At 66.0% G+C, this 51,532-nt stretch carries 47 protein-coding genes, 2 tRNA genes and 1 pseudogene (1 of these 50 only partly in view); 25 read left to right on the top strand and 25 right to left on the bottom strand.

The window, feature by feature from the left end; genetic code table 11:
- Nucleotides 1-280, top strand: a pseudogene (locus EX88_RS25855) (Rne/Rng family ribonuclease); it begins 3,151 nt to the left of the window's first position.
- A 291-nt stretch (nucleotides 281-571) separates the two neighbouring features.
- On the opposite strand, the gene EX88_RS0109095 reads toward EX88_RS25855, so the two are convergent.
- Entirely contained in the window at nucleotides 572-1,219 is a 648-nt protein-coding gene (locus tag EX88_RS0109095) for a response regulator (RefSeq protein WP_031371689.1), read from the bottom strand.
- Between the two features lie 139 nt (nucleotides 1,220-1,358).
- On the opposite strand from EX88_RS0109095, the gene EX88_RS24445 reads away from it, so the two are divergent.
- Together EX88_RS24445 and EX88_RS0109105 are read left to right on the top strand one after the other, a co-directional pair.
- Nucleotides 1,359-2,261: a M28 family metallopeptidase gene (locus EX88_RS24445; protein WP_161786093.1), complete on the top strand. Its 903-nt coding sequence runs from the start codon at nucleotides 1,359-1,361 to the stop codon at nucleotides 2,259-2,261.
- A gap of 105 nt (nucleotides 2,262-2,366) precedes the next feature.
- Nucleotides 2,367-3,179 (top strand): isocitrate lyase/PEP mutase family protein, encoded by an 813-nt coding sequence (locus tag EX88_RS0109105; RefSeq protein ID WP_031371691.1) that lies wholly within the window; start codon nucleotides 2,367-2,369, stop codon nucleotides 3,177-3,179.
- Between the two features lie 13 nt (nucleotides 3,180-3,192).
- Here EX88_RS0109105 and EX88_RS0109110 read toward each other — a convergent pair whose 3' ends face one another.
- Entirely contained in the window at nucleotides 3,193-3,504 is a 312-nt protein-coding gene (locus EX88_RS0109110) for a DUF2782 domain-containing protein (RefSeq protein WP_031371692.1), read from the bottom strand.
- A 1,034-nt stretch (nucleotides 3,505-4,538) separates the two neighbouring features.
- Here EX88_RS0109110 and EX88_RS0109115 point away from each other — a divergent pair.
- A complete protein-coding gene (locus tag EX88_RS0109115) occupies nucleotides 4,539-6,017 on the top strand; it encodes a TIGR04222 domain-containing membrane protein (protein WP_161786094.1) in 1,479 nt (492 codons plus the stop codon).
- An 80-nt stretch (nucleotides 6,018-6,097) separates the two neighbouring features.
- Here the strand turns inward: EX88_RS0109115 and EX88_RS0109120 are convergent, their stop codons facing one another.
- Entirely contained in the window at nucleotides 6,098-7,540 is a 1,443-nt protein-coding gene (locus tag EX88_RS0109120) for a hypothetical protein (protein ID WP_152566178.1), read from the bottom strand.
- A 490-nt stretch (nucleotides 7,541-8,030) separates the two neighbouring features.
- Here EX88_RS0109120 and EX88_RS0109130 point away from each other — a divergent pair, with 490 nt between their 5' ends.
- Nucleotides 8,031-9,398: an alpha/beta hydrolase family protein gene (locus tag EX88_RS0109130; RefSeq protein WP_036148415.1), complete on the top strand. Its 1,368-nt coding sequence runs from the start codon at nucleotides 8,031-8,033 to the stop codon at nucleotides 9,396-9,398.
- Nucleotides 9,399-9,534: 136 nt separating this feature from the next.
- On the opposite strand, the gene EX88_RS0109135 is transcribed toward EX88_RS0109130, so the two are convergent.
- The gene (locus EX88_RS0109135; RefSeq protein ID WP_152566179.1) at nucleotides 9,535-10,845 is read right to left on the bottom strand and encodes a hypothetical protein; all 1,311 of its coding nucleotides are present in this window, start codon (nucleotides 10,843-10,845) and stop codon (nucleotides 9,535-9,537) included.
- 213 nt (nucleotides 10,846-11,058) lie between these two features.
- On the opposite strand from EX88_RS0109135, the gene EX88_RS0109140 reads away from it, so the two are divergent.
- Nucleotides 11,059-12,414 carry a hypothetical protein gene (locus EX88_RS0109140; protein WP_051884801.1) on the top strand — a complete coding sequence of 452 codons (1,356 nt, stop codon included), beginning with the start codon at nucleotides 11,059-11,061 and terminating at the stop codon, nucleotides 12,412-12,414.
- Nucleotides 12,415-12,469: 55 nt separating this feature from the next.
- Here EX88_RS0109140 and EX88_RS0109145 read toward each other — a convergent pair whose 3' ends face one another.
- From EX88_RS0109145 to EX88_RS0109155, 3 genes are all read right to left on the bottom strand, one after another.
- Entirely contained in the window at nucleotides 12,470-13,516 is a 1,047-nt protein-coding gene (locus tag EX88_RS0109145; RefSeq protein ID WP_031371698.1) for a saccharopine dehydrogenase family protein, read from the bottom strand.
- Between the two features lie 198 nt (nucleotides 13,517-13,714).
- Nucleotides 13,715-14,437 (bottom strand): hypothetical protein, encoded by a 723-nt coding sequence (locus tag EX88_RS0109150; protein WP_031371699.1) that lies wholly within the window; start codon nucleotides 14,435-14,437, stop codon nucleotides 13,715-13,717.
- 207 nt (nucleotides 14,438-14,644) lie between these two features.
- Nucleotides 14,645-15,772, bottom strand: coding sequence for a serine hydrolase domain-containing protein (locus EX88_RS0109155; protein ID WP_051884803.1), 1,128 nt, complete (start codon nucleotides 15,770-15,772; stop codon nucleotides 14,645-14,647).
- 277 nt (nucleotides 15,773-16,049) lie between these two features.
- Between EX88_RS0109155 and EX88_RS0109160 the strand changes: the two genes are divergently transcribed.
- The 3 genes from EX88_RS0109160 to EX88_RS0109170 all read left to right on the top strand — a co-directional run bounded on the left by EX88_RS0109160 (nucleotide 16,050) and on the right by EX88_RS0109170 (nucleotide 18,120).
- Entirely contained in the window at nucleotides 16,050-16,754 is a 705-nt protein-coding gene (locus EX88_RS0109160; protein ID WP_051884805.1) for an isochorismatase family protein, read from the top strand.
- 37 nt (nucleotides 16,755-16,791) lie between these two features.
- Nucleotides 16,792-17,682 carry a LysR family transcriptional regulator gene (locus EX88_RS0109165; protein ID WP_031371702.1) on the top strand — a complete coding sequence of 297 codons (891 nt, stop codon included), beginning with the start codon at nucleotides 16,792-16,794 and terminating at the stop codon, nucleotides 17,680-17,682.
- A 150-nt stretch (nucleotides 17,683-17,832) separates the two neighbouring features.
- On the top strand, nucleotides 17,833-18,120 hold the full coding sequence (locus EX88_RS0109170) for a hypothetical protein (protein ID WP_031371703.1): 288 nt from the start codon (nucleotides 17,833-17,835) through the stop codon (nucleotides 18,118-18,120).
- An 85-nt stretch (nucleotides 18,121-18,205) separates the two neighbouring features.
- On the opposite strand, the gene EX88_RS0109175 is transcribed toward EX88_RS0109170, so the two are convergent.
- From EX88_RS0109175 to EX88_RS0109185, 3 genes are all read right to left on the bottom strand, one after another.
- On the bottom strand, nucleotides 18,206-19,153 hold the full coding sequence (locus tag EX88_RS0109175) for a lytic murein transglycosylase (RefSeq protein ID WP_152566180.1): 948 nt from the start codon (nucleotides 19,151-19,153) through the stop codon (nucleotides 18,206-18,208).
- Between the two features lie 181 nt (nucleotides 19,154-19,334).
- The gene (locus EX88_RS0109180; RefSeq protein ID WP_031371705.1) at nucleotides 19,335-19,841 is read right to left on the bottom strand and encodes a hypothetical protein; all 507 of its coding nucleotides are present in this window, start codon (nucleotides 19,839-19,841) and stop codon (nucleotides 19,335-19,337) included.
- A gap of 73 nt (nucleotides 19,842-19,914) precedes the next feature.
- Entirely contained in the window at nucleotides 19,915-20,757 is an 843-nt protein-coding gene (locus EX88_RS0109185; protein ID WP_152566181.1) for a hypothetical protein, read from the bottom strand.
- Between the two features lie 259 nt (nucleotides 20,758-21,016).
- On the opposite strand from EX88_RS0109185, the gene EX88_RS0109190 reads away from it, so the two are divergent.
- Together EX88_RS0109190 and EX88_RS25860 are read left to right on the top strand one after the other, a co-directional pair.
- Nucleotides 21,017-21,376, top strand: a complete 360-nt coding sequence (locus EX88_RS0109190; protein WP_235186225.1) for a hypothetical protein — start codon at nucleotides 21,017-21,019, stop codon at nucleotides 21,374-21,376.
- A gap of 68 nt (nucleotides 21,377-21,444) precedes the next feature.
- Nucleotides 21,445-21,885: a hypothetical protein gene (locus tag EX88_RS25860; RefSeq protein WP_031371708.1), complete on the top strand. Its 441-nt coding sequence runs from the start codon at nucleotides 21,445-21,447 to the stop codon at nucleotides 21,883-21,885.
- Nucleotides 21,886-22,133: 248 nt separating this feature from the next.
- Here the strand turns inward: EX88_RS25860 and EX88_RS25175 are convergent, their stop codons facing one another.
- From EX88_RS25175 to EX88_RS0109215, 5 genes are all read right to left on the bottom strand, one after another.
- Nucleotides 22,134-22,832, bottom strand: coding sequence for a DUF2971 domain-containing protein (locus tag EX88_RS25175; RefSeq protein WP_161786095.1), 699 nt, complete (start codon nucleotides 22,830-22,832; stop codon nucleotides 22,134-22,136).
- 460 nt (nucleotides 22,833-23,292) lie between these two features.
- Nucleotides 23,293-23,382, bottom strand: a tRNA-Ser gene (locus EX88_RS0109200).
- Nucleotides 23,383-23,908: 526 nt separating this feature from the next.
- Complete coding sequence (locus tag EX88_RS0109205; RefSeq protein ID WP_152566183.1) at nucleotides 23,909-24,823, bottom strand: hypothetical protein; 915 nt, start codon at nucleotides 24,821-24,823, stop codon at nucleotides 23,909-23,911.
- Nucleotides 24,823-27,012, bottom strand: coding sequence for a hypothetical protein (locus tag EX88_RS0109210; RefSeq protein WP_031371710.1), 2,190 nt, complete (start codon nucleotides 27,010-27,012; stop codon nucleotides 24,823-24,825). Before EX88_RS0109210 ends, EX88_RS0109205 begins: the two co-directional genes overlap by 1 nt.
- 408 nt (nucleotides 27,013-27,420) lie before the next feature.
- Nucleotides 27,421-28,446, bottom strand: a complete 1,026-nt coding sequence (locus tag EX88_RS0109215; protein WP_152566184.1) for a LysR family transcriptional regulator — start codon at nucleotides 28,444-28,446, stop codon at nucleotides 27,421-27,423.
- A 116-nt stretch (nucleotides 28,447-28,562) separates the two neighbouring features.
- Here EX88_RS0109215 and EX88_RS0109220 point away from each other — a divergent pair, with 116 nt between their 5' ends.
- The gene (locus tag EX88_RS0109220; RefSeq protein WP_031371712.1) at nucleotides 28,563-29,141 is read left to right on the top strand and encodes an FMN-dependent NADH-azoreductase; all 579 of its coding nucleotides are present in this window, start codon (nucleotides 28,563-28,565) and stop codon (nucleotides 29,139-29,141) included.
- A 137-nt stretch (nucleotides 29,142-29,278) separates the two neighbouring features.
- Here the strand turns inward: EX88_RS0109220 and EX88_RS0109225 are convergent, their stop codons facing one another.
- Both EX88_RS0109225 and serS read right to left on the bottom strand, forming a co-directional pair.
- Entirely contained in the window at nucleotides 29,279-29,662 is a 384-nt protein-coding gene (locus tag EX88_RS0109225; RefSeq protein WP_152566185.1) for a hypothetical protein, read from the bottom strand.
- 31 nt (nucleotides 29,663-29,693) lie between these two features.
- Nucleotides 29,694-30,986, bottom strand: coding sequence for a serine--tRNA ligase (serS, locus tag EX88_RS0109230; protein ID WP_031371714.1), 1,293 nt, complete (start codon nucleotides 30,984-30,986; stop codon nucleotides 29,694-29,696).
- 193 nt (nucleotides 30,987-31,179) lie between these two features.
- On the opposite strand from serS, the gene EX88_RS0109235 reads away from it, so the two are divergent.
- Both EX88_RS0109235 and EX88_RS24450 read left to right on the top strand, forming a co-directional pair.
- On the top strand, nucleotides 31,180-31,848 hold the full coding sequence (locus EX88_RS0109235; RefSeq protein WP_051884811.1) for an energy transducer TonB: 669 nt from the start codon (nucleotides 31,180-31,182) through the stop codon (nucleotides 31,846-31,848).
- Nucleotides 31,849-31,983: 135 nt separating this feature from the next.
- A complete protein-coding gene (locus EX88_RS24450; protein ID WP_081930790.1) occupies nucleotides 31,984-32,604 on the top strand; it encodes an energy transducer TonB in 621 nt (206 codons plus the stop codon).
- Between the two features lie 213 nt (nucleotides 32,605-32,817).
- On the opposite strand, the gene aroA is transcribed toward EX88_RS24450, so the two are convergent.
- From aroA to serC, 4 genes are all read right to left on the bottom strand, one after another.
- Nucleotides 32,818-34,143: a 3-phosphoshikimate 1-carboxyvinyltransferase gene (aroA, locus tag EX88_RS0109250; protein ID WP_031371717.1), complete on the bottom strand. Its 1,326-nt coding sequence runs from the start codon at nucleotides 34,141-34,143 to the stop codon at nucleotides 32,818-32,820.
- Nucleotides 34,140-35,324 carry a histidinol-phosphate transaminase gene (hisC, locus tag EX88_RS0109255; protein ID WP_081930792.1) on the bottom strand — a complete coding sequence of 395 codons (1,185 nt, stop codon included), beginning with the start codon at nucleotides 35,322-35,324 and terminating at the stop codon, nucleotides 34,140-34,142. Before hisC ends, aroA begins: the two co-directional genes overlap by 4 nt.
- Complete coding sequence (gene pheA, locus EX88_RS0109260) at nucleotides 35,321-36,541, bottom strand: prephenate dehydratase (RefSeq protein WP_031371719.1); 1,221 nt, start codon at nucleotides 36,539-36,541, stop codon at nucleotides 35,321-35,323. Before pheA ends, hisC begins: the two co-directional genes overlap by 4 nt.
- A 141-nt stretch (nucleotides 36,542-36,682) precedes the next feature.
- Nucleotides 36,683-37,768 carry a 3-phosphoserine/phosphohydroxythreonine transaminase gene (gene serC / locus EX88_RS0109265; protein WP_031371720.1) on the bottom strand — a complete coding sequence of 362 codons (1,086 nt, stop codon included), beginning with the start codon at nucleotides 37,766-37,768 and terminating at the stop codon, nucleotides 36,683-36,685.
- A gap of 160 nt (nucleotides 37,769-37,928) precedes the next feature.
- Between serC and msrP the strand changes: the two genes are divergently transcribed.
- Entirely contained in the window at nucleotides 37,929-38,900 is a 972-nt protein-coding gene (gene msrP / locus EX88_RS0109270) for a protein-methionine-sulfoxide reductase catalytic subunit MsrP (protein ID WP_031371721.1), read from the top strand.
- A 100-nt stretch (nucleotides 38,901-39,000) separates the two neighbouring features.
- Nucleotides 39,001-39,618: a protein-methionine-sulfoxide reductase heme-binding subunit MsrQ gene (gene msrQ / locus EX88_RS0109275; protein WP_031371722.1), complete on the top strand. Its 618-nt coding sequence runs from the start codon at nucleotides 39,001-39,003 to the stop codon at nucleotides 39,616-39,618.
- Between the two features lie 225 nt (nucleotides 39,619-39,843).
- On the opposite strand, the gene EX88_RS0109280 is transcribed toward msrQ, so the two are convergent.
- Entirely contained in the window at nucleotides 39,844-40,647 is an 804-nt protein-coding gene (locus EX88_RS0109280) for an FHA domain-containing protein (RefSeq protein WP_031371723.1), read from the bottom strand.
- A 202-nt stretch (nucleotides 40,648-40,849) separates the two neighbouring features.
- On the opposite strand from EX88_RS0109280, the gene EX88_RS0109285 reads away from it, so the two are divergent.
- Nucleotides 40,850-41,125 (top strand): polyhydroxyalkanoic acid system family protein, encoded by a 276-nt coding sequence (locus EX88_RS0109285; protein ID WP_031371724.1) that lies wholly within the window; start codon nucleotides 40,850-40,852, stop codon nucleotides 41,123-41,125.
- A 176-nt stretch (nucleotides 41,126-41,301) separates the two neighbouring features.
- Here EX88_RS0109285 and EX88_RS0109290 read toward each other — a convergent pair whose 3' ends face one another.
- Nucleotides 41,302-42,105 carry an FFLEELY motif protein gene (locus tag EX88_RS0109290; RefSeq protein ID WP_223619514.1) on the bottom strand — a complete coding sequence of 268 codons (804 nt, stop codon included), beginning with the start codon at nucleotides 42,103-42,105 and terminating at the stop codon, nucleotides 41,302-41,304.
- 93 nt (nucleotides 42,106-42,198) lie between these two features.
- Here EX88_RS0109290 and EX88_RS0109295 point away from each other — a divergent pair, with 93 nt between their 5' ends.
- The 3 genes from EX88_RS0109295 (at nucleotide 42,199) to EX88_RS0109305 (ending at nucleotide 45,696) form a co-directional block, all read left to right on the top strand.
- Nucleotides 42,199-43,491, top strand: a complete 1,293-nt coding sequence (locus EX88_RS0109295) for a patatin-like phospholipase family protein (RefSeq protein ID WP_031371726.1) — start codon at nucleotides 42,199-42,201, stop codon at nucleotides 43,489-43,491.
- A gap of 156 nt (nucleotides 43,492-43,647) precedes the next feature.
- Nucleotides 43,648-44,253, top strand: a complete 606-nt coding sequence (locus tag EX88_RS0109300) for a phasin family protein (protein WP_051884815.1) — start codon at nucleotides 43,648-43,650, stop codon at nucleotides 44,251-44,253.
- Nucleotides 44,254-44,595: 342 nt separating this feature from the next.
- Nucleotides 44,596-45,696, top strand: a complete 1,101-nt coding sequence (locus tag EX88_RS0109305; protein WP_031371728.1) for a restriction endonuclease — start codon at nucleotides 44,596-44,598, stop codon at nucleotides 45,694-45,696.
- A gap of 287 nt (nucleotides 45,697-45,983) precedes the next feature.
- Here the strand turns inward: EX88_RS0109305 and EX88_RS0109310 are convergent, their stop codons facing one another.
- Nucleotides 45,984-47,972, bottom strand: coding sequence for an SDR family oxidoreductase (locus tag EX88_RS0109310; RefSeq protein ID WP_031371729.1), 1,989 nt, complete (start codon nucleotides 47,970-47,972; stop codon nucleotides 45,984-45,986).
- Nucleotides 47,973-48,124: 152 nt separating this feature from the next.
- On the opposite strand from EX88_RS0109310, the gene EX88_RS0109315 reads away from it, so the two are divergent.
- A complete protein-coding gene (locus EX88_RS0109315; RefSeq protein WP_031371730.1) occupies nucleotides 48,125-48,382 on the top strand; it encodes an acyl-CoA-binding protein in 258 nt (85 codons plus the stop codon).
- Between the two features lie 34 nt (nucleotides 48,383-48,416).
- On the top strand, nucleotides 48,417-49,043 hold the full coding sequence (locus tag EX88_RS0109320; protein WP_031371731.1) for a TetR/AcrR family transcriptional regulator: 627 nt from the start codon (nucleotides 48,417-48,419) through the stop codon (nucleotides 49,041-49,043).
- A gap of 126 nt (nucleotides 49,044-49,169) precedes the next feature.
- Here the strand turns inward: EX88_RS0109320 and EX88_RS0109325 are convergent, their stop codons facing one another.
- Nucleotides 49,170-49,574 carry a hypothetical protein gene (locus EX88_RS0109325; protein ID WP_036148427.1) on the bottom strand — a complete coding sequence of 135 codons (405 nt, stop codon included), beginning with the start codon at nucleotides 49,572-49,574 and terminating at the stop codon, nucleotides 49,170-49,172.
- A gap of 182 nt (nucleotides 49,575-49,756) precedes the next feature.
- Here EX88_RS0109325 and EX88_RS0109330 point away from each other — a divergent pair, with 182 nt between their 5' ends.
- The 3 genes from EX88_RS0109330 to arsC all read left to right on the top strand — a co-directional run bounded on the left by EX88_RS0109330 (nucleotide 49,757) and on the right by arsC (nucleotide 51,371).
- Nucleotides 49,757-50,611 carry a hypothetical protein gene (locus EX88_RS0109330; protein ID WP_031371733.1) on the top strand — a complete coding sequence of 285 codons (855 nt, stop codon included), beginning with the start codon at nucleotides 49,757-49,759 and terminating at the stop codon, nucleotides 50,609-50,611.
- 141 nt (nucleotides 50,612-50,752) lie between these two features.
- Nucleotides 50,753-50,827, top strand: a tRNA-Val gene (locus tag EX88_RS0109335).
- Between the two features lie 178 nt (nucleotides 50,828-51,005).
- Complete coding sequence (gene arsC / locus EX88_RS0109345; protein WP_031371734.1) at nucleotides 51,006-51,371, top strand: arsenate reductase (glutaredoxin); 366 nt, start codon at nucleotides 51,006-51,008, stop codon at nucleotides 51,369-51,371.
- Nucleotides 51,372-51,532 lie beyond the last annotated feature (161 nt).

A 51,532-nucleotide genomic window follows, 5' to 3' on the forward strand; every position in this document is an offset into this window, starting at 1 on the left:
GGTGGCCCCGCCGGTACGGGTCGAGCCGAAGGCCGCTGCCGCTGAAGCCGCTTCGGTCGAAGCTGCTCCAGTCGAAACTGCCTCAGTCGAAACTGCTCCGGTCGAACCGGCCCAGGCCGACGCCGGCAACGCGGCGCCGGCAACGACGCCGCGCACCGCTGGCCTGTTCGATGCCCTGCCCCATCCGGCCGAACCGGCCCGCACCGACGCGGCCAATGCCGCCGTCGAAGGCGAGCAGGATGCCACCGACGGGTCGTCCGACGACGAGCGTCGCGCCTGACCGGCAACGCTCCGGCCGGGCCGTAATCCGGTAGGTAACCACCAAGAAACCGGCCGCTGATGCGGCCGGTTTCTTTTTGCGCGTCGCATTGGCGGCGCTACTAGCTCGCACTTGCCGACACGCACCGGTCAGCGCCCCGGGACATCAGGCCTGGGTTGTGAATCGACGGCGTGGGCAACCGGGCTCGTTCGAGCCGGAGCGACAGCGCATTCATGCAGCGGCGGACCGCTTCAACCGGGGCCGCGCGCCCCGGAGCGACGCCGGCGCGAACTCAGCGCCGGCGCAGCCGCATTACAGCGAATGCGCGGGATCGGCGAGTCCGTACTGCGCGGCCAGGCGGGCCAGCGCGATGCTGTCGGTGATGGCCAGCTTCTCGAACAAGCGGGTCTTGTGGGTGTTGACCGTCTTCGCGCTGAGGCTGAGGCGCTTGGCGATTTCTTCCTGGCGGAAACCCTGGACCAGCAGCAAGGCGATCTCCAACTCGCGCGGCGACAGCTCGTCGAACGGCGAATTGCCGCCGTCGATGTTCGACAACGCCAGATGCTGGGCGATGTTGCTGGCCAGATAGCGCTTGCCGCGGGCGACGTCGCGGATGGCGCGCAGCAGTTCGCTGGCATCGCCGCCCTTGCCGACATAACCGGATGCGCCGACTTCGAGCAGACGCTTCGGCATCGGCCCGTCTTCCAGCACCGATACGATGATCACGCGCGTGCCGTGGTCGCCCTTGACGATGCGCTCGGTCACTTCCAGCCCGCTCACGCCGGGCAGGTGCAGATCGCACAGCACCACGTCGGGCTTGAGCTTGCGGATCAGCGGCATGGCCTCTTCGCCGCTCTCGACGTCGCCGAGCACTTCGATATCCGTCTCCGCCGACAGGATCATGCGCATGCCCGTGCGGACCAACGCATGGTCGTCAACGATGAATACACGGATAGTCATTGTCCCTTCCCCTACGACCCAGACCTGCAACGCCAACGAGGCTACGCGCCGCCATGGTGCGGTGCAAGGCATTCATAATGTGAAAGTGGGCACAATGCGCTTCACATCCGGCCCTCCAACGCTCTCTCGAGAAGACCCAATGCGTTCTCAGAAACTCTCGCCGATCGTCACAACCGTCGTCACATCCCTGTTGTTGCTTTCAATGGCCGCCGCGAGCGCACGCGAAGCCGCTGCCGTTGCCGGCACGCCCGCCAGCGCGACCGGCTCGTGGCTCGGCGATGTCCGCAGCCTGTCGCAGGCCGGCGCCAGCAACCGCCGCGCGCCGATCGAAAAGCGCCTGGATGGCCTGGGCCTGAAGTGGAAAGCGGTCGCCTTCGAAACCGCGAAGAAGCAACAAGGGCAGAACCTGATCGCCGAAGTCTCCGGCGCCGCCGCGGCGCCGTTGCTGCTGTTCGGCGCGCATTTCGACCAGGTCGAGGAAGGCCACGGCGCGACCGACAACGCTTCCGGCAGCGCCACCGTGCTGGCCCTGGCCGAACGCTTCAAGCACAAGCCGCTCGCCCACCATCGCGTCGCGGTGGCGTTCTGGGACCTGGAAGAAGCCGGCCTGCTCGGTTCCAGCGCCTACATCGCCCAGGGCAGCGAAAAGCCCGCGCTGTACGTCAATTTCGACGTATTCGGCTGGGGCGACACCTTGTGGATGATGACGCCCGATGCCGACAGCGCCCTGGTCGGCGCCAGCCGCGATGCGGTGAAAGCCTCCGGTCTGCAGTTGTCCGCCGGCCGCGAATATCCGCCGAGCGACCACTTGCCCTTCATCAAGGCCGGCTGGCCGGCGGTGTCGTATTCGCTGATCGGCAACGAAGAAGTGCCGTTGATCCTGTCGTTCTTCAAGGGCGAGAAAACAGCGACCCAGGCCAAGGTCATCAAAGTCATCCACAGCAGCAACGACACCGTCGAACAGATCGACGCGGCCGCCACCGCGCGCGGCGTCGACGCGGTCGAACGGGCGATCCGCCAGTGGGATGCGGCTCAAAATTGACCGATCACGTCAATAGCCGAAAACAGCGAGTCCGCGGGCGCGCGGCGTGAGATTCTTACGCCCTCGCCTCTCTCTTCTCGCCTTTTTTCTTTCGGAGTCTTTCGCATGAGCGCACAAGCCCAACAAGCCGATCACTTCCACAGCCTGCACCGCGACGGCCTGCTGCTGCTCGCCAATGCCTGGGACGCCGGCACTGCGCGCCTGATCGAAAGCCTCGGCGCCAAGGCGGTCGCCACCACCAGCGCCGGCGTGGCCTGGTCGCACGGTTATCCCGACGGCGACTTGCTGCCGGTGCGGCGTCTGGTCGCCACCGTCGCCGACATCGTCCGCGTCATCCGCGTGCCGCTCACCGTCGATGTCGAAGGTGGCTATTCCGACGATCCGGCCGCGGTCGCCGAAACCGTGGCCGGCCTGATCGACGTCGGCGCGGTCGGTATCAACCTCGAAGACGGCGGCGGCGATCCCAAGCTGCTGTGCGCGAAGATCGAACACATCAAGCGCGCCAGCGCACGCCTCGGCGTGGCCCTGTTCGTCAACACCCGCACCGACGTGTACCTGCGCGGCCTGGCACCGCCGGAGCGCCGCGTCGAGGAGACCCTGGCGCGCGCCGCACGCTATCGCGCCGCCGGCGCCGACGGCCTGTTCGTGCCCGGCCTGACCGAGGAAGCGCAAGTGCGCGCGATCGCCGCCGATGCCGGCCTGCCCTTGAACTTGCTCGCCCGCCCGGCCTTGCCGCCCGCGGCCGAACTGGAACGCTGGGGCGTGCGCCGGCTGAGCGCAGGCTCGGATATTTCGCAGTCGATGTTCGCGCGCACCAGCGCGCTGGCCAGTGGTTTCCTGCGCGACGGCGATTCGGCGCCGCTCGGCGCCGACGTCATGGCTTACTCGCAACTCAACGCACTGTTCGTCGACCGCTGAGCGGCGTCTCCGCTCAGCGCATCAGTCCGTAATCCTCGAAGCGGACCTTGAACCTCAGCGCATCCTGGTACTTCGGCGGAATATCGCCGAGGTGCCGGTCGATGCGCTGATCGTCGTCATCGTCGAACAGATAGAACGGCAGGCCATTCGCCGGCGTGATCTTGACGATGCGCCCCGGCCGGCCGGGCTCTCGGTATTCGCGAATCACGTCGTCGCCGGCATAACGCACGCGCACCTGTGGGTCGACCAGGCCCGCGGTCGGGTCCGGCAGACTGGCGCAGGCCGCCAACGCGGCCACGGTCGATAACAGCACGGCATACCGCATGGCAGTCTCCTTGCGATTCGCACCGGACTATACCCGGGCCGCGGTCCCCCACTGCAAGGGCACGGTTTCCGGGCAGGAGCGGCGCAAGCCGCGACCGGGCTGCAACAGTCTCGCAACGTATCGCTTAAACAAGATAAAGATCAGGATCAAACGCCTAGAGCTTCCGCCACTAAAGCGGCGGGTAACTTTCTTTTGGCCAAAGCCCCAAAAGAAAGTCACCAAAGAAAAGTGCTTTTCCTTGACGAAGCTCCCCTGCGAGTACGATGTTCGCGCCGGGATTTTTCGATAAGACATCCTTGTCTTATCGAAAAACGCCGCACGTCCTGTGCGGCGCCCTCCAGGTCTACAGTTGCATCGCAAGTCCGAAACTGCGCCGAGCTTTCAAGGCAACGGCAACAGCTGCCGTGCTCTAAGGGTAGGAGCGGCGCAAGCCGCGACTGCGAATCCACGGCTGCCGGCGCGGGCGATCGTGACTGCGTGCTCGCGACTTGTGATCGCAGGAAATCCCTGTGCGACGCAGCTCCTACCCTTTGAAGCGCCGTCGCTGCAGGATTGCTGTTGCTCTGTGCGCGGCCCGCACTCGCGAAAGCCATCGAAGACCCGGAGGGCGGCCCGCATGAATGGGGACCGTTTTTCATCGGGACAGGGATGTCCCGTATGTAGAGCCCCGCGGAGGCACCGCTCGTGCGGGCCTTGACCCAAAGAAAAGCAACTTCTTTGGTTACCTTTGACCGAAGAGAATCCAGACGGACTTTTGTCGCTTATGACAAAAGAAAGTAACCCGCCGCTTTATCGAAAGCAGCTCTAAGCGTTTGATCTTGATCGTGATCTTGCTTGAGCGCTACGCCGCGAGACCTAAACAGGCACTTCTCGCCCGGCGGGATGCAGCTCGCCGGCTAGCCGCAACGGGCTATTTCGCCGCATCCGCGCCTGCCGTAGCTTGTGCCGTAAGCCGGATCGGCGCGTCCTCCAACGCATGCGCCGCCCCGGTCGATAGGCAGGCAGTTCAATGGATGGACTACCGAGGGATGATCATGAACGATCCGAACCGAGCGCCGGCGGACACCGCCGGATGGACCGACGCGCAGCGCGCTTTGTGGCAACGCCTGTGCGATTACCGATTCGACGACGACGATTCGAACGAGTTCCTGACCCGCGTCGCGACGACCTCTCTGCTCGCTCTGAGCGAAGCGCGAGCGGCGCTCGACGAATACCGCCGCTTCTGTTTTCTCGCCGTCACCGTCGCCCATGCGGTCACTCCCAGTCAGCTCGTCGACGAGGTCTGGCACACGCATATCGTCGACACCCGGCGCTACGAGCGCTTCCGCACCGAAGTGCTGCAGTACGACTTGCACCATGTGCCTTCGCGCGGCGGCGGCGGCGAAGAGCTGAAACACCAACGCCAGTACGCCGACACCATCGACAGCTACCGGCGTTTCTTCGGCCTGCCGCCGAACCGGTTCTGGCCGGAACCGCGCGCACCACGCCCGCCGTCGATCGCGGCCACCGTCGCGCTCGCTGAGCCGCGCGCACCGTGGCGGCCGATGCGGTTCGGCATCGTCGCCGTCGTCGGCACCTATGCGCTGTTGGCGTTGATCGCCAACGAGAGCAATCCGCTGCATTGGACCGGCGGCCTGTTCCTGGCCTGGTTCGTCGTCCTGATGGTCGCCGCGCTGATCGCCGGCTCCTGGCTGCGGCAAGGCATGCGCGGGCCGAACTGCCCGGGGCGGAGTCACGAGGCCGACCGTTGGGAGCTGGCCTATCTGTCCGGCGGCAGCGATCGTGTCGCCGACGCGATCGTGGTCGACCTGCTCGCGCGCGACGCGGTCAGCCTGGAGTACGACCGCAAGAAGGCGCGCGAAGCCTACGAGAACGATCGCGTGTGGTTGCGCCCGCGCCTGCCCCCCGAGCAGCTCGAAACGCTGTCGCCGGTGCTGCGCGACGCTCTGGAAGTGGTCGCCGAGAAACAGACCCTCTCCCGAATCCTGTTGGCGCTCCGCGAACGTCATCGATCGCAGGACGAACACTTGCACCGCAAGGGCTGGCTGATGAGCCCGCGGCAGCAAGCCTGGGCGGCCTTGCTGTCGGCCCTGCCCCTGGCCGCGGTCGCCGCCCTGGGCCTGCGCAAGATCATGATCGGTCTGCAGCTGGAACGCCCGGTCGGGTTCCTCATCGCCCTGACCGTCCTGGCCGTGCTCATCGCACTGTTTCGCGCGCTATCGACCCAGGAGCGGCCCCGCACCTGGGCCGGCGACTGGGAACTGTACAAAGCCGACCGGCAACGACGCGCAGACGGCAGCGATCCGGCCGCCACGGTCGCGCTGGCCGGCACGGCGGTCCTGATCGGCACCCCGTTCTCCGACTATCAACAGATCCGTACGCCCTCCTCGTTCAACAACGACGGCAGCGGAGGTGGCGGCGATGGAGGAGGTGGCGACGGCGGCGGAGGCGGAGGTTGCGGCGGCGGAGGCGGAGGTTGCGGCGGCGGCTGCGGTGGCTGCGGCGGAAGTTGATCGACCGCTTCGCGATGATCCGTATTGGGACCTGCAGCCACGGCGCTCGCCCGCGAGGACGAACGCCGTGGCCCGATGCATCAATCCACGTTGATCACGACCACGCTCATCCACGGCACCGACACCACCACCCGCCCCTGCGAGAACGCTCTCGCCGTGGCGATCTTCACCGGCGGCAGGAACTGCGCGCCGCTGGTGAAGTTGGCCGGGTCCATGCCGCGACCGTATCGCCATGCCGTGTAGGTGCCGCTGCTCTTGCCGGTCAGGGCGAGCACGGCCTGGCGATCGGTGGTCTCGGACTTGTTGATCAGGACGATCTTCTTGGCGTTGTCGGTGGCGAACACTTCCAGGTCCGGCACCGCCGTCGTCGCCGCGACCATGCGCTGGCCGTAGCGCCGCGACCAGGCGCCGCCGCTCCAGGCCGACACGCCCCAGTACGCCGGCAAGCGAACGTGGCGGCCGCCGGGCTGATCGTTGAGGTCGGTGCCGTCGCTGATCAATCCCAGCGGGCCGTTGTTGTCGGAGTACTGATAAGCGCTGCCGCCGGCACGCAGCACGTGGCCGATCACCGAAGCGGTGTGGACGACGTTGCGCGAGGTGTAGAACGAATTACGCCACTGCGCATCGTAGCGCGTGTGGTAGTTGAACTCGCCGACCTGGATGGCGATGCCATTGGCGCGGTCGCCGAAGCTCAGGTCGATTTCGTTGCGCAGCCATGCGATCGCGTCGCCGTACTGCGAGGTCACGCCCAGGTTGCCCAGCGGCTGGCCGTCGCCGTACTTGTGGAAATCGACCACGTCGGTATCGGCGTGGCTGCTGGCGAAGAACTGGCGGAAATCGCCGTACTTGTAGTCGGCCCAGGTCACCAGCGACGGCCCGGCCAGCGATAGCGGTTGCGCGCTGGCCTGGCGCATCGCCACCGCGATGTTGTGGAAGCCATCGCTGCCGTTGCCGCCGGCGATGTAGTTGCCGACGCCGAAGCCGTTGTCGGGCTCGTTGCCGATGATGTAGTCGACCACCGGGCCGCCGCGCTGGCCGCCGTTGTCGTTGAAGTAACGCACCAGCGCCGCCGCATCGGTCGCGCGAATGTCGTTGTCGCCGGTCGTACCGCCGATGGCGATCATCGGAATGCCGCCGATGCCCTTGATCCCGCGGACATAGGCTTCGCCTTCGTTGCCGCCGTGGATGTTGCCGGCCGACGAGCCGACCTGGCCGTTGTGATGGAACAGCGGCACGCGCCAGACCAGCGGCCCCAGGTCGCGCAGGTACTGGGTCCACAACGTGCGGTTGCTGCCCTTGATCAGGTTGGTGCCGCCGTCGGAATAGGTCGAAATCGTGCCGCCGAGCGAGTACTCGGACGTGGGTTGGCCATGCGCGGTGAAATCGACGAATACGTTCGCGGTCGGGTCGGCAGCGCTGACGGAAAACACGGAGCCGGCCGCGAACAAGCCGGCGACGGTGGCGATCAACGCGCCGCTGAGGCGGCGGCGTCGGGGCGATGGGGGATTCGCTGTGCGGAGCATCGATGATCCTTGGTCGTTACGAAACGGAGAGCGCCGACTCCGGAAGCATCCGGAGAGGCTGCGTGTGCTGGACGGCGACCGCGGCATCGCCGTGCTCGGCCACACAGCCGAGGCCCGACGGATCGCAGCGCATGGCTCAGCCGGCCGCGACGGCGCACGGCCGGATAGGCTCCGGCCGCTGCACGCCATCTCCCGCCTTGCTCGAATCCGCCCTGCACGAATCGCCGGCAACATCCCCATTGCGCAACGGTCGCTGCGATACCGCATGCACGCCATCCAGCAGTGGCCCAGGCTAGTGGGCCGACGCAACGGACGGCGTGATGCGCCCGGCGCTTCGGCGATCCGATACGTGTCCAGATGTGTTTTCGTGATCGCGGCTGCGTTCCGCACGGAGTCGTCGCAAGCGCAGGCATTCGCTGACGGTCGCGCACTACAACCTTTCGCTTAGTTGCCGCATCACATTCGGCAGTCACCCTAGACGGACTCGCCGATGAACCTGTTCCGACTCTGCTTCGCCGTTGCGATCGCCGGCGCGATCGCCTTCGCGTGCGCCAGCGCCCACGCGGCCTCTGCTTCGACCAAGAGTTCCAAGGCGGCGGATGCGCGCTGCCACGTCGGCGCCTACCGGCTCGACGACGGCCGCGTCGTCAGCGTGATGCCGTCCGACGCCCCCGGCAAGCTACGCTGGCGCCTGCTCGACGGGCGCACCGGCAAGCTGGTCCGCGAGAACGGCGCGTGGATCAGCACCCGCGGTTGGACCGAGCAACCGGACGGCGTCAAGGTGGCGTTCGGCACCTGCAGTCAGTCCCGCATCCGCTTCGACGGCCACCGTGGCAGGAAGATCGGTTTCGACATCGCCGAGACCCGCTTCTACAGCCATGGCCTGAGCTTGCGCGGGCGCCTGGTGCTTCCGCGCGGCCAGGACAAGGTGCCGGTCGTGGTGCTGGTGCACGGTTCCGAGAAAGTGTCCGGCGTCGACGCCTATTTCCAGCAGAATCTGTTCCCGTCGCAGGGCGTCGGCGTGTTCGTCTACGACAAGCGCGGCACCGGCGGGTCCGAGGGCAAGTTTTCCAAGGATTTCGACCTGCTGTCCGACGATGCCGTCGCCGCGCTCGCCGAGGCCCGCCGTCTCGGCGGCGCGCGCATCTCGCGTATCGGTTTGCATGGCAGCAGCCAGGGCGGCTGGGTCGCGCCGCTGGCGGCGAGCAAGACGTCGCAGGCGCAGTTCGTCATGGTCGTGTTCGGCCTCGCCGACAGCGTGCTGTCGGAGGATCGCGACCAGGTCGCCGCCGACCTGCGCACGGCCGGTTTCGGCGACGCCGAAACCTTGGCGAAAGCTCGCCAGGTCAGCGACGCCACCGGCCTGCTGGCCGCGAGCAAGGGCCAGCGCGGTTGGGACGAGCTGGAGGCATTACGTACGCAATACCAGCACGAGCCCTGGTGGAAGGCACTCAAGGGCGAATACACCGGCGAGGTCGTGCAGCGCCGTCGCGGCGACGACCTGATGCAGATCGCCATGCTCGACAGCGACGTCAGTTGGACTTACGACCCGATGCCGGTGCTGCGCAAGCTGACCCAGCCGCAGATGTGGATCCTCGGCGGCGACGACGCCGAGGCGCCTTCGCAGGAAACCCAACGCCGTTTGAGCGCACTCGCCGCCGAAGGCCGTGCGATCGAGGGCGCGGTATTCCCGCAGGCCGACCACGGCATTCTCGAATTCGAGACCGATGCCGCCGGCGAGCGTCTGCACACGCGCATGGCCGAGGGCTATATCGCCATGCAGTTGGATTGGATCAAGCACGGCAAGCTCGACGGCGGGCGCTACGGACGCGCCCTGCCCTTGCCGGTTTCCCATTGAGCGCAGCCTGAGGGCATCACCGAACGAGGGCTCGCATCGATGGGTTGCATGGCGCCCGTGGCCGATCCGACGATGCCGCACTCGAAGAGCTTCGCCGCCACGGTGAAGGTCTGCTTCGGCCGTGGCTGCTCGGCGACTATCGCGACCGGCTCGTCGAGCCGGCCGCGGCGCCACCGATGCGCCGCAGGATCTGCCCGCCGTCGTCCTCGCTCACGGTCCAGCCCGGGTTTAGCTTCAACGTCCATCCCTCGCCCACCCACAGGCCATCGCTGTCGCGCAGCCGGCCCGCGCCCGGCAGGCGCGCCTGGCTCCAGGCCTCGTCGATCAAGGCACCGGCGTTCGCTTCGAGAATCCCCCACTGGTCGCTGACCCTCAGCGTCGGATAGACCGTGCCGTGCGGCGGTAGCGGAAACAGCGCACGCGGATCGAAGGAGATGTTCATCGCCACGAATGGTGCGCGCAGACCGGGCCGATCGATCAGCTTGGCGGTCCATTCGGCCGCCTGGCGCAGACGCGCGAGATCGCGGCCGATCTCATCCGCGCGCACGGCGTCGATGTCGTACCGCGCTCCGGCCTGCTTCGCGGCGCTCGCCGTGTCCTGCGTGACCACGACACCGGCTTTGCCCGCCAACAATTCGCCCAGGTCCGAATCGGGGGTCAAACCGGCACGCCAATCGCCGTAGCGATCCAACAGCAATCCGTAGGCCGGCCCGGAACGATAGGCGAAGCTGCGCACGAAGGAATCGTCGCCCTCGTGCTGGGCCAATTGCGCGGCGGCATAGGCCTCGGCTTCGGGACGGCCGGCGAGCCGCTGGCCGCTGTATTCGGCCAGGCCTTCGTTGAGTTCGAGCTGGTTCTCGAGTTCGCGCGCCTGCACGGTGGCGGCGCGGCGCAGGGCGCGGAACGCCAACGCATCGCTTATCGCGTGCTTCCTCGACCTGTCGTCGCTCGCCCCCAATGCCGCCGCCAAGGCGCGCCATTCCATGCGCAGGGCGATGCGCCCCTCCAAGCCGGCCAGATGCGCGGGCGTCGGCGAGCGCGCGGGCAAGCGCAGCCGATCCTGCGCGGCATGCCAGGATTCGTGCATCAGCAACTGGCGCCGCTCGAACGCATCCTCGGGCAAGGGCCACAGCACCATCGCCCATCGCTTGCCGTTCCAGTCCACCGCGGTATTGGCCACGTTGCGCTCTTTCGGCAGGGTGCCGACGAACACCTCGCCCTTCGCAGCGAAGCCGTCGACGGCCTGGCTCGCCACCGTCGAACGGGTGGAGGCATCGACTAGCAGCAAGGGCGCGCACAGCGGCTCGCCCCACAACTGGCCGGCATCGGCGCGACACGCGGCGTCGCGCTCGGCGATGTAGCGTGCCGCGACTTCGGGATCAGGCGCTTCGGCGGCCGCCGTCGCGGTAGCGACTGCAAGCAGGAACGACAGGCAAGAGCGACGCACGAACAAGTCCAAGGCGGGATCTCCGATGAGCGGTCGGCGAAAGACGGTCGGTAAAGGCTAGCCGAGCATCGAGTGGCCGATAACCGTCCTGCCATCGTCCCGGTTTCGCTTTCGAGAAAAAACACAGCCTAGCTGCCGATTCCCGATGGCCCTGGCCGCTGACCCGCGCAAACGGCGTTTATCTGGCAAACAGGGGCCAGGAAGGATCGATCCATGAACGGATTTTTCGCGAAGCTCGTGCTGTTGGCCGCACTTCCCTTGGCCGCCCAGGCCGGCACCTGCAGTCGCTTCGACGCCAAGAACAGCACCGCCTACGACCCGGCCGCGAAGAAGATTACGCTGCCGTGGCGCACCGACTATCCGGCCTCGGTTCCCAGCCATCCGCCTTACAGCTGGGAGTCGATCAGCTTCAAGACCAGTTGGAGGCGCTATACCGATGCGGTGCTCAAGGACGTCCGCGATTCGGGCATCAGCATCGACAGCGCCGGCAAGATCCGCATGCCGGCCGGTTCGCCCTGGTGGATCGCGCCCTGGATGGACTACGGTTCGAACGGGCGCGAACGCGTCAACGGCCTGACCAAGGAACGCAGCCCCGATCCGCTCGATCTTTCGCCGACCTCGCCGGGCGGTTTCGACGTGTGGGCGATCGGTTGGTACAACAGCGAAGGCGCGGTCGGGCTGGGCAAGGTATTCGCCGACCCTTGCGATCCGGTGCTGCCCGCGCGCGACGCTCCCGGGCTGAAATTTCCCGACAAGACCGTCTCGTTCAAGATGCTGTTCTCCAACGCCACCGGCCTGGATTATCTCGACGGCGCGCCCACGGTGCTCGCGAAGATCGACAAGAACAGCCGCGCCAAGCGCCTGAAGCTGCTGCAGGTCGACATCGCCATTCGCGACCCCGACGCGGACGAAACCGACTGGGTCATGGGCACCTTCATCTGGAAAGGCCCGGCCCGCGGCGACGGCTTTCTCGACAACCTGGTGCCGGTCGGCCTGATGTGGGGCAACGACCCGAACGTGCACGATGCGAATTGGGGCGCATGGGCGCCGATCAAGCAGAGCCGGATCAATAAAGACCTGGCCGGCGTGCTCTGGCAGGGCACGCCCGGTAGCTGGCTGCACCGGCCGTTCCCGGGCTTCCAGGGCCGCTTGAACGGGCCGGCCGACAACATGCGCTCGTCGTGCCTGTCCTGCCACGCCCTCGCCCAGTGGCCGCGCAACCCAACCCTGAGCATCGTGCCGACCTACCCGGTCGGCCCCAACGGCCCGCAACCGCCGCTGAGCGAAGCGGATATCGAGAAGAACGTCAGCGACTATTTCCGCAACACCCGCGGCGGCGACCTGGTCGATCCGACGTTCCCGGCGCGGCCGTTGGATTACTCGCTGCAACTCGAAGCCGGGCTGACCCGCATGTGCCAAGCCTGCAAAGAAGGCAAACTGCTCGGACCAACCCCCAAGCTGTGCAACGAGGCACCCACGCGCTATCGCGTCACCGCGCCGGCCTGCGACCTGCCTCTGCTGCGACGGGTCTTCATGAACCGCATCGAAGACGATCCGCCGCGGCAGTAAGCGTTGCATTCGAGCGCGGCGATCGCCATCGAGATCGCCGCGCTGCAGGACCGCATCAAGCGAGAACGAGATGCTCGGGCGCGAGTGCGGCAAGGAAACCCGGCGCATCGAAGGCTTCGCCCGCCGCGACCGTACCGGTGCGAGTGCGGCGGCCGTCGACGACCCGCTCCATCGCTTCGACGATCAACGGCGCGCTGACCGCATAGATGTCGCGGCCCTGCGCGCTGGCATGACGTTGCACCTCGCCTTTGCGCACCATCACCTCGACCAGGAACACCTGCGCCGAGCGTCCGCTGCTGTCGGCCGCGACCGGCGCCGGCGTGGTGGGATCGCGCACATCCTTGAGCGATACGAGATTCAAGAACGAATGCACTTCGCTCGAACGCAGATGCTTGGAGATCAGTACGATCTCGCTGAGCGGCACGCCGACCACCTCCTGGTTACCGAACGGCGCCTGGAACGTCCAGTCCCGCGTCGGCGCCGGATCGGCCACGAAATCCAGCGCGCCGTTCGAGACCACCACACGCCGCGCCTTGTTGCGCTCGCCGGTCACCCGGGTGCCGTTGGTGGGGTGCCAACTGTCCAAGCCGACCGCGATCAGGATCTCGTCCGCGCCGTCCCAATCGCCCATCGCACTGGTCGCCAACAGATCGGCCAGCCCGCCGTAGAACGCCATCGCCGGCACGATGACGATGCCGGCCGCCTTCGCCGCCTCGTCGTAGCGCTCGAACAAAGCCAATGCGGGCTGTTGCTCCGCCACCGTATCCAGGTAGTGCACCTTTGCACGCAACGCCGCCTCGACCACCGGCACCGCGGTATCGCTGAACGGCCCGGCGCAGTTGATCACCGCGACCGTGCCTGCGAGCGCCCGATCCAACGAAGCCGGGTCGTCGACCGAAGCGACGAAGCGATCGATCCCGGGGAAAGCGTCGTCGAGTGCGACCAAGCGCTCGGCGTCGCGGCCGCAGGCCACCGGCACCCAGCCACGCTCACGCAAACGCGCGATCACGAAACGGCCGGTATGGCCATAAGCGCCGAACACGGCGACGCGACGATTCTGGGTCGCCTGGGAATTCGGGGCTGCTGCTGGATTGATCGACATCGTGCGCTTCCGTGATGCCCGCGGATCGGGCACGCATAGGAAACCGCGAACCGGCACGACGGCGCTATCGAAATCTTTAGTTGCTCGGCCGGCGCTCGCATTACGCCGATGCGACACGCCCCCGAGCCGAGTACGCCTCAGGCGGGCTCAGGCGCCCTCTCCTGCCTGGGCGTAGACAGGACGCAGTCGCGCGAGCCTCTACTCGGCGGACGTCGCCGGCGGCCACACATAACAACCGCCGCCCGACGAGCGCATTGCCTGCGCAAATATCTCCGGCGGGAAGTGCCCCCGCTCGCACAAGGCACCAGAGAATTCCGCGCCGCCCTCGCCTTCGGTCAGTACGACGAAAGGATCGGTAGCGACGCTGGTGAAGAGGTAGAAGACGTCGCTGCTGCCGAAGCCCCCGTCTTCGAAGATGACGCGTTCGATCGTTGCCCACGGGAAGCCGGTATCGACCGGCGACGAACGCGGCGGATTTGCGCGGATCCGCACATCGACGTCGTCGAATTCCACCGCGAACCAATCCTTTATCTCCGGCGCAGGACCGCGAATGCCCTGGATGAAGAGGGCGATGCCGCCGGCTATGAAACAGGCCAGCAACACCGCCGTCAGCGACTTCGAACCGAGCTCTTGGCCGTCCCGCAGCGACCACAGCAACGCCGCCAGGGCGATGACGCCGCCGATCACGCAGACCACGGCCGTAGCGAACTGCGGCAACTGCAACATCACTCTGCGCAACGACCACGCCTTCATGTCGGTGGCTTTCACCAACTCGCCATGAAAATCGTTCCCATAAAGGCACACGGCCACCAGTCCCAACGGCAATCCGATCATCCAATAGCCGTTGCCCGTCGCGCCGGTCAGCAGCAGCGATAAAGGCACGACAGCCAATGCCGCACCGAACTTGTAGCCGGTCTTCATCCATTCCCCCATCGATGTCGCCGTCGCCCTTGCGCAGCAGCCATGACAGCGATGCGATCGACCGGGCACGCCAGCAAGCCGACTGCTGGCATGGATACTCGACGGGCGTCGGCCGCCGGTCAAGCCGTTCGCCCCGAGATCGAAATCGACCGGCACGCCCGTGCCAGATGCCGACCGATTACCCGGGGTCTGTCGGCACCTTCCGGATCAGCCGGCCGGCTTCGCCTCGCTCTTCGTTTGCGAAGGCCGATAAAACTCCGCGATCTGCGGGATGAAGCCTTCCGGGTTGGCGCCGACCAGGTTCGTCAACACCACGATGGCCAGTCGCCGGTCCGGATAGACCACGAAGGCGGCACGCGCACCGCCGATACCGGCCAACTGGCGGTCGGGCGACTTCGCCAGGACCGGCCAGCCGGCCGCCCAGGCGCCGTCGGCGCCGCTGTTCAATGGTTCCGGCGTCCACATGCCTTGGAGCTGGGCGCGATCGATCAGGCGCCCGTTCGACAGCGCGATGATCCAGCCCGCCACTTCATCGGCCGTGGTCTGGATGCCGCCGCCGGCCCAAAGGCCCTGCGGCATGTCGTAGAACCAGTGCGACAGACGCGGCTCGGCGTTCTCCGCATCGGTCTTGCGCGGGAAATAGCTGTACATGGTGGCGGCATTGGCGACCAGGTCGTAGCTGTCGCCGAAGGTCGACAGGCGCATGTCCGCGGCAGCGAACTGGCGCTCGGCGATGTAGCGCTCGTACGGCATTTTCGCCTGCCTGGCGATGATGCGCGCCAACAGACCATAATTGGTCTGGTTGTAGAGGAAGCGTTCGCCGGTGGTAGCGGCCATGGGCAGTTCCCTCACCGCCTTCCATGCTGCCGCCTCGGAGGAGCCTGCGACCAGACCGTTCTGGTCGACGATGTCCGGCAGCCCCGAGGTGTGGGCCAGGAGCTGGCGCACGCGGATGTTGCGCCACGCCACGGGCACGTCGTCGAGGTAACGCGACAGCGGTGCCGCGAGGTCGACCTGCCCTGCTTGCGCCAGTTGCATCATCGCCACGCCGGTGAACGACTTGGTGGCCGAGTTGATCGGAAACAGGGTCGTACGGGTCGCGGGCACGCGGTTCTCGACGTTGGCCAAACCATAACTCTCGGACAAGACCACCCGGCCGTCCTCGACCACCGCGATCTGCAAGCCCGGTATGCGCTTGTCCTTCATGGTCTGCCGAATCCATTGCCGGGTACGCTCGTTCGCTTGCTCCGAGGCGCTCGCGGCGGCGGCAAGGCCAGGAAGCGACAGCAGGGCAACGGCGAGGATCGTGGTGTAGCGCTTCTTTGCAGACAGCATGGAGGTTCCTGAGGCGAAGTCGCCGATGAAGTGATGGCTAACGGTGTGTCCTGCGGTGTCGCATCCAGCGGTGTCAGTCCAGAGGGCGTGGGATGCATCGCGCGGCCGCAAGGTTTAAGCCCGCAGCGAAAACCGGAATGGCGGCGCACGGCCGGCAGGAACCCGCCGAGCGCACCTGGATCTGTGCGCAAACCGCACAGTTGCTGTTCGCACAGACGCCTGGGCATTCGCCCGCAGATCTTCATCATGGCGCCTCCACCACAACGAGGCTCCCCGGATGCGAATTTCCTCTCTGATCGGATTTGCGACGCTCGGCATCGCCGGGCTCGGCGGTATCGACGCACAGGCGTCGAAACCCCAACCCCACCCGACCATCCGCGCCATGGCCGGGGCAGCGCCGGTGTCGGAACTGCAGGCCGGCAAGACCGCCCTGCTCGTCATCGATTTCCAGAACGAGTACTTCCCCGGCGGACGCATGCCGATCGCCGACGCCGATTCGGCGCTGCGCCAGACCCGTCGCCTGATCGATCTCGCCGATCGCCACCGCATCCGCGTGATCCATGTGCAGCACGTGCTGTCGGCGGGTGCGCCCCTGTTCGCCGAAGGCGGCAACACGGTGAAGTTCGTCGATGCGATGCAGCCGCGCCAGGGCGAGCTGGTGGTGCAGAAGGATGCGGTCAGCGTGTTCGCGGGCGCTTCCGCCGCCACGATCGAGAAGGCCTTGAAAGAGGCCGGCGCCGATACTTTGATCATCGCCGGCCTGCAGACCCACGCCTGCGTCGCCGGCGCCGCCCGCGACGCCGCCGCGCGTGGCTACCAGGTCATCGTCTCCTCCGACGCCACCGCCACCCGCGACCTCGACCTGCGCGACGGCAGCAGGGTCGGCGCCGCCCAGTTGCACGCATCGGCCCTGGCCGAGATCGAGGACACCTTCGGCGACGTGCTGAGCACCGATCAGATTCTCTCGTTACCGGTCCGCTGATACCCTTCGCCGGAGTGCTGACGACCGGAGTCGAGTGATGGATCAATTGTCGGCCATGCGCGCCTACCGAAGCATCATCGAATCCGGCAGTTTCACCAAGGCGGCCGAGCGCCTGGGCACCACCCACACCTCGGTCTCGCGCCAGCTGGGCCAGTTGGAAACCCAGCTCGGCGTGCGCCTGTTGAACCGCAACAGCCGCAACCTGACCGCCACCGAGGCCGGTGCGCAGTACTACCGCGACTGCGTCGACATCCTCGACCGGATCGACGCAGCCCGGCAGCGATTGAACACCGACCCCGAGCTGCCGTCCGGCGTGCTGCGGCTCAGCCTTCCGCATGCCATCGGCGCACTCGAGCTGGCGCAGTGGCTGCCCGGCTTCATGCAGCGCCATCCCAAGATCGACCTCGACCTGTCCTGCGACGACCGCATGGTCGACCTGGTCAAGGGCGGCTTCGACATGGCCATCCGCATCTCCGGACCGCTGGCCGACAGCAGCCTGGGCTCACGCGAACTCGCGGTGTCCGAACGGGTGCTCGTGGCCGCGCCGCAGTACGTGGCGCATCGCGACCTGCCGCGCACGATCGATGACCTGCAGAGCCATCCCTTGCTGGCCTATGCCGCCGATGGCCCGGCTCTGCAATTGTCCTCGGACAGCGGCGAGGAAGCCGAGCTCAAGTTCGGCAGCCGGCTGCGCCTGGACTCGATCCTCGCCCTGCATGCGGCCGTCATGGCCGGCCAGGGCATCGCCGCGTTCACCTTCCTCACCGTCCGCGACGACCTCGCCGCCGGCCGCCTGCTGCGCGTATTGCCGCAACATCACGCCGGCCAACGCCACTACTTCGCGCTCTACCCTCATGCGCGCCAATTGACGCCGAAAGTCCGCGCGTTCACCGAATACATGCGGGCGCATTACGCGATGGCCCGGTAGGGTTTTACCGGAAAGTCGGCTTGATCTCGTTCTTCCCGGCAGGGTCGTACGCGAAGCAATCGACGCAGGGAGACGGCCTGCTGTGCCTGCGTTCTTAACATCGCTGGCGTAAGCTTCCGAGTGCGCCCTCTACCCGTTTCGGAGACCGTTATGGACAGGCAGCACGACCCGATCACCCGAGCCGAATTCGAAGCGCGCATCACCGCGCTCGAAGGCCAATGCGAGGTGTACCTGCGCTACATCAAGGCATTGTTGACCGCCCTCCCGGCAGAGCAGTACGAGCTCGACGTCATTGCAACCACGGTAAGGGAAATCAACCTGTCCGCGGAAGAACAGCCAGAACCGCTTCGAACTGCCATACAGGCCGCGAACCAACGAGTGAACGCGTTAGAACTGCCCCGGCGCCGCTCCGGCATCGCAGGCGGCATAGCGCGTTAGTCTCGTCACCGGCCCTGCCCGCCTTAGTGAAAAAACGCCGCCGGGTTCATCCGAACCCGACGCGCGATGCGGGGCTCAAGCCCCCTCATTCTTCGCCGGAAATCTTGGCCGGCAAGCGCATGCCCGGCGTCCAGCCGCTCTGCGCCAGCAACGCCTTCGGGTCGTCGAATTCGATGATGTTCTTGAGCGCGGCCTTGCGATCCTTCGATCCCAGGTAATAAGCCTTGGCGATCCGGTACCCCACCCAATACCCCAAGTCGTAGGGCTCGTCCGGACTGCGGTAGTTGGCGAACCAGGCGGACAAGTCGGTGCCGTCCATAATGCGTACGAAGGCGGACTCGATCTCGGCTTCCTTGCCGCGGGTCCACTCGGCGTGGCGCCCGTTGCCGACGTTGCCCGAGATCAGTTCGGCGACGAACTCGGCCCCGCCCTCGATCAGCGCGAAGCGCAGGGCGGTGGCATTCGGGTCGCCCGGCTCGAACTCGGTCGGCCCCGTCTGCTGGATGTGGGCGTACTCATGGGCGATGACGTGGACGAAGCGGTCTTCGGCGTCCGGGTTCATGAAATCGGCCGAGCACAAGGCTTCCAGACCGATGGTGAGGCCACCGTTATCCGCTATCCCCACTGGCCGTCCGCGGCCGACCACGACCGCCACCGGCGGGAATCGCGCCTCGGGATACAAGGTCGCAAGCTTGCCCAGCGCCGTTGCGACCCGCTGCTTCACCTCCGGCAACTTGACCAGACAGTCCTTCGCCTTCGCGTACACGGCCGGGTCCTTCGCCAGCCGGTCAGCGATGCTCTGCGCCGTCACCCGCCTGAGCCTGGCGAACTCGCTCAAGCTTCGTGTGCCCTTGGCGAGATAGTCCTTGTCGATCTGCTCCACCGTCGGCTGGCCGCCGGTGGCGTCGTACAACGCATAGAAGCGCGTGACGTCTTCCGTCAGGATTTCGGGCTCCGGCCTGGGCGCCGCGTGCACGAAGGCGGACGCTGCGAGCACGGAGAGGAAAACAGCGGAGCGCGGTAACTTGGGCACGATTTCGATCCTGGAGGCTTGCGCAGCCGGACATCGGCTGCCGAATGGACGAACCGACGCGCCCGAAGCTTTGCCGGGCGCGTCGATGCGTACATCACCTCATACCCAGGCGCCGGCCAAAAGTGACGACAGTCACCCCGCCTTTCGCACCACGATGGCTTGAATCCATCTGCTCGACGAACTAGCGGATGTCCTCCCAAACCGGCACGGAACAGGCGTCCGGCCCAGGCTCGGCCTGCGGCGGCCGCTGCGCCACCATCCAACCCCGGAACACGCCTGCCACCTCGACGCGCTTGGCGACGATGCACTCGCCCTCGGGCTTTGCCGGATGCGCCTCGGCTGCGAGGAAGAGCGGCCCGGAAGCATCGAACGGCGAGTGCAGCCGCTCTATGCTTCGAGTCTTGACGTTGTAGTAGCAACTCTGGCGCTTGCCGCTGATATCGACGGTCGTCATTCCGACCCCGTCCAAATGCGCGTGCCATATGCTCTCGATCATCGGCACGAATTTTTCCGATGCGTGCGCATCCAGACAGGCCTTGACCGCGGCGGCTCCGGCCTTTCCTCCAAGCATTTCCTCGATCCTGCCGACACGCTCATCGGTCTTGGCCGCGGGCAGCTCGGCCGAGTTCGCGGCGAGCGCCGACACAGCGATAGCCACCGCCGCCGCGGATTTTTTCAGGTCATGCATTCGGTGTTCCCGTCCCGCTCAATGGAAAAACAATGCGCCCAAGATAGCTCCGTAGCCTGAGCACGGCACGCGATCACTCTTGCGCCAGCTTCGTCAACAACCGGCGGCCCTGCCCGAGCAACTGCGGCTCGTTGTTGGCGAACGCATCCACGCCGAGCCCGGCCGTGTCGTCGTCCTTGTGCCAAGGGGCTTGCTGATGGGGACCTGGGACATAGACCTCCCACTGCCCGTATTTAACGGACTTCTGGCCCAGTTGGACATATTCGACGGGAACGCGAGCCGTCCACGGACCGGCTTCTGCATCGTTCTTCGGCAGCTCGAACTTCCAGCGCTTGGCCGCGCTTACCGCCGAACGCGCGAACTCCTTGCGAAGCCTCTGCATTTCCTTTTCTTCGGCAACCACGCTCAAGTTGACCTGCTCGGCGAACACCTCTTGCGCATCACCCGCCTCGCCGACCCGCACCAGCACGTACACCGTACCCGCGGCATTCGTGCCTTCCAACGCGCTCGGATAGCTCGGCGGAGGAAGCGATCGCGCCTTCAAGACAGTGCCCGGGTCGGGATCGGCGAAATTCGCGCTCCGCATCGTCAACTGATAATTACCGTCGGCCTGTTTGCGGCCGACGACACGAACCGACATATTCAACGCCTCGACTGCCTCCTTGCCGGCTGCGGCCGGCTCGAACCGCCAATGCGGCACGGTGTGCTGGACCAGTTCAACGACGCCTTTCGGCAGCCCGCTCGGCTTATCCACATCCAGGCCTTCGACACTGCCATCGGCCTTGATGCGGACCTTGCCGGTGACGACCATGCTCATCTCCGAGCGCGCACGCACTTCGTCGACTGCCCTTTTCCCCGCGACCGTGGCGCCGCTCAAGGTAAACAGCGTCACAGCTACAACGGCTGCAAATTTCATTCGATAGCTCCTGGGCCATTTCCAAATCGATGCCTGCGACGCAGCGCATCGACAGACCCGGCACGGCCGAGCCTGCCCGGAGGTTACGAATACAGCGGTGAATCGGCTGCAACACAATCACACTTGTGCGGAGGGCGCGAAATCGACTGCGGAATGTGCTCCGTGCGCAAAACAACACAACACGATGTTTATCGGAGAATCCAGCCCCCCTTCATCGGCTGTAAAATGAACCATCGCCCCAGCAGGAACGAGACACTGCATGGACCGCACTACGCCCCCTGTTCCGCAGCGCCTGCGCGACATGCTCAAGGACTATCCGGACCTGATAGAAGCACTCGCCAGCACGCTTAAAGCCGCGACGACCAATTCCCGTGGCAATCCGCCGTTCGAAATGGCGCTCTGGGCACTGGAGGACATGCTCAGCCGGTTTATCAGCGACGCCCGTGATGAGCTTGAGGCGGCCGAAGCCAGTGGCGATGCGCAGGCCATCCAGCGTGCCGGCGCGAAACTGAACCTGATGTTCCGCGCCCGCTCGCCCAGCATTGGCTTGGGCGATCTCGACGAGCTGAGGGCGCATTTCGATAGCGCGCAGAAATCACCGAAAACCTCGGCAAGCTGACTTACCCAGTCCCCTGCATCAATGGGCCCGCTCCAATCCAGTGCTTGCCACGGACCCGAGGTAGAGCCATGACCAAGACGACAATCGAGCAGGACTGGCTGGAGTGCCTCGATTTATGCGCTGCTTCCGGCCGCATGGAGGAGTACCTCCGTAATCTTCGCCTGCCCAAATACGCTCCGTCGGAAGCGATCCAGGCCGGAAGAAAATTCGCGAGCACGCATAGAGACGGTTATAGCGTCCTCATCGAACGTCTTGCCCAAGGCAACGATCACGAAAAGCTCTGCGCATTCGAGTGTCTTGAATACATGTGCTGTGACTTCGATATCGGCTCAGTTCCGCAGGAACTCTTCGATATCTCCGAGCCGCTTCCCCCATCATCTTTGAGGAACTGGCAGGCGACGGCAATGCCGAGGGATTCTCAGGCGCCACTATCGGAGATTGGTTTCGTTATATGTTCCAGAAGCCCCTTCTTTGATGGCAGCATCGCTGATCAAGAGGAAGCAATCTGATCTGCGCAGAAGTGAACTTGACCCCATTTGCACTGGTCGGATTACGGCCGTTGGTCTCGGCGACCGCTATAAGAAGACTCAAATCTACGATTCTGCCGACTGCTACACACTAGAAGACGAGTATCAGGGCTATGAAGAAGACAATAACGAGCCTTAAGCAAGCCCGCCCATCACAGCAAAGCGCGCCAGACTCATTTCACAGAAAGACCAGCCGCCCGTCCCTTAATACCATCGGCTTATTTTATTTGTTACCGCCACTCTCTGTAGGGAACACCCGTGTTTATCACATGATTTGCAAGGCGCTTACTAGAGAGGAACTGAGCCAGAACCGACATGGATAAATTCTGATGCTCTGACGGCCCGAGACAAACCCTTTCAAAGATCGGGTTGACCTCCGGAAAAGCTAATTCAATAGAAGGAACCAACATAGATGCGCCCTCGCGGTAGAAAATTGCGCTATCTGTGTGCCTGCAAAAATAATCAGATATAAGTCGCCACTCTTGCTCTTCCGAGAATGCTGGATTCTTTATGATGCAAAGCGCCCGCAGGAAGTCTCGGCGATACTTTTCCAAGAAGTGAAAATATTTCTGCGAAGAATGATCGCAAGAAACATCAACCTCCCCCGTGGTCAAGTTTTTTCGAAACGTTTCGATGATCTTTTCGATGAGGCTCTGCGCCAACTCCTCGTGCTCATGTGCCTGGTAAATGCACTTAGCAAGAACGCAATTAGAACCATCTGCGAGTAGTTTGATGATCTCGGGAGAAAATCCCAAGCTCACACCCTTTCCATGAGGCGTGTAACTTCGCCACTGACTTAACAAGCTCTCTTGCTCTGAGAGCGAGAAGACAAAAATATTGTAGTGATTCTGCTTGAAGCTTTCGATCCACAAGCGAAGCTGACGTAAGAATTCCACTTCAATGACATCACTAGACTGATCAATGAGCAAACAAATCCGGCCCCTCAGAACCTCGCATGCGTGCAGCACTTCACGAGAGTCATTAAGGTAGTACACGTTACTAGCCCACACGCACTTCGTTCTAGCCATACCTAGGAGAGAGCCGACACCCGTGTAGTGGAAGAGTACGCGCGGAGCTTGGTGATAGTAGAAATCATTAATCGATCGCATCAGCCCCACCTGCTCCAAGTTTTATTTCAACCAGTCAAGATGCTGCCACCGCCCAAGTCTCGTAGTTTCACGAGCATCAGATCATTGCAGTAGAGGCCTCAAGCACGTGTCAGATGCCCTTTGGAAAGAAGTAATTGCCCATTTCATAATGGCTAGACATCTGACAGCAACTGTGGCCATGTCCTTATGACTGCATTCATTTCGTTTACGTGAAATTGGAGTGCCAGCGGCCACTCAGCTTCGCAGAAGCCCAGTCAGATCAATCTTTATGAAATACGGGTGGCGGAGAGAGTGGGATTCGAACCCACGGAAGGTTTAACCCTTCGGCGGTTTTCAAGACCGCTGCCTTAAACCACTCGGCCATCTCTCCGTTGAGGTCTTGCGGCGACGGTCCTTCGATCCGTCGCGGGCGGTTCCTTGCGAACCGCCCTGGGCGCCCGGTCTTGTACCGGGCGCTGGGCATTCTCTCATGTCTGCGGGAGGGCGGTTCCTTGCGAACCGCCCTGGGCGCCCGGTCTTGTACCGGGCGCGGGGCATTCTCTCATGTCTGCGGGGCGGAAATCTCCAGCGTGCAGGCCCTTCCCTGGCTCGCCCCTCCCGGGATACGGAACTGGTCAGCCTCCAGGTCGCCATGGGCAAGCCCGTAGACTCGATCGAGGCGCATTTCTCCCGGTTTAGACGGTCCTCGGGGCCCCAGCCGCCATGAAGCACGGAGTCCAACAGGTTCATGAGCGCTGGCTGCCCTAGCCAGCCGCATCGTCGCTACCCCATTCTTGGTCCTCCGACCCTCTCAACTGGGGGTGTGAGGCTAGCGGACGCCAGGCTAATCGCATCTCAGCCACCTGACCTCATCTTCTTCGCTGCCCCTAGCCGGTCCTCCCGAAAGAGTGGAAGCCTCATCGAAAGCTTGGGTAATCCCGCCGGAGTCGCTCCTCAACCTCAATAGCCAGCGGATGCGGCACGGCGGGCTCCAACTCGCTGATGAGCGCCCACGGCTGGTCGATAAGCGGGTGCCCAGTCTCGATATACGGCAGCCCGCGCCTCCGACGAAGCGACTGCACGGCCAATAGTTCGCCTGGATACACGCAGTCGAATGACTTCTCGAATTCATAAGTCATCTTGTTCGTGCCTTCGCGGCTACGACTGATATGGAAGTCGGCAGCCCGCTGCATAGCGCTGCGAAAGGCATCGGCATTCTCCGTACGCCAAGTATCCAGAAGTCCTCGGTATTCCGGTATCAATGGAACGTACCGCCCAAAGCTTGTGTCGAGGCCGAAGGCTTCTGCCAATAGAGAAATCAGAAATGCATCGTTCGTACCCCTGCGCCATCCGTCCTTCTGGGAAGGATTGACCCGGAGGTCTTTTTCGCCCACATCGACCAGCAGTCGGGCGCAAACCTCTGCAAGATCCCAATCTCCTAACATCACCGCGCTTGCCGCTTTCATGCTGCTCCAGAAAGCCAGGACCGGTTGATGCGAATGGGGCAGCGACAAGCTGGCTTCGGCCCGGAAATCCAGCGCCCTGAAGAAAACCGCCCGAGACATTGCCTGCGACAAGACCTGTTTGTCGTCGATCGCCGCCTTCGTGCAACACTGCATCGAATAGACGTGGGAAATTCTGTAAAGCGCGCTGATCGCCCCGCGAGGCGGCCCTGGCTTCTCAAGCTCGACCTTCAACGCGTTCAGCAGCTCATCGAGCAAGTTCCGCTTGACCATGTTGGTCTGCCACCAGAGCTCCGCGTCCTTGAAGACCTTTCCAAGAGACGGGTGCCAGCCAGGCATCGGCGGATTCTTTACGGATTTAGTTGCCATCAAATGGTCCTAGGGCCGCCGCGGCTCGGATCGTCCGGCCCGCGTTGTTGTGCTTCTTGCTGGGCAAGAGCTTGCTGTTGATTGATCTGCTCGACTTGCACGAAATTCTTCTCGGCGGGCTCCTGAATGGCTTGCTGAGCGCTTACCCGGTTCTCGAAATGCGGCCCTCGATCGCCATGCGGCGAGTAGACCGCGAACACCGTAACTTCGCCAGTAGCAGGGGCCGTTACGATAGCGACGCTATCGACGTGTTTCGCAACAGGGTCGGCAACATGCGCGCGTAGGAGCGCGGCAGAAATGCTAGTACTTTGCTGCTCGTCCCACCGCCCATCTGCGGCAATCGCCTTGTATATCTCCTGAAAATCAGCACTGGCCCTCAAATGATCGAAGCCGGGCGACAGCTCGGCGCGCTTGTCGGGTCTGACCCACGGATCGGAAACATGACTGTCAATGCGCAGCTTATGCGAGCCCGGTTCGTTGCTTATATTGATGCGGACCCATGACGCTTCTGCGTTGAAAAGCTTCGTCTCGGGGTCGAAGGCTTCCGCCATGATTTTATCCGCGATATCGGGTAGACCATGAATCGTCCGATGCTCGGCCCATTGCCCTCGCCCATCTATGGCTCTTTGCAGTCTTACCCTGATGAATTCGCCCGGGTCGTCGATGTTCTGCGCGCTTGCCTTACCCTGGACGGACGTCTTTACCTCAAAGAACTCAAGTCTATCGGTATCCGGATGCCGCCCAACGATGTCGATGCCCTGCCCGGATTTGTTCTTGATCGACACGATATCGGTGTAGCCGAGCTCCACCATCTTGTGCGTCTGTATGGCTTCGCCGATGTCGCCAATATGCTTCCGGCTGAGCGTAGTGAGATCGACGCCCTTGAGGCTGTGGTCCAACGCCTCCTGAAACTTGATCTTCCCCTCGAAAACCGTCTTGTCGAGCTTGGCGACCTCGCCCAGCTCCCTCGGGGTGAGTTGGCCGCTGCGCAGCAGCCCCTCGACGTTATCGGTCTGGTGCGCGGCCCGTATCAGCTGCTCGAGGTTGCCCTGATCCCGTGCCCGCTCGACCAGGCCCTCGATCATTCCGCTGGCACCGCGGCCGGCCATGCCGCCTTGCTTCAGGTCACGATTGGCCTCGGCGAGCGTCTCGCCCAGTTCCCTGACCTGCTCCCCTGTGCGCGCGATCCTGCCGGCGTCCTCAGTCAGCGTACGAGCGCCCTTGCCTAGTTCGTCGGCCTTGCCGAGCACCTGGATGTCGTGCGGGACGACGCGCACCACCTCGCCGAGCTTCGTCAGCTCGACCGCATGCTCGGGTACTACCGCGTCGATCGCATGGACCGCCTTGCCGAACTTGCCCAGCTTGGTGACCGGAACGAAGCTGGCGACGAGTTCGACACCGATGACGCCGGCGGCACCCCCAAGGTACTCCGCCTCCTTGCCGCGGGCCTGGGCTTCCTTGAGGCCTTTGTCCCACTTCTCCATCGCATCGGAGGCGGCGCGCTGCGCGTCCGTTTTCGGCTTGCTCGGGTCGTCGATGACATCGGCCGCGTACATCGTGGCCATGCCGACGACCATCTTCCGATAGCTCGGGTCGCTCACCATGCGATCCGCCATCCGGGCCAGATCGACGAAATCCCCAAGCGTGTCCGCCGTATGCGTTATCGCCCCGCGAGCGAAGCCCGTTTGTGCCTGCGTGCCGGTCAGAACGTACGAAGCGGCATTGGCCGCGGCCTGCTCCGTCGCCGATCTCTGCGGGTCGTTGGCGATGCCTTTGAGGCGCTGTTGGCCGTTGGCGAGCAGGTCGCTGAGGGCTTGGTCGGCCTCTTTGAATCGCTTGGCGGCCTCATCGCGCACGGCCGCGGTGGCCTCGGCGAGCCGTTCTCCCTGCCTTTCCACGAAGGTGTCGGTGATGTTGGCCGCGTCGAGGGCTTCGGCGAACCTCCGCTTCTCGGCGGGTGTGTCGAGTTTCTTCTCGATCGCGTCGAGAAAGCTGTCCCGGTTCGCTCTCAGCGCCGGGCTGCGTTGCAAGTCGTTGACTAGCGCTGCGGCATCTACACCACCGACCCGTTGATTCCTTAGTACTAAACGCTGCGCCTCGAAGTCGAGCGGGTTCGGGCGGCCTTCGGCGTCTGTTGCAGCCAGCAGCGCAGCGATATCGCGGGTGTCCACCCGTTGGGAAGTAGCCATTGAATATCCTTATTCAGTTGACGTGATACGGAGAACAGCTTATCCGCCGAGACGATCCAAAGCATCAAGGCGGTCCATCCGATGAACGTCATGAGCATGGTTTCCGTGCCATCGGGCCGTCTACATATGTGCTCTCAGCCTGAAGTGCGTGAACAACTCGGCAGGCAGACTGACAGCGCAACTTTCAGTTACGCAAAAGCGCTAATGGTCGAAATCGAACGGCACCTGGATGATTGGTTCGCCTGTTTGCAGCCAGCATGGCCATTGCATGGTTCAAGACTGCTGCCTTGAACCGGTCGGCCATCTCTCCACTAACGTCTTACTGCGACGGTCTTTGGAATCCGTCGCGGGCGGTTCCTTGCGAACCGCCTTGCGCGCCCGGTCTTGCGCCGGGCGCGTGGCACTCATTCACCCCGCCGGGGCGGAAATCTTCACCGACTTGTCGTGCTTCTTGTCGTGACGGGCGATGCCGTCGGGGCACGGGATGCCCTTGATGTCGCTGCACTGCAGGCGCGCGGACTCGACCAGGGACGGGGCCTTTTCGGCCAGGAAGTCGATGAACACGCGCACCGCCGGCAGCAGGCCGCGGCGCGAGGCGAACACAGCATGGAAGATGCCCTGCGGCAGGCGCCAGTTCGGCAGCACCACTTCCAGGTCGCCGCGGCGCACGGCTTCGGCGCAGACGGTCTCGGGCAGCAGGGTGATGCCGACGCCCTGCTCGGCCAGCGCCATCAGCATCGGGAAGTCGAAGCCCATCACCCGCGGCTTGAGTTCGACCCGGCGCACTTCGCCGTCGGGGCCGTGCAGTTCCCAGCGCTGGCGTGCGTCGTCTTCGCTGATGCTCAGGGTGACGTGGTCGGACAGTTCGTCGGGGTTGCTCGGGCGGCCCATGCGGGTCAGGTACTTCGGGCTGGCGACCAGCAGTTCCTGGATCTGGCCGAAGCTGCGCATCACCAGGCTGCCGTCGTCGTCGAGCTTGGAACGCACGCGCAGGGCCACGTCGACGCCTTCGTTGATGATGTCGACGCGGCGGTTGCTGACGTTCAACTGCACCCGCACCTGCGGGTATTTGGCGAGGAATTCGGGCAGCAGCTTGGGGATCTGCTGCTGGGCCAGGCCGACCGGCACGCTGACCCGGATCACGCCACGCGGCTCGGCGCTGAGGCGATCGACGACTTCGCGGGCGGCCTGGGCCTCGGCCAGCATCGATTGCGCATGGCGGTAGACGCTGTTGCCGACTTCGGTGACGGCGAAGCGGCGGGTGGAACGCTGCAGCAGGCGCACGCCCAGGTCGGTCTCGAGCTGACTGATGCGGCGGCTGAGGCGCGACTTCGGAATGCCCAGCGCGCGTTCGGCGGCGGCGAAGCCGGCGTGGTCGACGACCATCGCGAAGTAATACAGGTCGTTCAAATCGTGCATGACGATAGTTCCAATATTAGAACAATAAGTGACATTGAAGCATCTTTATCCCACCAAAGCAACGATACAGACTTTGCTCCAACGCGGCGACGCCCGCTTTACCGGCTCCGACCGAGCCACCGAGGTCCACCATGAAGCTGTTGCATATCGATTCGAGCGCCCTGGGCGCCAATTCCGTGACCCGTGAGCTTAGCGCGGCGGTGGCGGCGCGTTGGCAGGACGAGGTGCCGGGCCTGACGATCGACTACCGCGACCTGGATGCCGACCCGATCCCGCATCTTACCGGCCGTTCGCTGGCCAAGGCCGATCCGGCCGAAGCCGAGGAGTCAGAGCGCATCCTGCAACAATTCCTGGCGGCCGACGTGATTGTCCTTGGCGCTCCGATGTACAACTTCGGCATTCCTTCGACCCTGAAGGCCTGGGTCGACCGCATCGCGGTCGCCGGCAAGACCTTCCGCTACACCGAGAAGGGTCCGGAGGGTCTGGCGACCGGCAAGCGCGCGATCGTGGTCAGCGGCCGCGGCGGTTTCCACACCGATGCGCCGAGCGATTTCCAAGAGGCCTACCTGCGTCACGTACTCGCATTCATCGGCGTGACGAATGTCGAGTTCGTGCGAGCGGAAGGTGTGGCCTACTCACCTCAGCATCGTGCCGACGCGCTCGCTGCGGCGCACGCATCGATTCCATTGCCGTTGCGTCGGGCCGCGTAAGTCTTCGCGATCGAGTCTGCCCCGCCCAACCGTGTAGCTCCAAGTCCGACGCTTCCTCCCCCCGCGTCGGAATTAGCCGGGTCCTGACAGGCCCGGCTTTTTTCTTGCGCGATCGAAACGCAAGCAGCCCGGAAAGATCAGGGCGCGGCGGGAGTGGTGACGACGTCGCCGCGTGCCCGCACAACTAACCACCGACTCAAACAATGACTGACGCCCAACGCGACCAGCCCGCCGACCGGCATGGCGATGAACATCATCAGCCACGGCAGCCCCTGGAAGTCGCCGGTGAGGTAGGACGGGACGTACATGGTCAGCCAGAGTGCGCCGAACCCCACCGCGCTGCCGACGATCACGCCGACCGCGGCGCGCCCGGCCACACCCCAGCCCGACAGCGGCGCGGGGCGTTTGCGGTTGCGGCCGATCAACATCGCGTACTGCAGGACGAAGAAGCCGACGAAGGCCGGGCCGACCATCGTCGCGACGGTCAGGTAGTAGTCGAGTGCTTCCGTGTCGAGGGTCATGCGCTTGCCTTCCATGCGGCGCGATGGCCGGTCAGCTGAGGACTTCGACGCCGCCCATGTAGCGGCGCAGCGCCTCGGGCACGGTGATCGAGCCGTCGGCGTTCTGGTAGTTCTCCATCACCGCGATCATGGCGCGGCCGACGGCGACGCCGGAGCCGTTGAGGGTGTGGGCGAGTTCGGGCTTGCCGGTGGCCGGGTTGCGCCAGCGCGCCTGCATGCGGCGGGCCTGGAAGGCCTCGCAGTTCGAGCAGGAGGAAATCTCGCGGTAGGTGTTCTGGCTCGGCAGCCAGACTTCCAGGTCGTAGGTCTTGGTCGCGGCGAAACCCATGTCGCCGGTGCACAGCAGCATGCGCTTGTACGGCAGGCCGAGGGTTTCCAGCACGACTTCGGCGCAGCGGGTCATGCGCTCGTGTTCCTCGTAGCTTTCGTCCGGGCGCACGATGCTGACCAGTTCGACCTTCTCAAACTGGTGCTGGCGGATCATGCCGCGGGTGTCGCGGCCGTGGCTGCCGGCTTCGGCGCGGAAACACATCGAGTGCGCGGTCATGCGCAGCGGCATCGCCGCGTCTTCGACGATTTCGTCGCGGACGATGTTGGTCAGCGGCACTTCCGAGGTCGGGATGAGATAGCGCTTGCTCGCCGCCTCGCCCTCGCCGACCACGGTCGCGAACAGGTCGTCCTCGAACTTCGGCAACTGGCCGGTGCCGCGCATCGAGTCGGCGTTGACCAACAGGGGCACACTGGTTTCCTGGTAGCCGTGCTGCTCGGTGTGCAGGTCGATCATGAACTGGGCCAGGGCGCGGTGCAGACGCGCCAGGCCACCGCGCAGCACGGTGAAGCGGGCGCCGGACAGCTTGGCCGCGGTGTCGCCGTCGAGCCAGCCGTTGCGGGCACCGAGTTCGACGTGATCCTTGACCTCGAAGTCGAACGTACGCGGGGTGCCCCAACGATGGGTCTCGACGTTGTCGGTCTCGTCCTTGCCGGCCGGCACGGTGGCGTGCGGCAGGTTCGGGATGCCGAGCGCGATCGCTTCGATTTCGGCCTTGATCGTTTCCAGACGCGCTTCGCTGGCCTTGAGCTCGTCGCCGAACGCGGCGACCTCGGCCATCAACGGAGCGACGTCCTCGCCCTTGGCCTTGGCCTGGCCGATCGCCTTGGAGCGCGTGTTGCGCAGGTTCTGCAGCTCCTGGGTGCGCACCTGAATCTGCTTGCGCTCGCTTTCCAGCGATTCCAGCACGGCCGGGTCGAGGGCGTAGCCGCGCGTTTCGCGCAGGCGTGCGGCGAGTTCGGCGGGCTGTTGGCGCAGCAGGGTCGGATCGAGCATGGCGTAGCCGGTCGCAGTGGCAAGAAGAACCGCAGATTATCGCGTCACTCGGCGGTTTTCGCGAACCTTGCGCTTGCCGGAGACGGCGGATCGGCGCCGGATCGAGGACGCAATAGGGGGCGATCGGGGTCCGCGGAGGACGCTTTCGGGCATTTCGTTGCAGAATGCGGCCCAACGCATATTCGGACCGCCCATGTCGACCACGCCCCCCGCTCCGTCGCGCCGCTCCTTCGATTTCGCCGCCTGGCGCCCTTCGGGCAAGGCCTGGCTGTTGGTGTTGGGGGCCTTCGCCGTCGGCCTGGGGCTGTTCGCATGGGTGTGGTCGAGCAACCGCAATAACAGCGACGACTTCTACCGTGCCGACGGCGCGCTGCCGGCCGGCACCACGCCGCAGTACGCGCCCTTGCCGGCGCCGGCCGGGGCCGGCGGCGACGGTGTCGCCCCGTCTGCACAGCAAGCGCCGCAGGCCGCGGCGCCCGGCCAGGACGAAGAGCGCGCCGAGTTGGTCGAAAACCCGAACCCGCCGGCACCGCCGCAAACCATGCCGAGTGCGCCGCCGGCCGCGCCTGCCGCTTCCACCGCCGCGCAGACGCCGGCCACGCCGCTGCCCGGCAACCGCCCGCCGCAGTACCCGGCGCAGGCCCTGCGCCGCGGCGAAGGCGGCACGGTGCGGATCCGGGTGACGGTCGACGAACAGGGTTCGTCGGGCGATGTGCAGATCGTCGAAGGCAGCGGCTCGCGTTTGCTCGATCGCGCGGCGGTGTCCGCCGTGCGCCAGTGGCGCTTCCGCCCGGCGATGCGCAACGGCCGTCCGGTCGCCGATGCGGTGATCGTGCCGATCACCTTCAACGCTAACCAGTGATCGGCGTCTTGTAATCCGTGGCCTGCCTGTCGCTCGCCTGAATCTTCTTTACCTTCCGTTCACCGCTGGCTAACGACCGCGCTTGGAAGCTCGGCGCTCGGTCGCGCCCCCGGGACCGCAGAAAGGAGGCCAAAAATGAGCGTTGCATCACATCCATTGGACCCGAATAGCCACGATTTCGAGGCCACGCCGGCCCCCGAGGCCGATGCGATCGAAGTCGCACCGAGTTCCACCGGTCTGTGGTTGCTGCTGCTCCTGCTCGGTGCCACTTTCATGGGCTGGTACTACTACGGCAAGCGTCCGCCGGCGCCGCCGCCGGCCCCGGCGATGCCGCTGGTGATCGTCCCGCCGATCGAGCGCAACGCAGTCGCCGAAGCGACGCCCAGCATCGCGCGCAAGACCGCCGTTACAGCGGCCGCCGCCGAAACCTCGGCGAAACCGGTGACCGAAGCTACGGCGAAGATCGACCCGCCGCGTTCGACCGAGGCATTGCCCTTGGCCGCCGACAATGCCGCACCGCGCTACCCGGCCGGCGCCTTGCGCCGCGGCGAAGGCGGCACCGTGGTCCTGCGCGTCAACGTCGGCGCCGACGGCCTGCCCGAAGAAGTCGAGGTCGCGCGCCACAGCGGTTCGCGCGAACTCGACCGCGCCGCCCTGGTCGCGGTGCGCGATTGGCGCTTCCGCCCGGCGACCCGCGACGGCCGCGAAGTGGCCTCGGTGGTGGAGCAGCCGGTGGAGTTCAAGCCGCGTCAATGAACGTTCTGGCCGCAGGCCTAGATAGGCGGCCATGATGGCGAGAGCAGGCAATCGCGACACTCTCAATGAACATCGCGGCGGTAAGCCGAGATAAGCGGCCATGATGGCGAAAGCCGGCCATTACGCTATCGGTTGACTCTCAAGCATCGCCCACACACAAGAACGGCGGCCCAAGGCCGCCGTTTTAGTTGCCGATCAGTTCGTCTCGGCGCCCTACTCGGCCGGGCCGACCCGCATGCCCGCCTTCGCCGCCAAGGCCTCGAAGCCCGGGAACGAAGTCGCGACGTTGGCGACGTCGCCGATGCGCACTTCGCCGCTCGCCAGTTGCGCCGCGATGGCGAAGCTCATGGCGATGCGGTGATCGCCGTGGCTGTCGACTTCGCCGCCGTGCAAGGTGCCGCCTTCGATGATCGCGCCGTCCGGCGTCTCGACGATGTTCGCGCCGAGCGCGCGCAGGCCGGTGGCCATGGTCGCGATGCGGTCGGATTCCTTGACCCGCAGCTCGGCGGCGCCGCGGATCGTGGTGCGGCCCTTGGCGGTGGCCGCGGCGATGAACAAAGCCGGGAACTCGTCGATCATGTCCGGCACCAGCGCTTCCGGCACATCGACGCCGTGCAGCGGCGCATAGCGCACCCGCAGGTCGGCGACCGGTTCGCCGCCTTCGGCGCGCGGGTTTTCCTCGACGATGTCGGCGCCCATCAAGCGCAACGCCGCCAACAGGCCGGTGCGGCGCGGGTTCATGCCGACCGCTTCCAGGCGCAGTTCCGAACCCGGCACCACGCTCGCGGCGACCAGGAAGAACGCGGCCGAGGAGAAGTCGGCCGGCACGGCGATGCCGGTCGCGCGCAGCACGTGGCCGCCGCTCAGGCGCGCATACCCGGGCGAGAATTCGATCGGCCAGCCGAACGCGGCGAGCATGCGTTCGGTGTAGTCGCGGGTCGGGTGCGGTTCGTGCACCACGGTGTCGCCGTAGGCGTACAGGCCGGCCAACAATAGCGCCGACTTCACCTGCGCGCTGGCCACCGGCAAGGTGTATTCGATGCCCTGCAGCGAACGGCCGCCGCGGATGCGCAGCGGCGGCAGGCCGCCGTCTTCGGTGTCGATCTGCGCGCCCATCGCCGCAAGCGGCTCGGTGACGCGGCGCATCGGCCGCTTCGACAACGAGGCATCGCCGATCAGCACGCTGTCGAAGTCCTGCCCGGCCAGCACGCCGGCGAGCAGGCGCATGCCGGTGCCGGCGTTGCCGCAGTCCAGCGCTTCGGCGACGCCGCGCAGGCCGTGCATGCCGACGCCGTGGACGATGCGTTCGCTCGCGCTCGGCGTCTCGATGCGCACGCCCAGGCGCTCGAACACGCGCGCGGTGGCGCGGGTGTCCTCGCCTTCCAGAAAACCGGTGACGCGGGTGACGCCTTCGGCCAGCGCGCCGAGCATGACCGCCCGGTGCGAAACCGACTTGTCGCCCGGCACGCGCAGCGAACCGCGCAGGGGCGAACCCGATCCGGCCGTCCAGGCCGCTTGTTCTTCGATGAGCGCACTCATGTCAGCACTTGGTCCAATGCCGCCAGCAGGCGGCGGTTTTCGTCGGGCGAGCCGACACTGATCCGCAGGCAATCGGCGAGCCCGTAGCCGGCCATCGGCCGCAGGATCACGCCGCGCTCGACCAGGGCCGCTTCGATCTGCGCGGTGCGCGGACCGAACTCGACCAGGACGAAATTCGTCTGCGAGGGGAAGACGCGCAGGCCGCGCTGCTGCAAGGCCGCCGCCAGCGCGGCGCGCTGCTCGGCGTTGCGCGCGCAGGCCCAGTCCAGGTGCGCCTCGTCGGCGAGCGCCGCGACGCACGCGGCCAGGGCCGGGCCGTTGACGTTGAAGCTTTCGCGCAGCCGGTCCATGACCTGGACCAGGCCGGGCTGGGCGAGCAGATAACCGACCCGCAAGCCGGCCAGGCCATAGGCCTTGCTGAAGGTGCGGGTGATGGCGAGGTTGGGATAACGGCCGAGCAAAGACAGCGCGCTGGCATAGTCCGGCGCGTCGGCCATTTCGGCGTAGGCCTCGTCCATCACCACCAGCACGTCGGACGGCACGCGATCGAGGAAACCGATCATCGCCTCACGGCCAAACCAGGTGCCAGTGGGGTTGTTCGGATTGGCCACGTAGACCAGGCGCGTGGCCGGGCCGATCGCGGCCGCGATCGCATCGAGGTCGTGGCCGCAGGGCATCGCCGCGTCGCGCGGCAAAGCCTCGACGATGCGCATCGTCGCGCCGGCGGCCTGGGTCGCGAGCGCGAACACGGCGAAACCGTAACGCGAGAACACCACCTCGTCGCCGGGGCCGGCGAACACCTGCGCCAGTTGCATCAGCAATTCGTGCGAGCCGTTGCCGAGCTGGATCTGGGCGACGTCGACGCCGTGCTTCGCGGCCAGCGCGCGCTTGAGATCGGCGCCGAGCGGGTCGGGATAACGATGCAGCGCGTGCAGCGCATCGAGGATCGCCGCGCGCGCCTGCGGCGACGGGCCGTAGGGGTTTTCGTTGGAGCCCAGCTCGGCGAGGTTGGCCTCGCCGAAACGGCGCCGCAGCGCGACCAGGTCGTGCCCCGGGTCGTAGGCCTTCAGGCGCTGGATGCCGGCCTGCGCGCGCGCGGCGAACCAGGCTTCGTCATAGGCCGGTGTGTCCCTGCCTTCGCGACTGGCAGGCTCTTGCGCTTGCGTGGCCGGCGCGCTCATGCGATCGCCACCGGGTAGGAACCGAGCACCTTCACTTCGTGCGCCAGCTCTTCCAGTTCTTCCAGCGCTTCGCGCATCGCCGGCTCCTGCACGTGCCCGCCGATGTCGACGAAGAAGGCGTACTGCCAACGGCCGGTGTGGCCCGGACGCGACTCGATGCGGTTCATGCTCAGGCCGCGCTTGGCGAACGGCGACAGCACGTTATAGAGCGCGCCCGGCTGGTCCTTGATGAAGATCAGCAGCGAGGTACGGTCGTTGCCCGAAGGCGTGAACAGCTCGCGGCCGATCACCAAAAAGCGCGTGGTGTTGTCGGGCCGGTCTTCGATCGGCCCGGCCACCGTGCGCAGCCCGTACACGCTGCCGGCGCTGGCGCCGGCGATCGCAGCGGCGTCGTCGGCATTGCGCGCCCTGCGCGCAGCTTCGGCGTTGCTCGACACCGCGATCTTCTCGGCTTTCGGCAGGTACTCGCGCAACCAGGCCTTGCACTGGGCGAACGACTGCGGGTGCGAATAGACGCGCTCGATGTCCTCGATGCGGCCGCTGCGCGAGAGCAGATGCTGATGCACGCGCAGCTCGACTTCGCCGCTGATCTTGAGCTTGGAGGTCAGGAACATGTCGAGGGTCGACTGGATCGTGCCCTGGGTCGAGTTCTCGACCGGGACCACGCCGAAATCGGCGCTGCCGGCTTCGACTTCCTGGAACACTTCCTCGATGCTCGCCAGCGGCAGGCCGTGGATCGAATGGCCGAAGTGCTTGTACACCGCCTGCTGCGAATGCGTGCCTTCCGGGCCGAGGAAGCCGATCTTGAGCGGCTCCTGCTGGGCCAGGCAGGCCGACATGATTTCGCGGAACAGGCGCACCAGCACTTCGTCGTTGAGCGGACCGTCGTTGCGGTCGACCACCCGGCGCAGCACCTGGGCCTCGCGCTCGGGGCGGTAGTAATCGACCGCGGCGGCGAGCTTGCCCTTGGCCTTGCCGACCTGGTTGGCGAACTGCGCGCGCTCGCCGATCAGTTCTTGGATGTGCCGGTCGATGCCGTCGATGCGCTCGCGCAGCAGCGCCAGATCGGGACTGACCACGGCCGGTTCCGACCCGGCTTTCGCCTTGCCGGCGGGCTTCTTTTCGGTCGCGCCCTTGGCGGCGGCCGGTTTCTGCTTGCCGGGCTTGGCCGGCGGCTTGCTGTCTGCTTGCTTGGTCTTGCGTGACTTGTCGGTCATTGTCGTCTCGTCGCTACCGAAGGTGTTGCGATGCCGTCCCTGCTGGAACACGAAGCCTTCGGATCGCACGGCCCGGCCATCCGAGGCCGGGCGTTCGCAGCCGCGGCCGATGCCGATGCGGCATCGGCCAAGCGCGGCGGCTTACCCGTGCCGTTGCTGGAAGTCCTGCATGAAGGCCGCGAGCGCTTGCACGCCCTGCTCAGGCATCGCGTTGTAGATCGAGGCGCGCATGCCGCCCAGGGCGCGATGGCCCTTGAGCGAGATCAGGCCCGCGTCCTGCGCTTGCTTGAGGAAGGGCTTGTCGAGCGCTTCGTCCTTGAGGAAGAACGGCACGTTCATGCGCGAGCGCGCGGCGGGGGCGACTTCGTTGCGGTAGAAACCGCCGGAGTTATCGATCACGCCGTACAGCAGCTTGGACTTGCGGTCGTTGCGCTTGGCGAACTCTTCCACGCCGCCTTCGGCCAGCATCCACTTGAACACCAGGCCGGCCAGATACCAGTTCCAGGTCGGCGGCGTGTTGAGCATGGACTCGCCCTTGACGTGGGCGCGGTAGTCGAAGATCTCGGCGCGCGGCTGGCCGGCGCGTTCGAGCAGTTCGCGCTTGACGATGACCACGCTGACGCCGACCGGGCCGAGGTTCTTCTGCGCGCCGGCGTAGATCACCCCGAACTTCGACACGTCGAGCGGTTCGGAGACGATGCTGGAGCTGAAGTCGCCGATCAACGGAACGTCGCCGGTGTCCGGAATGTCGCGGAACTCGACGCCGTGGATGGTCTCGTTGGCGGTGTAGTGGACGTAGGCCGCGTCCTTGGACAGGGCCCAGGTGTCGCGCGCCGGGATGGTGCGGAAGCCGTCGGCCTCGCCGTTGGCGGCGATGTTGGCATTGACGTAGGGCTTGACCTGCTTGAGCGCGGTCTTGCCCCAGTGGCCGGTGACGACGTAGTCGACGGTCTGGCCCGGGTTGGCGAAGTTCAGCGCGATCAGCGCCTGCTGCGCGGTCGCACCGCCCTGCAGGAACAACACGGCGTAATCTTCGGGGATCGACATCAGCGCGCGCAGGTCGCGCTCGGCCTCGGCGGCGACCTGGATGAACTCCGGGCCGCGGTGGCTGAGTTCTACGATCGAGGCCCCGGCGTTGTTCCACTCCAGCAGTTCCGACTGCGCCTGCAGCAGGACCGGTTCGGGCAGGGTCGCGGGACCGGCACTAAAGTTGAAAGCGCGGGACATCGGAAACTCCGTAGTGGGGGTTGGCCCCTCAGTATGCCGCAGTGCAACACCGTGTGCGCCTCCGTTTCGCGCGCAACTTTTGCCCCGTTGGCTGCCTCTATCCTCATATCGGGTCCCGTATGTCTGGAGGACTCGGAACCCGCCCCGCCGGAGCCGTCTCATGTCGTTGCGCGATGCCCTCGCTATCCCCTCCTCTCAGATCACCGACGAGGCCGTCTACCGCGAACGCCGGCGCCTGCTGGCCGCCTTCGCCCTGACCCCGGCGCTGGGCCTGTCCGGCTGCGCCGAGGCCGAACCGCCGGCGCCGAGGTCGCTGCCGGCGGCGAGCCCGGAGCAGATGAAGGCCGGCTTCCGGACCGACGAGGTCCTGACCCGCTACGAGGACATCACCACCTACAACAACTTCTATGAGTTCGGCACCGGCAAGTCCGACCCGTCCCGGGCTCGCCGCAGTCTGCGCACCAGCCCTTGGACGGTCGCGGTCGGCGGCGCCTGCGCCAAGCCGGGCAAGCTGTCGCTGGAAGATCTGATCAAGGGCCTGACCCCGCAGGAACGGATCTACCGGCTGCGTTGCGTCGAGGGCTGGTCGATGGTGATCCCCTGGCTGGGGGTGCCGCTGGCCGACGTGCTCAAGCGCTTCGAGCCGACCTCGAAGGCCAAGTACGTCGCCTTCACTACCCTGGCCGACGAGAAACAGATGCCGGGCATCGCCTACCCCTGGATCAACTGGCCGTATCGCGAAGGCCTGCGCATCGACGAGGCGATGCACCCGCTGACCCTGCTCGCCACCGGTCTGTACGGCAAATCCCTGCCGCAACAGAACGGCGCGCCGTTGCGCCTGGTGGTGCCGTGGAAGTACGGCTTCAAGAGCATCAAGTCGATCATCGCCATCACCTTCGTCGAGCGCCGGCCACTGACGAGTTGGAACGACCTGCAGCCCAGCGAATATGGGTTCTTCTCCAATGTGAACCCGAGCGTCGACCACCCGCGCTGGAGCCAGAAGACCGAGCGCCGCATCGCCGGCACCGGCAGCAAGTTGTTCGTCGACCGCATCCCGACCCGCTTGTTCAACGGCTACGGCGATCAGGTCGCCAGCCTGTATGCCGGCATGAGCCTGCGGCTCTGGTTCTGAGATGGCGAAGGAATCCGCGTCGGTGGCGCGTTCGTCCGCCTCGTCTTCCGCTTCCGGGCGCCCGCCCGGGGTGGCATTGAAACGCCGGACTCCGGCTGGCGTGATCTGGGCCAAGGTCGCCGTGCACGCCTTGGCCTTGACCCCGGCGGCGATCCTGGCCTGGCAGATCCGCTCCGAAGTGCTGACCGGCAGCGGCGGGCTCGGCGCCGACCCGATCGCCGAGATCGAACATCGGTTGGGCCTGTGGGCGCTGCGTTTGCTGATGATCGCCTTGGCGGTCACGCCGCTGCGCCAGCTCAGCGGCCAGGCGGTGTTGCTGCGCTTCCGACGCCTGCTCGGCCTGTACGCCTTCTTCTACGCCAGCCTGCACCTGACCGCCTACCTGGTGCTCGACCTCAAGGGTTACTGGACGCAGATCTTCGAGGAAATCGCCAAACGGCCCTACATCACCGTCGGCTTTCTGGCGTGGCTGCTGCTGATCCCGCTCGCCGTCACCTCGACCCAGGGCATGATGCGGCGCCTCGGCCGGCGCTGGGGGCTGTTGCACCAACTCGTCTATGCGATCGCCGTATTGGCCGTCCTGCATTTCTGGTGGCTGGTGAAGTCGGACATCCGCGAGCCTTTGCTGTACGCCACGATCCTGAGCGTCCTGCTGGGCTGGCGGGTGTGGCGCAAGTTCGCCGAGGCGCGGCTGCGGCGCAAGGCCGCGGCGCAATAGGCGCGGCTGACACCGCTCTTACACGAAGCCGCGGCTCTTAGGGGTAGGAGCGGCGCAAGCCGCGACCGCGTGAAACAAACGGCGGCGCAGGCTACGGCAAAATCCACGCAATCGGACGCGGCCCCGGTCGCGGCTTATGACCGAAGGAAATCCCTATGGGACGCCGCTGCTACAGAAAGCCGTAATCCCCGTGGGACGCGGCGCCTATTCCGAGTGTCGCGGGGCTCAGCGCGTGCCGTACAGCAACAGCAGGCTCAGCAGGCCGGCCATGACCACGGCGGCGAGCAACAGCCAGGGCATGCGTCGCACCGAGGCCGGCAGGGCCGACGGCGGCTGCATGCGCTCTTCGTTCGAGGCCGCTTCCTGGGCCAACTGGGCCTGCAGGGCTTCGGCGGCGCTGAACTGGCGGGTCGGGGCTTCGATGACGAAACGGTGTTGGCCGTCGAGCAGCAACTGATCGCCGGGTTTGAGCAAGGCGTGCCGCACCGGCTGGCCGTTGACCACGCTGCCGTCGACCGAACCGACATCGCGCAGCACCACGCCATCGGCATGGGCTTCCAGGCGCGCATGGCGATCGGCGAAGGCCGGTTCGTTGATGCGGATGTCGCAATCGCCGGCGCGGCCGATCAGGCGCGGCTGCTCCAGGGTGTAGCAACGCCCGTGATGAATGCCGCCGACGCCGCGCACGACCATGCGCGAATCTGCCGGGATGTCGACCCCGAACGGCGGCGCGGGCTCGGGCTTGTCGTCGATCAGCAGCAGTTCGACGCCGTCGAGAAAGATCGCGTCGCCGGCGCGCAGCATCGCCACGCGTTTCACCGGGCGGCCATTGACGTGCAGGCCGCGCAGACCTTCGCGCACCTGCAGCCAGACGCCGCGACGGTCGACGCTGAGTTGCGCGATCGCCGCACCGGCGTCTTCGACCAGCACGGTGCGTCCGGCCGAATCGCGGCCGATCGCATGCACCCCGGGCTTGAGGGCCAGGTCGGCATGTTCGCGATTCGGGTATCGAAGTTTGAGGGCGCTCACTCCGCCGCAATCTAGCAGGTTGTCGAATCGCGTACATCCCGTCGTCGCGGACCGAGCCCAACGCTGCGGCGCGTTCGAACCGATACCCGGCGGCCGCGTCGCTTCGCCCGCTCGCAACACCGCGCTGCGGCGCAGTGCGCCCCAGGCTTGGATGCGCCGGTCCCTGCCCCCACAATACCGGCCTCCAGGGAGAACCCAGACCATGTCCAGCATCGATATCCGCCATCCGCATTCGCTCGCACCGGCCAAAGCCCGCAAAGCCGTCGAGGAAGTCGCGAAGAAGCTCGCCGAACGTTTCGATGTCGAATACGACTGGGTCGGCGATACCCTCAACTTCGTCCGCAGCGGCGTCGACGGCAAGATCTCGCTGCAGCCGAATCAGTTGCACGTGACCGCGCAACTCGGTTTCCTGCTCGGCGCCCTCAAGGGCCCGATCGAGTCGGAAATTCGCCGGGTGCTGGAAGAACGCTTCAAGTAAGCGGCGTCGCCCGCGGCGCAGCGGAACCGCTGCGCTTCAACGCCACGAACGGCTCGGTTCGCTCCAGCCTTGGCCGAGCTCGGGGATCGGCCCTACCCGTACCGATCCAGACACCAGGCCGCCCGCACTCGATCCGGCACCGGCTCAATCCAGTTCCGGCTCAATCCAATGCCGGATCACTCCAGGCGTGGAAAGGGATCGGCCTCGCCGGCGAACAGCCGCTCGGCGATGTCGCGCTCGTCCTGCTCGATCTCGGCGATGAACTCGCGCACGTCGCCGAGCCGGCCGAACGCTGCGAAACCGCGTTCGAGAAAGCCCTGCAGCTCCGACAAGCCCGCCGCCTTGGCCGGGCCGCGCGAGAGTTTGAGCAAAGTCAGGATGCCCGGCATCCGCACCGCCTGCCCCAGGCCCAGGCCGACCGCGGCGATCAGGTCGATCTGATGGCCGCGCAGCCGCGGCAAACCGCAGGCACGGTAGATCTGCGCGTACAGCGGGCCGTCGAGACGGCGCCGGCGCGGCGCCAGCGCTTGCAGGCGCTCGGCCATGCGCAGGTCGAAGGCGTGCGTCAGCAGGCCCAGCTCGATCGCATCGGCGACCGTGCTCAGCAACGAGCCCGGCAATAGCCGCTGCATCATCGGCAAGACCTTGGCGATGTCGGCGTCGCGACGGCTGAAGTCGCGGTCGTTGTAGACGTCGCTGAGGAAGAACTGCGCCGCCGGGCGCCGGCGCGGGTCGCGCAGGAAGCGGTCGAAGCTGGCTTCCAAGCGCCGTGCCTGCCACAACCGCAGTTCGGGCAGCCAGCGCAGCCGGTTGCGCGGTTCGCGCCCGGGGTCGTGCAGGGCCTGGTGGCGGGCCAGCAGACACCCCAGACGCTGGCTATGTTCGGTCGTCCTGGCCATCGCGACGATGATCGCGGCGCCGGCCGGCCTCCGCAAGCCGACCGGGGAGCCGGCACAGACCGGCTCATCAACCCGGTTCATCGACCCGACTCAGACTTTGGTCCCGGCCCCTGGTGCCCCGCCCGTCCTGGGCTACACTCGACCGAATTCCGTCCGGGCCGTGCTGCCTATCACATGCTGTCACTCCATTCCGCCCAGAACCGGGCGAGCCGCAAACGTTCGGCCCACGGCACCAATGCTTCCGCACCGAAGATCGGCTTAGCCATCGCCGGCGGCGGTCCGATCGGCGGCATGTACGAGCTCGGCGCCCTGCGCGCGCTCGACGAAGCGATCGAAGGCCTCGACCTCACCCGCCTGGACTGTTACGTCGGCGTCAGCAGCGGCGCTTTCCTCGCCGCCGGCCTGGCCAACCGCATGGACACCGCCGAGATGTGCCGGATCTTCGTCACCGGCGACAGCGCCGATGTCGAGTTCCGCCCGGAAACCTTCATGCGCCCGGCCTTCCTCGAGTACGTCAAGCGCGCGGCGAGCTTTCCGCGCCTGGCGACCGAGTGGTGGCGCGAGCTGCTGTTCTCGCCGCTGGAAGCGCGCTGGTCGGACCTGATCACCCGCTTCGGCGGCCTGATCCCGAACGGCCTGTTCGACAACACTCAGGTCGAGCTGTTCCTGCGCGAGGTCTTCACCCGCCGCGGCCGCAGCAACGACTTTCGCGAACTCGACGCCGAGCTGTACGTGGTCGCGGTCGACATCGACAGCGGCGACGCGGTCCGCTTCGGCGGCGACAACTGGAGCGATGTGCCGATCTCGCAGGCGGTCCAGGCCAGCGCCGCGCTGCCCGGGCTGTACCCGCCGGTGCAGATCCGTGGCCGCCATTTCGTCGACGGTGCGCTGCGCCGGACCATGCATGCCTCGGTGGTGCTCGACCGCGGCATCGACCTGCTGATCGGCATCAACCCGCTGGTGCCGTTCAACCACAACCAGGGCGTGCCGGTCGCCGAGGACAACAGCCTCGCCGCAGGCGGCCTGCCGGCGGTGCTGTCACAGACCTTCCGCACCCTGCTGCAGTCGCGCATGCAGGTCGGCCTGGCACGCTACGCCCAGCAATACCCGGACATCGACCAACTGGTGTTCGAGCCCAACGCCGAAGACCGCGAGTTGTTCTTCACCAACGCCTTCAGCTTCTCGGCGCGCCAGCGCATCTGCGAGATCGCCTACCGCAACACCCTGGCCGACCTACACCTGCGCGCCGACGTGCTTGCGCCGGTGCTGGCCGCGCACGGCCTGCGCCTGCGCCGCGACGTGATCGCCGACGCCCAGCGCTCGATCCTCGACGGCATCACACCGCCCAAGCGCGATACCGAGACCACCGCACGCTTGCGGCGTGCGCTCGACGACGTCGACCGGCTGGTGGCGCAACCGCGGCCACGGCGCCGCAGGACGGCGTCTGCAGCCAGAAGCGGGAAGTGAGCGAAGAGGAGTGAGAAACGAGTAAGAGCGAGCCTGCTTTCACTCGTTTCTCACTCCTCGTTCTCATTACTGGCCGCTCACTGTGGGTTGGTGTGATTACTCTAGACAGGGGGGCCATCTTGGGTGCACAGCGATAGCACTCATTACAGGACGTCCATGGCCGCCAAGTTCAAGAAGACCGCTAAGAAGACCCCCGGCAAGAGCAGCAGCGCCGGCAAGGGCAGCGCGCAGGAACAGGCCGAGCGCCTGTCCAAGACGCTCAGCGAATCCGCGCAGCAGATCTGGCTGGCCGGCGTCGGCGCGTTCGGTCGCGCCCAGGCCGAAGGCACCAAGCTGTTCGAAGGCCTGGTCAAGGAAGGCCTGAACCTCGAGCAGACCGCGCGCAAGTTCACCGGCGGCCAAGCCGGCGTGCTGCGCGACGCGGTCGAGTCCAAGGTCGGCCAGGCGCGCGAACGCGCGTCCGACACCTGGGACCGCCTCGAGAAGGTGTTCGAAGAGCGCGTCCAGCGTGCCCTGGTCAAGCTCGGCGTGCCGGGCCGCGACGACCTGACCGACCTCAGCGAGCGCGTCGAGTCCCTGACCCGCGAACTGCGTCGCCAGGGCGGCAGCGTCCCTAGCGCGCGCAAGAGCGCAGCCAAGGCACCGGCCAAGCCCGCCGCGAAGAAGGCCGCAGCCGCCAAGCCGAAGGCGCAGAAGTCGCCGGCGGCGAAGAAGGCCACGCGCAAGTCGATCGCGCGCCCGAAGCCGCCGGTCACACCGTAACCCAGCTTCAACTCCGGCTTCACCGCGCTGCGGGTCGTCCGCAGCGCGACGTTTAAGCCCGCCAGTCCGCGCTTCCGTATGCTCCCCTCCCCTTACGGTTTCGGACTGGCGGGCTTTCTTAATGCCTGCGACCGCCGCCGCCGGGTCGCGACGATGCCCTGCATCGAACGCCGCGCATCCGCCATGCCGTAGCGGATGGACTTCACGCTGACATCGAATCGTCGTTCTTGATGGAACGGCCGATAACGAACACGTCAATTTCGCGAACTACGTCTCAGTTCGTATAAGTGCTAGATGTCGCAGGCCGTATATCCTCAGCGTCTTTTATGGGCCTAGCGCTTCATGTCGAGTTTTTCCCTGTGGGCTGCTGCCGCCGTCGCACTGACGATCGGATTGGTGTCCACCGCCTATCTGTGGTCGTACCGCCGTCATCGCACTGAGGTAGCCACCGGTATCGCCGGCCTGGCCAAGATGCGCTGGCGCGAGTTCGCCCGCCTGATCGTCGAATCCCTGCGCGAACGCGGCTTCGAAGCCGAGTCGGTCGAGGAGTCCCTCGCCCGCGGCACCCAGGCCGAGCTGCGCTTGCTGCGCGCCGGCAAGCCATGGCTGCTGTCGTGCAAGCTCGGCGACGCCGACTATCGCGTGTCGGCGGCGACCGTGGCCGAACTGGCCGATGCGGTGCGCTTCAACGGCGCCGCGGGCGGGATGATGGTCACCACGGGGCGCTTCGACAGCAATTCCGAGCGCGTCGCCAACGGCCTGGACCTGTACAGCGGCGAGACGCTGTGGGAGCTGGTCGAACCGCAATTGCCGGCTTCGACCCGGCACGAGGTCATCGCCGCCGCGCAGAAGCGCAGCATCGGCACCATCGTCGGGGCCTGGGCCGCAGCGATCGTGCTGGGCCTGATCGCCGGCTTCGTCGTACCGCAGTTCGTTTCCAGCGAGCCCGACGCTGCGGCGCCCGCGCAGGCCACGCCGGTCGACCCGGCGGCTTCGCAAGAAGCGCCGTCCGACACCGCAGCGCCCGCCGCCGCATCTGCGCCGCCCGCAACGCCGCCTGCGGCCACGCCTGCACCGACGCCGGCCGCAACCGCACCGAACCCGGCGCCGGCCGCGCAGGCGCCGCCTGCGACCGCTCCGGCGGCTACCGCCGGCACGCGAGCGGCGAATCCGCCCACGGCCGTCCACCACACCGGCAACCCTCCGGCCGAACGCGCCCAGGTCATCCGCAGCATCTCCACCCTGGACGGCGTCGAACGCGCCCTGTGGTCGACGCCGTCGAACCTGCTGATCTACCGCCTGACCGACGCGCAGCAACAGGACATCGACCGGATCTGTTCGATCCTCGACGCCTATCCCGACCTGCGCTCCTCGCGCGTGCAGTTGCAACCGCCGCCGGGCAGCAAGGCACGCGTGCGCTTCTTCCAGTGCCGGGCCTATTGATCCGGGCTCGCCGAAGCGAACCGAGCGAACCCGAGCACAGCGCGCCGCGACGAACGGCGCGCTGTTTTCGTTTCACGCCTTGGTCGACCCCTCCCCTCTTGTAGGAGCGGCGTGAGCCGCGACCCGCAACCAGGCCCACGACGCGATCCCGAGGCCGCACCGGACCTCTGTCGCGGTTTACGCCGCTCCTACAGGAGGCCGCGGCCCGAGGCGCGCAAACGCATCGGGGCGGCCTGAGCCGCCCCGAATTCGCTGCTCGATGCGCGCCACCGACCGGCGCGCAACTCTTACCAGTGCACGCCGCGCATCAGCGCCGCGAACGCGATCTGTTCGCTGCTGGCGTGTTCGTCCTTGAGCCCCTTGCGGTCGCCCTTGGCTGCGGCCGAGTCGGGGAACAACTCGAACGCCGTGCTCATCACCACCTCGTAGGCCTTCGGCGCCAGTGCGTTGACCACCGAGGCGAAGATGCCCAGGCGGGTGGCGATGCGGGTCGGCCTCTCGATGATGCCCTTGACCACCAGGTCGGCGGCTTCGTCCGGGGTCAGGGTCGGCACGCTGTCGTACATCTTGGTCGGCGCGATCATCGGCGTCTTCACCAAGGGCATGTTGATGGTGGTGAAGCTGATGCCCTTGCCCGACAACTCGCCCTGGGCGCAGCGGCTGAACGCGTCCAGCGCCGCCTTCGAGGCGACATAGGCCGAGAACCGCGGCGAGCTGGCGAGCACGCCGATCGAACTGATGTTGATGATGTGGCCCTTGCGGCGCTCGGTCATCTTCGGCATGAAGCCCATGATCAGGCGCAGGCTGCCGAAGTAGTTGAGCTGCATGGTGCGTTCGAAGTCGTGGAAACGATCGTAGCTGAGCTCGATCGAACGCCGGATCGAACGGCCGGCGTTGTTGACCAGGATGTCGACGTGGCCATGCTCGTCCAGGATCTGCTTGACCAGGCGGTCGCAGTCGGCCATGTCGGCGAGGTCCGCGGTGTAGGCGAAGACCTTGCCGCCGGCGGCCTTCATCGCGTCGCGGGCCTTGAACAGCTCGTCTTCGCCGCGGGCGATGATCACCGTCACCGCGCCAGCCGCGGCCACCTTCTCCGCCGTCGCCAGGCCGATGCCCGAGGAACCGCCGGTGATCACCACGACCTTGTTGCGGACCTTGCCCTTGAGGGTGCGGTCGATGAACAGGTCCGGGTCGAGATGGCGCTCCCAGTAGTCCCACAAACGCCAGGCATAGGTGTCCAGGTTCGGCACCTTGATGCCGCTGCCGCGCAGCGCGCGCTCGGTCTCGCGGTTGTCGAAGCGGGTCGGATAGGTGATGAACTTCAGGGTTTCCTTGGGAATCTTGAAGTCGCGCAGCAACATGCCGATGAAACGCCGCACCGGCGGCAGGTTGCCGACCGCGCCGCGCACGCTGCTGGGCACGAAGGCGAACATGCGCGCGTCGATGCGCATGGTCATCTCCGGGGTGTGGCCGGCGCGGGCGAAGGTGTTGAGCACCTCGCCGACGCGCTGCGGCTCCGGATCGGTCAGGTGGAAGCAATGCCCGTCGAGCTTGGGCTTGTGCGCGATGTGGTCCATCGCATCGACCACGTAGTCGACCGGGATGATGTTGATCCGCCCGCCTTCGACGCCGAGCATCGGCATCCACGGCGGCAGCATCTCGCGCAGCTTCTTGAGGAAGGTGAAGAAGTAGTACGGCCCGTCGATCTTGTCCATTTCGCCGGTCTGGGAATGGCCGACGACCATGCCCGGGCGGTAGATGCGCCACTTGATGCGCTTCTCGGCCCGCACCAGGCCTTCGGAATCGTGCTTGGTGCGCAGGTAGGGATCGTCCAGGCCCTCGGCCTCGTCGAACATGTCTTCGCGGAACACGCCCGGGTACATGCCGGCGGCGGCGATCGAGCTGGTGTGGTGGAAGCAGCCGACGTTGAGCGCCGTGCCCAGGTCCAGCGCGTGCTGGGTGCCATCGATGTTGGCGGCGCGCTGCGCGGCCGGGCTGGCGGTCAGGTCGTAGATCGCGGCCAGGTGGAAGAAGTGCTTGATCTTGCCGTTGAGCGCGCGGATCTGCGCGGCGCTCAGGCCGCACTTGGCCTGGGTCATGTCGCCGGCGACCGGGATCACCCGCTTGAGGTCCCAGCCCATTTTTTTTGCGGTGGCGTCGAACTTTTTCTGCGAGTCCTTGCGCACCAGCACGTGGATCGTGCCCTTGCGTTTCAGCAGATTGCTGACGAGGAAGCGACCGATGAAACCCGTCGCGCCGGTGACGAAATAGCTCATACCCCTCTCCTGGATGGCCGATCGACCGCCAATGCGGCGGCATGACGCTACGGTGCCAGAGCCCGTGCCGCGGAACAATTCCTTTCCGTATTGACCGTCCCGGGCGTGCATGCTGTTATGCCGCTTCACCCTGGCGCCAGGAGAGGCTCGCCGTGTCCGATATCCAGTCCGCGTTCGAACAAGCCGCCAAAGACGTCCAATCGCTGACCGACCGCCCCGACAACGACACCCTGCTGCGCCTGTACGCGCTGTACAAGCAGGGCGCCGACGGCGACGTCAGCGGTCCCAAGCCCGGCTTCTTCGACTTCGTAGGCACCGCCAAGTACGAAGCCTGGGAAAAGCTCAAGGGCACCGCACAGGCCGACGCGCAGAAGAAGTACGTCGACCTGGTCAAGAAACTGCGCGGCTGACGCCGCGCCCGCCCGCCCCTGCACGGCACGCCCGATGGCGAAACAGACCCGTCAGCGCATCCTCGACACCGCGTTGACCATGTTCAACGCGCAGGGCGAGCCGAACGTCACCACCAACCACATCGCCGACGAGCTGGAGATCAGCCCGGGCAATCTGTACTACCACTTCCGCAACAAAGACGACATCATCGAGCAGCTGTTCGCGCGCTTCGAGGAGCGCATGGACGCCGCGTTGGCCGCGCCGCAAGGCCGCCTGCCCGGGCTCGAGGACATCTGGCTGCAACTGCACCTGGTGTTCGAGTGCATCTGGGACTACCGCTTCCTCTACCGCGACCTGGTCGAGATCCTCAGCCGCAACCGCCGCTTGCGCATGCGCTTCGCCCGCATCCTCAAGCGCGCCGATGAACAGGCCCACATGGTGATGCGCGGGCTGTCGCAGGCCGGGATCATGCGCGCGTCCGGCGACGAGCTCGCGGCTACGGCCACGAACGTGCTGGTCATCGCCACCTTCTGGCTCAACTACGCCGCCGCTCGCGGCGACAAGGACGAGCACGCGGCGATCCGCGACGGCATCGTCCAGGTGATGATGCTGTTGGCGCCGTTCCTGCGCGACGCCGAGCGCATGCATCTGAACACGCTGATCCGGGCCTATCTGGACTGAACCGGCGGGCCCTCGCCGGCGGCGCCAAACCCGAGTCCGAACCCCAACGCAGAAAGGGCGCCGTTAGGCGCCCTTTCCTGGTTCGTTCGAACCGACCCGCCGCCGTGGACGCGGCGAGCGGACCGATCAGGCCTTGCGGGCGCGACGCGCCGCCGGCTTGCGCGCCGCCACCCGGCGCGACTGCGGCTTCTTCGCCGCGGTTTTGCGGGCCTTGCGCTGGCCGCGCTTGGGCTTCTTCAGGCCCAGCTTGTCCAGCACCGGCGCCAGGCGCGCCTCGACCTCGGCGCTGAATTTGACGACCTTGGGCTCGACCTGATCGCGCACGTTCTCGATGCCGCCGCGCACGTTGCTGCGCGCGTCGTCGGCGAAATCGCGTACGCGCTGCTGCAGCGCATCGACACGGCCGATGCTGCGGCCCGCCGCGGCGATCGCTTCGCGACGCGCCAACACCACCAGGCCCAGGCCGGCCAGCCAGACATGGCGCAGCGTGGTTTCGCTCGCCGCCGGTTTCTTGCGTTTCACTGCTGCCATCGTTAGCTCCGCTGACCGCTCCGGATGAGCGGTTTCACCAGGCCACTGTGGCGGCGGAGCATCGAGCAATCACACTAGCCGCTTCAGCTTTCTGACGACGAAGCGCCGATACCTCGTCCCCTCTTGCCACAGCACGGCGACGGCGGGATGCTGCCTTCCCGACCTGTCGACAAGGACTGCAGATGGCTGCCAAATCCGCTTGGGCCAACTTTCCCCATGATGCCAAGGGCTACGCCTACGCCGGCGACGCCCTCAAGAAAGCCTGGCCCAAGCTGCACGCCGGCGATACCGAGCCCTTCCCCGACGCCAAGCGCGCCAGCGCGCTGATCGGCGCGGCCGGCAAGGCGGCCCCGAAGGGCCTCGACGCCGACGCACTCGCCGCCGCTCTGCAGGACGCCTGGCGCGCGTTCCATCGCGGCGACTTCAAGGCCGCCTTCGATGCCGGCCAGGCGCTCGGCCCGGTCGGCGCCAGCGTCGCGGTCAAGGCCATGGGCATCCACGCCACCTATCTGGTCGACGACGACACCGAAAAGCTGCAGCGCTTCGAGCAGGCCGCCAAGCTCGCCGAGACCGCGATCAAGGCCCTGCCCGAGGACGCCAACAGCCACTATCGCCACGCCTTCGCCCTGGGCCGCTACAGCCAGGGCCTGAGCATCGCCAAGGCGCTCAAGGCCGGCATCGCCGGCAAGGTCCGCAGCTCGCTGGAAACCGCGCTGGAGCTGTCGCCGAAACATGCCGAAGCGCATACCGCGATGGCCCTGTACCACGCCGAGATCATCAACAAGATCGGCGGCATGATCGGCGGCCTGACCTACGGCGCCAAGGCGGCCGAAGCCGAGAAGCACATCAAGGCCGCGGTCAAGCTGACCCCGGACTCGCCGATCGCCCACATCGAGTACGGCAATGTGCTGATGCTCCTGCACGGCGACAAGCAGGAAAACGCCGCTGCCGCGGCCTACGAGAAAGCCGCCAAGCTCAAGCCGCTGGACGCGATGGAAGCGCTGGATGCCGGCTATGCCAAGGAACAACTGGAGTAAGCGCGGGCCTGGGTTCGCAGGGCGCTCGCTCGCTCCCGTGGGCCTGGCGGAACGCCCGAGAGCCCGCCCCTGCGGCCGATTCATCGAGAGGCTTGCCTGTTCCGCGAGTCCCCCTGTAAACTTTGCGGCCCGATTCAACTCGGGCGGTTAGCTCAGCGGTAGAGCATCGCCTTCACACGGCGAGGGTCGCAGGTTCGAACCCTGCACCGCCCACCAGTTCCACGAAAAGGCCGGCGCAAGCCGGCTTTTTTCGTTTCCGGGCCGCCACCGCGGCACGACCAGGGCGCAGCCCCGGCCGCGCACCAGCGCGAGCGGCCTCGCGCGGCCCGCCCTGCCGATGCGCCGCACCGAAGCCTCCCGCGCCCGCGCGACCACCGAACCGTGAGGACCCGCCATGACCGACACCCACGCCGCCCCGACCCGCCTCTACCACAACCCGCGCTGCTCCAAATCGCGCGGCGCCCTGGAACTGCTGCAGGCTCGCGGCATCGAACCGACCCTCGTCGCCTACCTCGACACCCCGCCGAGCGTCGACGAACTGCGCGGCCTGCTGGCCCTGCTCGGCCTGCCGGCCCGCGACCTGCTGCGCAGCGGCGAAGACGAGTACCGCCAACTGGGCCTGGCCGACCCCGCGCTCGACGACGACCGCCTGCTCGCCGCCATGGCCGCCCACCCGCGCCTGATCGAACGCCCCATCTTCGTCCACGCCGCTCGCGCCGTGATCGGCCGCCCGCCGGAGCGTGTGCTGGAATTGCTGTGAGCGAAGACGCGGCGACAAGCCGTTGCCGTTGCCGTTGCCGTTGCCGTTGCAGTTGCAGTTGCAGTTGCAGTTGCCGCAAAGATTTTGCTGTTGCTGTGCGCCGACTCGCACTAGCGAAGGCAATCGAAGACCCGGAGGGCGGCGCGCAGGGATGCGCGCCG

The organism is Lysobacter antibioticus (assembly GCF_000731095.1).
GTDB lineage: Bacteria > Pseudomonadota > Gammaproteobacteria > Xanthomonadales > Xanthomonadaceae > Lysobacter > Lysobacter antibioticus_B.

What these genes read in the sequence shown, in the direction of transcription:
- EX88_RS0109095 (WP_031371689.1), bottom strand. Translation starts at nt 1,219, where the DNA reads ATGACTATCCGTGTATTCATCGTTGACGACCATGCGTTGGTCCGCACG.
- EX88_RS24445 (WP_161786093.1), top strand. Translation starts at nt 1,359, where the DNA reads ATGCGTTCTCAGAAACTCTCGCCGATCGTCACAACCGTCGTCACATCC.
- EX88_RS0109105 (WP_031371691.1), top strand. Translation starts at nt 2,367, where the DNA reads ATGAGCGCACAAGCCCAACAAGCCGATCACTTCCACAGCCTGCACCGC.
- EX88_RS0109110 (WP_031371692.1), bottom strand. Translation starts at nt 3,504, where the DNA reads ATGCGGTATGCCGTGCTGTTATCGACCGTGGCCGCGTTGGCGGCCTGC.
- EX88_RS0109115 (WP_161786094.1), top strand. Translation starts at nt 4,539, where the DNA reads ATGAACGATCCGAACCGAGCGCCGGCGGACACCGCCGGATGGACCGAC.
- EX88_RS0109120 (WP_152566178.1), bottom strand. Translation starts at nt 7,540, where the DNA reads ATGCTCCGCACAGCGAATCCCCCATCGCCCCGACGCCGCCGCCTCAGC.
- EX88_RS0109130 (WP_036148415.1), top strand. Translation starts at nt 8,031, where the DNA reads ATGAACCTGTTCCGACTCTGCTTCGCCGTTGCGATCGCCGGCGCGATC.
- EX88_RS0109140 (WP_051884801.1), top strand. Translation starts at nt 11,059, where the DNA reads ATGAACGGATTTTTCGCGAAGCTCGTGCTGTTGGCCGCACTTCCCTTG.
- EX88_RS0109145 (WP_031371698.1), bottom strand. Translation starts at nt 13,516, where the DNA reads ATGTCGATCAATCCAGCAGCAGCCCCGAATTCCCAGGCGACCCAGAAT.
- EX88_RS0109150 (WP_031371699.1), bottom strand. Translation starts at nt 14,437, where the DNA reads ATGAAGACCGGCTACAAGTTCGGTGCGGCATTGGCTGTCGTGCCTTTA.
- EX88_RS0109155 (WP_051884803.1), bottom strand. Translation starts at nt 15,772, where the DNA reads ATGCTGTCTGCAAAGAAGCGCTACACCACGATCCTCGCCGTTGCCCTG.
- EX88_RS0109160 (WP_051884805.1), top strand. Translation starts at nt 16,050, where the DNA reads ATGCGAATTTCCTCTCTGATCGGATTTGCGACGCTCGGCATCGCCGGG.
- EX88_RS0109165 (WP_031371702.1), top strand. Translation starts at nt 16,792, where the DNA reads ATGGATCAATTGTCGGCCATGCGCGCCTACCGAAGCATCATCGAATCC.
- EX88_RS0109170 (WP_031371703.1), top strand. Translation starts at nt 17,833, where the DNA reads ATGGACAGGCAGCACGACCCGATCACCCGAGCCGAATTCGAAGCGCGC.
- EX88_RS0109180 (WP_031371705.1), bottom strand. Translation starts at nt 19,841, where the DNA reads ATGCATGACCTGAAAAAATCCGCGGCGGCGGTGGCTATCGCTGTGTCG.
- EX88_RS0109185 (WP_152566181.1), bottom strand. Translation starts at nt 20,757, where the DNA reads ATGAAATTTGCAGCCGTTGTAGCTGTGACGCTGTTTACCTTGAGCGGC.
- EX88_RS0109190 (WP_235186225.1), top strand. Translation starts at nt 21,017, where the DNA reads ATGGACCGCACTACGCCCCCTGTTCCGCAGCGCCTGCGCGACATGCTC.
- EX88_RS25860 (WP_031371708.1), top strand. Translation starts at nt 21,445, where the DNA reads ATGACCAAGACGACAATCGAGCAGGACTGGCTGGAGTGCCTCGATTTA.
- EX88_RS0109205 (WP_152566183.1), bottom strand. Translation starts at nt 24,823, where the DNA reads ATGGCAACTAAATCCGTAAAGAATCCGCCGATGCCTGGCTGGCACCCG.
- EX88_RS0109210 (WP_031371710.1), bottom strand. Translation starts at nt 27,012, where the DNA reads ATGGCTACTTCCCAACGGGTGGACACCCGCGATATCGCTGCGCTGCTG.
- EX88_RS0109220 (WP_031371712.1), top strand. Translation starts at nt 28,563, where the DNA reads ATGAAGCTGTTGCATATCGATTCGAGCGCCCTGGGCGCCAATTCCGTG.
- EX88_RS0109225 (WP_152566185.1), bottom strand. Translation starts at nt 29,662, where the DNA reads ATGACCCTCGACACGGAAGCACTCGACTACTACCTGACCGTCGCGACG.
- serS (WP_031371714.1), bottom strand. Translation starts at nt 30,986, where the DNA reads ATGCTCGATCCGACCCTGCTGCGCCAACAGCCCGCCGAACTCGCCGCA.
- EX88_RS0109235 (WP_051884811.1), top strand. Translation starts at nt 31,180, where the DNA reads ATGTCGACCACGCCCCCCGCTCCGTCGCGCCGCTCCTTCGATTTCGCC.
- EX88_RS24450 (WP_081930790.1), top strand. Translation starts at nt 31,984, where the DNA reads ATGAGCGTTGCATCACATCCATTGGACCCGAATAGCCACGATTTCGAG.
- aroA (WP_031371717.1), bottom strand. Translation starts at nt 34,143, where the DNA reads ATGAGTGCGCTCATCGAAGAACAAGCGGCCTGGACGGCCGGATCGGGT.
- hisC (WP_081930792.1), bottom strand. Translation starts at nt 35,324, where the DNA reads ATGAGCGCGCCGGCCACGCAAGCGCAAGAGCCTGCCAGTCGCGAAGGC.
- pheA (WP_031371719.1), bottom strand. Translation starts at nt 36,541, where the DNA reads ATGACCGACAAGTCACGCAAGACCAAGCAAGCAGACAGCAAGCCGCCG.
- serC (WP_031371720.1), bottom strand. Translation starts at nt 37,768, where the DNA reads ATGTCCCGCGCTTTCAACTTTAGTGCCGGTCCCGCGACCCTGCCCGAA.
- msrP (WP_031371721.1), top strand. Translation starts at nt 37,929, where the DNA reads ATGTCGTTGCGCGATGCCCTCGCTATCCCCTCCTCTCAGATCACCGAC.
- EX88_RS0109285 (WP_031371724.1), top strand. Translation starts at nt 40,850, where the DNA reads ATGTCCAGCATCGATATCCGCCATCCGCATTCGCTCGCACCGGCCAAA.
- EX88_RS0109290 (WP_223619514.1), bottom strand. Translation starts at nt 42,105, where the DNA reads ATGAACCGGGTTGATGAGCCGGTCTGTGCCGGCTCCCCGGTCGGCTTG.
- EX88_RS0109295 (WP_031371726.1), top strand. Translation starts at nt 42,199, where the DNA reads ATGCTGTCACTCCATTCCGCCCAGAACCGGGCGAGCCGCAAACGTTCG.
- EX88_RS0109300 (WP_051884815.1), top strand. Translation starts at nt 43,648, where the DNA reads ATGGCCGCCAAGTTCAAGAAGACCGCTAAGAAGACCCCCGGCAAGAGC.
- EX88_RS0109305 (WP_031371728.1), top strand. Translation starts at nt 44,596, where the DNA reads ATGTCGAGTTTTTCCCTGTGGGCTGCTGCCGCCGTCGCACTGACGATC.
- EX88_RS0109310 (WP_031371729.1), bottom strand. Translation starts at nt 47,972, where the DNA reads ATGAGCTATTTCGTCACCGGCGCGACGGGTTTCATCGGTCGCTTCCTC.
- EX88_RS0109320 (WP_031371731.1), top strand. Translation starts at nt 48,417, where the DNA reads ATGGCGAAACAGACCCGTCAGCGCATCCTCGACACCGCGTTGACCATG.
- EX88_RS0109325 (WP_036148427.1), bottom strand. Translation starts at nt 49,574, where the DNA reads ATGGCAGCAGTGAAACGCAAGAAACCGGCGGCGAGCGAAACCACGCTG.
- EX88_RS0109330 (WP_031371733.1), top strand. Translation starts at nt 49,757, where the DNA reads ATGGCTGCCAAATCCGCTTGGGCCAACTTTCCCCATGATGCCAAGGGC.
- arsC (WP_031371734.1), top strand. Translation starts at nt 51,006, where the DNA reads ATGACCGACACCCACGCCGCCCCGACCCGCCTCTACCACAACCCGCGC.